We start from the raw sequence: 57,671 nt of genomic DNA, 5'->3' as shown, positions 1-57,671 counted from the left end.
ATGGTATACCACGGCTATCTGCAATATGCCGGAACCGCCTGGAATATGGCTGACGATCAGGATGCGTCGCTCAGTCTGCTGAAGGCGCTGGAGACCGGGAGCGCACCATATTATACCTGGTTCTATGCTGATCCTTCCGCGATTAAGATGACAGGCTTTGGCAGCCTCTACTCGGCGGATTACCGCAGCTGGATTGACCAGGCAGCCGGGCAGTACCAGGCGTTGAGCCGTGTGATGAAGAATATCCAGTCCCAGACGATCAAAGAGCATAAGAAGCTGGCGGAAGGTGTCTATCAGACGACTTATGAAGCAGGCACCACGATTATAGTGAATTATAACCGTGCGCCGGTGAGTGTGGGCGGAGTCACCATAGACGGACGCAATTACCGGGTAGGAGGTGAGCCGCAATAATGAAGCTTAAGAAGCTGTCCCTGGAGCAAAAAAACAGATATTACGGCCTGTACTTCATTCTTCCCTGGTTCGCGGGCTTCTGCTTCCTGTTCCTGACGCCGCTGCTCTCTTCCCTGCGGTTCAGCCTCAGTAACCTGCAGGTCAATGATGAGGGCTTCACGCTGAAGTATATCGGACTCGCGAACTTCCGGGAGGCGCTGTTCTCGCATGAATCCTATGTTCGGACATTAACGGAATCCGTGCTGAATATCGTGCTGAACACCCCGCTTATTCTGATTTTCAGCCTGTTTTTCGCCGTGCTGCTCAATCAGAAGTTCCATGGCAGAGTGCTGGCCCGGGCGATCTTCTTCCTGCCGGTCATTCTGGCCTCGGGTATTATCGCCAGCATTGAGAACGGGGACCTGATGCAGTCTGTTGTGCGCAGCGCCAGTGATTCCACGGGCGGAGGCCTGTCGGTGATCAAGAATCTGGAGCTGACCACGCTGCTGATCGAATCCGGTCTGAGCCCCACCGTGGTGCAGTATCTGACTGGAGCGGTGAGCCGGATCTATGAGATTGTCAGCCAATCGGGCGTGCAGATCCTGATCTTTTTGGCGGGGCTGCAATCCATCTCACCTTCCCTGTATGAGGCGGCGAAGATTGAAGGCTCCACCGGCTATGAGGCGTTCTGGAAAATTACGTTTCCGATGATCGGCCCGCTGATCCTGACCAATCTGGTCTACACCATTATCGACAGCTTCATCAGTGACCAGACCAGCCGCATGGTGGTGGACACAGCGTTCAAGAGCTTCAATTTCGGGCTGAGCGCAGCCATGTCCTGGATGTATTTTGCCATCATTGCACTGCTGTTGTGGATCACGACGGCGCTGATCTCACGTAAAGTCTTTTATCAAGACTAGCGGTTAGGAAGGAGGAGCATTCATGAAGACAGAGACCGCAGCAATGCCGCACCGATCCAGGAAAGAGCAGCTGCACAGGCTGGCCTCGGCCGCCTATTGGGTAGAATTTTCGAAAAAATGGTTGTGGGTAATCGCCCGCTTTGTGCTGGTCTTTGGTATCTCGTTCGTTATCCTGTACCCGATCCTGCTGAAGCTGTCGATTGCGTTCAAGAGTATGGACGATTTGTATGATTCCACCGTGATCTGGGTCCCGCAGGCCTTCACTCTGGAGAACTTCAGGCTGGTCTTCAAGGCGATGAACTATCCGGCAGTTCTGCGGAACACCATGCTGTTGTCCTCAGCAGTCATGGTGCTTCAGACAATCATCTGTGTGCTGGCCGGTTACGGCTTTGCCCGGATTAAGTTCAGGGGGAGCGGGCTGCTGTTCGCGGCAGTAATCTTTACGATTCTTGTCCCGTCCCAGACGATCATGATCCCGCTCTACCTGCATTTCAAGAACTTTGACCTGTTCGGTCTGATTGAGCTGTTCACGGGGAAGCCGGCGAACCTGATCAATACGTATTGGCCGTTTATTATTTCTTCGATGCTCGGAATGGGCGTCAAGACTGGGCTGTATGTCTATATTTTCCGCCAGTTCTTCAAGGGCATTCCACGGGAGATTGAGGAAGCGGCCTATGTGGACGGAGCCGGCTATTTCACCACCTTCGCGCGGGTGATTCTGCCCAATGCCATTCCGTCGATGGTAACGGTGATGCTGTTCTCCTTCGTGTGGCAGTGGAATGATTCATTCTTCACCAATATGTATCTGAACGAACCGAAGGTCATGTCATCGATGATGTCTTCGGCGGGCTACGGCATTGCTACCTACATGACCGGCGGCGGCCAGGCGGCGAATTCGCTCGTTCAGGACCCGTTCTTCATGTCCATGATGATGAATACGAGTGTGCTGATGGCGATTCTGCCGCTGATTATCCTCTATGTATTCGTTCAGCGGCATTTTGTAGAGAGTGTGGAGCGTTCCGGTCTGGTTGGTTAGGAGGAGGATGGGAGCATGAAGCGGCTGGCAGTTACGGCGGTTATCGGTATTGTTCTAGTGTGTGTTATTGTTGTAATTCTGTTCAGTAATAGAAAAGAGGAGGAAATCCCTGTGCAGCACCAGAAACCGCCGGATGCGGCAGTGACGATAGACGGTAATCTCCGCTATCAGACTATCGATAACTTCGGCGCGTCCGACGCCTGGTCCATGGACCCCCTGGGGAAGGAGTGGACCGAAGAGAATAAGAACAAGGTGGCAGATTTGCTGTTCTCACGCAGCAGAGGGATCGGGCTGTCGGCCTGGCGCTTCAATATAGGCGCAGGCTCGGCGGAGACCGATGAGGCCATCATTCCAGATCCGTGGCGGAGAACGGAAGCCTTCAAAATGACGGAGGAAGGGCCGTACGACTGGAGCAGGCAGGCAGGCCAGCAGTGGTTCCTGCGGGCGGCCAGGGAACGCGGAGTCGAATCCCTGATTGCCTTCGTCAACAGCCCGCCGGTCTGGATGACCAGGAATGGTCATGCCCAGCCTGATCCGGAGGTAGGGTCCAGTAATTTGAAGGAAGGCTCTGAAGCTGCCTTCGCCTCCTTCCTGATTGATGTGCTGGAGCATTTCAAGCAGGAAGGGCTGGAGTTCGATTATATAAGCCCCGTTAACGAGCCGACCTGGGACTGGAATCATGCGCAGCAGGAAGCCAGCCGGTACAACAATGACGACCTGAAGCGGGTGATTCTGGAGCTGCACACCCAGCTCCGCGCAAGCGTCCTGGAAGCGCAGATCAGTGCCCCGGACGGGGTAGAGATTACCTCTCTGCTGGATGATGAGCACTACCGGGAATTCACTGGCAGCGGTGTCTATTCCAGCGGGGCTAACAGCCTGGGGCTGGGGAAATACCGTGAATATATTAAGGACCTGCTAGGTGATCCTGTGCTGAAGGAAGCGGTAGGCAATAAGATCGCCTCGCATTCCTACTGGTCCGATTACAGCCATTCCGGCGATGACCGCCTGGTTAAGCTAAGACAGCTGCTGGCCGGTAATCTGAAGCAATATGATCCTGAGGCCAAATACTGGGTTACCGAATACTGCATTATGGGCGATTATGGCCCGGGGCGGGATCTGGGGATAGAGCCGGCGCTGCAGGTAGCGCGTACCATCCACTTTGATCTGACGGAGGCAGATGCAGCCGCATGGCAATGGTGGACGGCAGTGTCTAAGGTAGATTATAAGGACGGTTTGTTGTACACCGATTACACTCAGCCTGGGGACGGGCAGAACATTCTGACCTCGAAGATCCTGTGGTCGCTCGGCAATTACAGCAGGTTCATCCGCCCCGGAGCGGTGCGGATAGCGCTCTCCGGTCTGAACCAGGATGCCGGAAGCGAGCTGCTTGGCTCAGCTTACGTGCACGAGGAGGAGCAGAGCATGACGGCGGTGCTGGTGAATGACAGCCTGGAGGAGAAGCGGGTGCAGCTCACCTTGAGCGGACTGGGACTGAAGGCATCTGCCTTGCGTTCCTATGTAACCAATGCGCAGCTGGATTTGGCGCGCGGTGAGGATGTGGCCGCTGATGTAGCAGCTGATGGGTCAGCAGCTGGGGAGCAAGTATTCCAGGCCGTTATCCCGGCCAAGTCAGTGATGACCTTGGTGGCTGGCGGCCCGGAGTTAGAGGAGGAGGCAGGCGGGCCGGGTGAGTTGACCGGAACCCAGGTTACCGGAACTCAGGCTGCGCAGGAAGCTCCGGCTGCGGGAGATTATGCAGGCTATCTGTTCAGCTATTTCACCGGCGAAGGGACCGGGGATGGCGAGCAGGTATACTTCGCCCTCAGCGAAGGCAATGACCCGCTGCATTGGAAGGAGCTGAATGGCGGGAAGCCCGTGCTTACCTCCAGCTTGGGCGACAAGGGAGTCAGGGACCCGTTCATCATCCGTTCACCTGAAGGCGGCCGGTTCTATCTCATCGCCACCGATCTGAAGATCAACGGCAACTGGGATTGGGGTGCAGCCCAGACACAGGGCAGCCGGGCGGTTATTGTGTGGGAATCGGATAATCTCGTGGACTGGTCGGAGCCTTGGGAAGCCAAGGTCTCACCTGAGGAAGCGGGGAATACCTGGGCACCTGAGGTGATCTATGACCAGGAGAGCGGGGAATATATCGTATTCTGGGCCTCGCGGATGTACGCTGATTCCACTCACACCGGGGACGCCTACCAGACAATTATGTACAGCAAGACACGCGATTTCCGCGCGTTCTCAGAGCCGCAGGTCTATATGGACTACGGGTATTCGATCATTGATACCACTATGGCTGCGTATAACGGGAAGATCTACAGATTCACTAAGGATGAGCGCGAGCAAGGCCCGGAATCCCCTTTTGGCAAAATGGTGTTCCAGGAGTCCCTGGATTCGGTATTTGCCCCAGCGGTGAAGCTGCTGAGCGGGAGTGTCGGCGGACTGAAGGGCATTGAAGGGCCAACCCTGTTCAAATCCAATACGGAGGAGAAGTGGTATCTGTTTGTGGATGAATTCGGAGGCAGAGGGTACATCCCGCTGGAGACGGAAGATCTGGATTCCGGCAAGTGGACGGTATCCTCTAATTATGAGCTGCCGGCCAGCCCCCGCCATGGAACGGTAATTCCGGTCACCCGGCGTGAGTACGACGCTCTGAACGCCAAGTTCATGCAATGATCTCAGGTCTGGCTTAGCGTGGCAAGTGGAAACGGCATTGCCGTCCTTTTAAAGGACGGTACCGTTTCAGCGAGAAATAGAAGGATAATTTAGCATGTGCAACATCTAAATTCTTATATTTTATACAAAAACAGGTTCACCCTTGCCATTACGGCAGAGGTGAACCTGTTTGCTTATAGCATCATGCTGAAGGCTGATGCTTATTTCGCGCTTTCGTAACGCTTGCCGACTTCTTCCCAGTTTACTACGTTCCAGAACGCCTTAATATAGTCAGGGCGTTTGTTCTGGTAGTTCAGGTAGTAGGCATGCTCCCATACATCGAGGCCGAGGATTGGAGTTGCGCCTTCGCTGATCGGGTTGTCCTGGTTCGGTGTGCTGGTTACAGCAAGCTTGCCGTCCTTCACAACGAGCCAAGCCCAGCCGCTGCCGAAGCGTGTAGTAGCCGCAGTAGCGAAGTCTTCCTTGAATTTATCGAAGCCGCCCAGCTCGCTGTCAATGGCAGCAGCCAATGCGCCAGTCGGTGCGCCGCCGCCGTTCGGTCCAATCACTTCCCAGAACAGGGTGTGGTTGGCATGTCCACCGCCGTTGTTGCGGACCGCTGTGCGGATCGCTTCAGGTACAGCGTTCAGGTCGGTTAGAAGCTCATCGATGCTTTTGTTTTGCAGTTCGGGTGCCTTTTCCAGTGCGGCGTTCAGGTTCGTCACATAAGTGTTATGGTGCCTGTCATGATGAATCTCCATCGTCAAAGCGTCGATGTGTGGTTCAAGTGCGTTGTTCGGGTACGGAAGTGCCGGTAATTGAAAAGCCATGGAAAAATCCCTCCTGATTATATGTTGGTTTTGGTATATATCCGTTGAGATACTATTATTAAAACGCATCTGGAACAATAATGCAACATTAAACAAACGAAAATGTTTGAAAAGTATTTTCCCGCCGCCAGCTCACAGAAAGTGTTAAGGCTGTGTTAAACTGATTAGGCTCCTTGACTGGGACCTTTTGACTACTCGAATCTCCTAATAGATGTTAAATATGAAACTATATTGAATGTAAACGCTTCATATCAAGCGCTTTCAAAAGAAAAATGATGATAACGCGAGAAAAGTGTGCTTTAATAGAGACAAAAGCAGGTATTCCTCGGTTTTTGATGCTTTTTTCCACTTTATACTGTTATGGAAACTCCTTCTTTTTGTAAAATCATAAGCCATAGAAAAGGGAGACTTTTAAGTATGCACGTTCGTTCCTTTCAATTAAGCGATGTAACTCCAGTGACTGAATTGCTGCAGACCGCATTATCGGAAGAATGTTTCGAGAGCACGATCGAGCCTTTCTCCAGGCAATTGTCATGGGATTCTGATCTCATTGTAGTTGCTGAGGATGAAGGAGAAATCATCGGTGCGCTGATTGGTACGATTGAGAAGAATCACGGCTGTTATTTCCGCATTGCCGTCCATCCGGATTACCGCCGCAGAGGAGTCGGCAAGAGTCTTGTAACGGCTATGGAGAGCAGATTTCAGGCGCGGAAGGTCAGCGGCATTTATGTTGCCGTCGATGAACACAATTCTTTTGCAATGCCTCTCTATAAAGCCATGGGTTATGACGAGAACCACATCTTCAAATCCGTGCGCAAGCTAAGCATTGTCGGGTAACTGTTGCTGAACCGCTGCTGTAAGCGGAATCAAAGGTCAGAGTAGAGAACTGTTGCAGGGCGGATACTTTTGAATATGGGTATTCCTGCATAGTCTGTTTCATTATACTAAAGCATATCTTCCCTATGTCCATTGCAAATGGGCGGGAGATATGCTTTTCTATTGTTAAGGAACGGATAACCTAATCGAACAAGTAGGTGGCCTATGAACCGGGAGCTTGAAGAAGATTTCATGCGGAGCCGCAGACAAAGATACAGATCAGTAACGCATAGCAAGTCCAGACAGAAGTCCGGAAGAACGTGGATTAAGGATATGCGGGAGTGGATCATTACGGCGGGGATTGTGTTCGCAGTGATGTCGCTGCTTAATATCTATGTGTTCAATGTGTCTACTGTAATCGGCCAATCCATGCAGCCCACCCTATATCAGGGAGAGAAGCTGATTATTAATAAAATCGCCCTCAGCTTCGGGAATCCGGGCCGCGGGGAGGTTGTTGTCCTTCATGATCCCAGTACGGGACCCAGCCGCAAGGAATATCTGGTCAAGCGGGTAATCGGCATTCCCGGCGATATCATCGAAGTGCGGAACCAGCAGCTCTACCTCAACGGCAAACTGCTGGATGAGCCTTATATTGATACGTCTATAGAAGATCCTGATTTCAGCAGTCTTACCGTGCAGGCGGGGACCTACTTCGTTATGGGGGACAACCGGCATGCCGGAGCCAGCAAGGACAGCCGTTATTTTGGCGCTGTCGCAGGGGAGAGTATCGTGGGTAAGGTGTCCCTGATCTGGTGGCCTTTCTCTAAGATGAAGGTCTTGTAGAGTTACCTTATTCATTCTATAAAGGAGAGGCGGATATGCACCTCAACATCCAGAAAGGTTACGCTCCGCCTCCTTCCAAATGGGAGGAACTTAAGGCTGAGATTAAGGCGGCTGCAGCTGAGCTCGGTATTGATGATATCGGGTTCACCACTGCGGAGCCGTTTTTATATTTGAAGAACATTCTCCAGGAGCACCGGGACAACGGATATGAATCCGGGTTCGAGGAGCCTGATCTGGACAAGCGGACGGTTCCGGCCCTGCAGTCCGGGGAGCAGCCGCTCTCTATCATTGCTATTGCGGTGGCCTATCCCTCCAAAATGGAGGACCCGCCCAAGTCCGAGCCGGGTGCGCGCAGAGGTATTCTGGCTCGCGCCTCCTGGGGCCAGGATTACCATCATGTGCTCCGTGAAGCGCTGGCGAAGCTGGAGAGCTTCATCCGTGAGCGTGTCCCGGGTGCTGTGCTGGAGAGCATGGTGGATACCGGGGCGCTTGTAGACCGGGCTGTGGCAGAACGGGCGGGGATCGGCTTCAGCGGCAAGAACTGCTCTATCATCTCTCCCAAGTGGGGATCATGGATCTATCTGGGGGAGATGGTGACGAATCTTCCGCTTCCCCCGGACCAGCCTGTGCAGGAAGGCTGCGGTGACTGCACCAAATGCATCGACGCCTGTCCTACCGGCGCGCTGGTCGGACCGGGCCAGCTCAATGCCCAGGCCTGTATCTCCTTCCTGACCCAGACGAAGGGCTTCCTGAGCGATCACTATATGACCAAGATCGGCAACCGGCTGTATGGCTGTGATACCTGCCAGATTGTCTGTCCGCATAACCGCGGCAAGAACTGGAATCACCGTCCGCAGCTTCTGCCTGACCCTGAGGTGGTGAAGCCGCTGCTGATGCCGATTCTGGACCTCAGCAACCGGGAGTTCAAGGAGAAGTTCGGCAGCAGCTCGGCGGCATGGCGCGGCAAGAAGCCGATTCAGCGTAACGCTGTCATTGCGCTGGGCAATTTCAAGGAGGCCTCGGCGGTGCCGAAGCTGACAGAGCTTCTGCTTACGGAGCCCCGGCCGGAAATGCGCGGAACCTCGGCCTGGGCACTCAGCCGCATCGGCGGCGAAGCAGCGCTTGCGGCTGTTGAGCAGGCGCTGGAGAGCGAAGAGCACAGTACGGTGCGCGACATGCTGGAGCGGGCCGCAGGCAAGCTGCGTGAGCAGGGAGCAGCGGACAGTGAATGAACTGTCCTGGCAGCGGGATTTGCCAATTGCTGTCCAGTTGTTGAAATGCTATGATAGATTCGCGTGCCTGAACAGGGTTATCGCCAGACAATAGAGTACAAAGGTGGATTACAGATGAATATTGCATTGCCTATTATTACGCTTGTGGTAGGTCTGATCGGCGGTTTCTTCATCGGTGTGTATTATCTGCGCAGACAGATGACAACGATGCAGAATGATCCTGAAATGCTGCAGAAGGTTGCCAAGCAAATGGGGTATAATCTGAACGGGAAGCAAATGCAGCGTGCCCAGCAGATGATGAAGAACGGTAACCCGCCGGGGCGTCCCGCTGCGGGCAAAGGAAATTCCCGCAAGAAGTAATGTAATAATGAGGATCGTATGAAATAGATAAGAGTCAGCTAGCAGGTGCGGAAGGAGGGAGTTTTCATGGGGGGCATCAAGGAGTACAAGAACGGGAAGGTTACTGCAAACCGGGAGCAGATTGAGTATCATGTAGAGAAGATTCTGGAATTAATCGGTGAGGATACCAGCCGCGAAGGCCTGCTCGAAACACCGGCCAGAGTGACCCGGATGTATGAAGAGATCTTCGGCGGTTATTCCGTTGATCCGCGCGAAGCGCTGGGCGTAACCTTCGACGAGTCTCATGAAGAGCTGGTCATTGTGAAGGATATTGTCTACTATAGCCAATGCGAGCATCACATGGCTCCATTCTTCGGCAAGGTGCATATCGGCTATGTTCCCAGCGGCCGCATTGCCGGACTCAGCAAGCTGGCCCGGCTAGTAGAAGCGGTCAGCCGCCGGTTACAGGTGCAGGAGCGTATCACAGCCCAGATCGCCGATATCATGACTGAGGTGCTGAATCCGCACGGTGTAATGGTTGTAGTCGAAGGGGAGCATCTGTGCATGTGTGCCCGGGGCGTGAAGAAACCAGGCAGTAAGACGGTTACAATGGCCACCCGCGGCTCGTTCCGCGAGGATGCTGCGGCAAGGGCTGAATTCCTGGCCCTGATCAAGGAATAGGAACGGATAAGCCCGCCTGCCACTTCGACAGTGGCGGCGGGCTTTTTTGTTATATTTTTTACATAGGAAACTAATAGTATCCTGCTGCAACCGGGCACACAGACCGAATGTATGTGAAAAACAGCATACATTATACTCGCGAGCAGGTACGCGGTCTGTATGTATGTGGAAAACAGCATACAATGTGCATGTTGAGGAATGCGCGGTCCGAATGTATGTGGAAAACAGCATAGATTGTGTTTGCAAGCAGGCATATGTCCAAATATATATGGAAAACAGCATACAATGTGCATGTTGAGGTATGCGCAGTCCGAATGGATGTGGAAAACAACATACATTGTGCTTGCAAGCAGGCACACGGACCGAATGCATGTGGAAAACAGCATACATTCGGTCAGGATGATTTGTAGCCGGTGAGATTGAGCACCGTCAGGATTGGATTGGGTAGAGACACGTAGAACGGTGCCATGAGAGGGAGAAATACATCATAACGTGCGAAAAACCGAAGACACCGTAGAGCCTTAGAAAGGTTCCCAGACCAGCTTGCGGGCGGCACCGTAGCGCTCGGCGACATAAGGCCAGTTGACGACTCTCCACCAGTCCTGGATGTAATCAGCGCGGTTGTTCTGATGCTTGAGGTAATAGGCATGCTCCCACACATCCAGCACCAGCAGCGGAACGACATCCCATTGGGACAGGTTCTGATGCTTCTCAGCCGTCAGTATCTCCAGTCTACGGCTGCGCGGGCTCCAGACCAGAATAGCCCATCCGCCGCCCTCGACTTTACCCGCCGCCTCCGTGAACTGGGCCTTGAAGGCTTCATAGCTTCCGAAGCTGCGTTCTATGGCGTCCAGCAGGGCGCCGGAGGGGCGGACGCCTCCTTGCGGGGACATGACATTCCAGAAGATCGTATGCAGATAGTGTCCGGCGCCATTGAAGGCAAGCTCCCGCTCCCAATGCTTAACCAGATCGAAGTCGCCACTCAGGCGCGCTTCCGCGAGCTTATTCTCCGCCTTGTTCAGTCCGTCTACATAGCTCTGGTGATGCTTGTCGTGATGGATGATCATCGTCTTCTCATCAATATACGGCTCCAGTGCATTATAAGCATAAGGCAGAGGAGGAAGCGAATGCCCGCCGATGGGAACCGGTCCTGTCTCGCGGGATTCCCATAACGGAACTGCGAAGCTTCCTGTTCCCTGAAGACGTTCTCCGCTTGCAGCCGGATCGGGTGAAGGAGCCGCTTCCGCCTGCTCCGGAGGATTCATCCGCAGCATCCCGGGCCCGTAGTCCGCAGGGGTGAGAGCCGCCAGTACGGCGAGGAAGTATTCGGACTCCCGGATGAAGTGCAGCAGCGCGGTTCCCGCCAGAGGGAAAGCATTGACAGCGGCGCTTGCCTCCTTCATGGCCTTCAGGTGCCGGATGAATTCGGCGGACTGGTCGCAGGCAGTGTGCAGCAGCAGCCCGGCTTCGGCGGATGGACTCCCCGGACCACCTGTGTCCGGTGGCTGCGGATTAGCAAGCAGATGCTGTGCCGCCTGTTCTGTAGCCAGGAATACAATGGCCCAGTCCTCCAGCAGCTTCACATAAGGCTCCTCCAGACGTGGGATGATCTGGATTAGAACCTCGGCATGCTCCTTCTCCTGTTTTTTCCAGAAGGCAATTTCCCCTAGAATCTGTACTGGCGGCGGTGCAACGAATACATATGGCATGACATGCAGTCCTCCCGTCCTAAAGTTTCATCGGTCCATTATATGCGGGAGAGGAACAGCTTATGAGACTAGCCTGTGCAGGGAATCGTGGCGGATTGGAGGTCCTGGTGCCACGCACAGTAAAAGGCATGCACAGAATGTATCACAGGATACATCTGCACATGCCTTAGGGTAACGGTAAGAAGCTTATTTGCTTGCGGTTGGATTGCTGTGGCTCCCGCTGATCTGGGCCAGCTGTACATTCCCGAGAAAAGCGGATACCCGCCGCAGATACTCACGCGGGTGCTCGCGGAACAGCAGCTCATGATGGCTGTTCTCCACGATCCATGAATCCGAATACGGATTGCTCTGGTTCGCCGCCAGCTCCTCGGCAATCGGATAAGGGGCCTTATCGTCCTTAGTACCGTGCATGAACAGCACCGGGAACGGATAATCCTCCGATTTGACCTTGGAGTAAGGGATCTGATTCAGTCCTGTGCCGTTCAGGACCGGGAAGAGCATCTCCATAATCTCCAGCGAAGGCTGGCGTGGAAGATTGATATTCTGCTTGATATTATGGTACAGGGTGTCCGGCTCCAGCAGGAAGGTGCTGTCCAGAATCATCGCATCCACATCTTTGGTTACAAGTCCTGCCTGCAGGGCAGTGCCTGCGCCCATCGAGAAGCCCCAGACCACAATCTGGTCTGCCCCCTGCTCCTTGGCGAATTCAATGGCTCCGAGCAGCTGCTGGGATTCCTTTTTGCCGCCGGTTGCGATATCCCTGTCGGTCTTGGAGGCGAAGCCGTAGTCGAACATGACGACATTGAATCTCAGGCTGTGCGCATAATGAGCCAGATCATACATGGGCACCCAGCTCTCTTCGCGGTTCGCGCCATAGCCGTGACTGAAGACAATGGTTTTGGTAGCTCCCTTGGAAGGAATATACCAGCCCTCCATCATCCGGCTGCCGTCCTTGGCAGGGAAGGTGATATCCTCGTAGGCGAGCCCCTTGGCCTGATAAGGATTGGAGTAGAGTGGGGCTACGGTAGGATTCGAGAGTACCCAGGCGATATAAGCATGCAGGGCGATGAAGCAGAATACAAAGAAGAAGAATACGGATAACAGCAGGGCCACAATGATGTGCTTGAGGCGTATCATCCGAATCGGAATTAAGGTTGACGAAGCGGACTTATCCTCGTTAGGCATACGGGAGACCGGCGCGCCGGGATGACTAGTTGCCAGATTCATAAGGTCCCCTCCTGGAAAGTTTCAAGATTCAGAGCATGAATAGTTCATATATTTAATCGTAAATTTATGCCCTTACAAAGTCAATGGAAATGGTTCTTTTGTAATGTAACTGTAAACTGCGGACGGCTGATTATGGATGCGGAATCTGCTGGACTTTATTTAGGCTTTTGCACTAAGATAGGGATATCTTAATAATTATGTAACCGGGTTTCAATAGGTGAAACATGTGAAGGGGAGATCGGGGTGGAAGACCGGAAGCTGACTGTACGCGCCGTAGAACGTGCGCTGGATATATTGCTGTGCTTTACTCAGGATAATGATGATTACGACCTTAGTCTGACGGAGATCTCTGCGAAGATCGGCCTGCATAAAAGCACAGTGCACCGTCTGTTGACTACACTGGAGGAGAAGGGCTTCCTGCAGCGGGACGAGGGGACGGACAAATACCGCCTGGGTATCCGCATCTGGGAGCTGTCCACACATCTCCCGACGCTGAACGAGCCGGCGGTGCTTCTGCTGCCCGCCATGGAGCGGCTGCGCGACCGTCTGGGCGAGACGGTCAGCCTGTATCTGCGCGACAATCTGGAGCGTGTGCGCATTCAGGCGGTGCAGAGCCGCCAGGCTATCCGCCGGGTAGCCCAGATCGGTGCAAGGCTGCCACTCTCGGTAGGCGCCTCCAGCAAGGTGCTGGCTGCTTACGCGCCGCCTGAAGTGCAGGTCCGGCTGCTGGCCGACCCCGCATGGCCGGACAGCGTTGACCGCAGCCAGTACCTGGAGCAGCTGAAAGAGATTACCCGCTGCGGCTATGCAACCAGCTTCGAGGAACGGGAGCCGGGAGCGGCAGCAGTGGCAGTTCCCATCGCCGGCCGGGCCGGGGGTGTGGTAGCAGCGCTCTCGCTGTCCGGCCCGGTCAGCCGTCTGTCGCGGGAGACGCTGGAGGAATATGCTGTCATTTTAGCGGAGGCCGCTGCTGAAATGGGCCTAATGATGGGTTGAGATGTAGGCCTCCGTAGGCAGATCCGTGCAGGAAAACTTTAGGAAATACAGGCTATTCAGTCTTCGGCATTCATTGTATATCTAGTTAAAATGAACTATCATTAGTAATGATTAGCTAAATTGAGATTGAAGAAATAAGAGGAATCCAGGTGCACGAGGTGATGGGATGAAAGTAGTTATACCCGATTCACTGATGGGAGAAATTCAAGAGCTCCAGGATACGTTCGGCTCTGTTACGGGTCAGGCGCTTGTGCTTACGGATCAGGCCGGGAATGTGGTTACCCGCCCAACGCTGTCCGGAATATTCTATCAGAAGATGTTTAATTCTTTACAGGTCATAGAGCGGCCCTTCGAGCCTGCATTGATTAGAATGGGCCCCTTATCATATCCTGCTGTACTTGAAGAGTGGGTACCCGGGTTGAAGTATGTGGTCAGTCCGCTGGCTCCTGACTATGGACAGACGTACTATTTATGGTCCGGCTTATATATGGAAGAAGGCACCCGCGGGCTTGTGCTGCAGGCGTTCGAGGCCAAGATGCGGAATCACCCCGACTATGAGATGCTGAAGGATGTACTGGCCGCCATGCCTGAGCTTAGCCGGGAGGGCATTGCCAGCATCAGGGGGAAATTGAGTGTGCTCGGGAATGTGCTCTCCAAATTGCTGGCGGGCTGCGCAGTGAAGCCTCTGGAACAGAGACGGGGTCTGCTGATTTCCCAGCTGTTATCCAATCTGGAGAGTGAGTTCCTGAAGATAGAGGTTGTGCTGCAGCAGCTGGCCGGTACGTTATCTGACGCAGAGCTGTATGCCTTTGCCCAAGAGGAGGAGGCCGGCCAGTTCAAGGTGAAATATTCTGCCGGCAAAGAAGCAGGGCTCCTCATGAACGCCGGGTTCCAGCAAGGAGACGGTTTTCTGGGACAGGCAGTTCTGGGCATGGAGCCCAGGCACTGGCAGAGCGTTGCCCAAGATTCGAGATCGTTATTCTTCACCCAGCGCGGGATGACGCAGCCGGAATATTTGTCATGCTATCCTGTGAGAATTCACAGCGGGAAGAGGGCCGTACTGCTTGCTGTGGGCTTCGGAAAGAGCCGCCTGATACAGGACTATGCCCAGTACGAGCAGAATGTTACTGCGCTCCTGGGCTTATCCGGACGGGGAGAGCAGCTGGTGCAGCGTGAAGCCCTGCGCAGGGAGGCCACCCTGCGTTTGAAGGAAGCTGCCCGCCTGCTTCCGCAGGCCGCATCTACCCAGGAGCTGGGCACCGGGCTGCTGGATATGATTATGGGCATGCCGTTCTTCCCGTCATCGGTGCTCGTATTCTTCGAGGAGCAGCCCGGGGAGACTCATTATGCCAAGGGATGGAGGCCGGAGGAGATTGAGCCGTATGTCCAGGACCTTCAGTCCCGTTACTCCTCACAGGCCTTTCTCTCTTCTGCGATCATCAACGGGGAGGCAGAAGGGCAGGTCTTGGTTGAATGTCCGCTGATTGCTGAGAAGGTATTCAAGGGCATTCTGTCTGTGGGCTTCAGACGCCGCAGCGAAGCTGAGGAGTGGCTGTCCTTAACCAGCTGTCTCGCCAGTCTGGCGAGTACTTCGATCCGCCTGATCGAGAAGGAAGCCAGACATATGAAGCAGGCAGGGGTCTTCACCGGTCAGACGCTTCATTATCTCCAGCTCAGTAATCCCGAGCTGCACCGCCTGTCGGCAGAAGCTTCTGCTATGGCGTATGAGCTTGCCCGATATACAGGATTGCCGGAGCGGGAGTCAGAGCAGATGAGAACGGCTGCGCTGCTGGCTCCGTTCAGGCTGGAATTCCTGCATGGGTACGGGTTCTACCCGGAGGAGCTTTCTTTGCTGAAGCAGGTGGACCAATTTACTTCGTTCTATTTTGAGATCAATAAGCCCTCGGTCTCTGTCATGGCCCAGCTGCTCGTGCTGGTGCTTCATCATGCAGGCAAAGGCGCGGACAAGGAGCTGCTGGCGGACACGGATCTGGAGTGGCTGAACCCCTCCCGCTTCTATCTGGATGACCATGTGGTTGGGGAGCTGTACAGTGAGCCGCGCAATACCTTCCAATCCTTTTTGCGCAGCCGCTCGGAAGCGATGCCCGCCAAAAGAGGTGTGTCGGCAGGGAAGCTGCTGAACAGTACAGCACTGAAGACGCCCAAGGAGGAATGGGGAATCTCACCGCGCGAGGAGGAAGTGCTGGAGCTGATTATTCTGGGCAAGACGAATAAGGAGATTGCCAGTGCCTTGTTTATCAGCGAGCATACCGTCAAGAACCATCTAAGCCGCATTTTTAATAAAATGGACGTAACGGACCGTTCACAGATCATAGCTCTGGTCTACAAAAGAATATTCGATTCCGAACGTATCGAGATGTCCTGATGGCCTCCTGAGGCTGCGATAATTTATCCGCTTATGCCAGAGAAATGCAATCCCCTTTCCAGCGAAAGGGGATTTTTACTGCGGAAAATTCCGGGACAGTTGTCAGCCGGAGAACTCTATGATATCATTACAAATGATAATGATTATCAATATCATATATACATAGGGGGATTATCTTGAGATACTCTAAACAAAGTCTTGTCCTGATTGTTTTTACTCTCGTCATGGCTGTCCTGCTGGCAGCCTGCGGTTCATCGGGTAACTCCGTCTCTGGCTCCGGGGCGGCAGCGAATGCACCTGCACCTGCAGCATCTGAAGCACCCACGGCTGCTCCGGCTGCTGGCGAACCTTCCGCTGAAGCAGAGATGGTTACTTTCCAGGACGGTGCCGGTGAGGTTCAAGTGCCTAAGAATCCGCAGAGAATCGTGGATACTACAGCTTTTTATACAGGATATCTCCTGGCGCTGGGTGTGAAGCCGGTAGGGGTCATGCAAGGAGCCAAGGATAGTCCATATCTTGCAGAGATGCTTGAAGGTGCAGAAGGGCTGGGTGATGACGTCACCCCGGAGAATATCCTGGCCCTGAACCCTGACCTGATTATTGTGTATACCGGAACAGAAGGCATTGATAAGCTGAAGGAAATAGCGCCTGTGGTACAGATTAAATATGGCGCCAAGAATTATAAGGATCAGATGCTCGACTACGGCAAGCTTGTGAACAAAAATGATGAAGCTAAGGCCTGGATCGCCCAGTGGGAGGCCCGCATTGCTGAACTGAAGCCGCAGGTACAGGCTGCTGTCGGCAATAAGACTGTTTCTATCCTGAATCCATATGCCAAGGGGCTGTATGTCTTTGGTCATAACTATGGCAGGGGTGGTGAGATTCTGTATGGGGAGTTCGGGCTGAAGGCTCCCGCAGAAGCGCAGAAGGAGGCCATCGACAGCGGAACAGGCTGGGCTTCCATCTCTCTGGAGAAGCTGCCGGACTTTGCGGGAGATATTATCTTTACCTGCCCATGGTCTGGGGATACTACAGACCCGAAGATTGTCTATGACAATCCGCTGTGGAAGGGGCTTCCGGCGGTCAAGGCAGGGAATGTGTTCCAGCTGAATCCTGCTGCCGATACGTACAATGACCCGATCTCTCTGGAGAAACAGCTGGATTTCATTACGACCAGCCTGCTGTCGGTCAAATAGGGCATTCCTGAATGAGACAAAAGCTGCGCCGGTATCAGACTGAAATCTGATACCGGCGCAGCTTGTATAATGATCTGGCCTTATGAATGAAGCAGACTTATTCTACCGGTTGAGCCGCTTCCGAGGCAGTAGCATCTGCCAGCATCTGGCGGAGCACTGTCTGCAGAATACCGCCATTGCGGTAGTAGTCGATATCTACGCTGCTGTCGAGACGGGCAATGACCGGGAAGTCGAACTGCGTGCCGTCTTCACGGGTAGCAGTGACCGTCAGCTCCTGCCCGGGAAGGACGTGGTTGTCAAGACCGGTAATGTCGAAGGTCTCACGTCCGGTCAGTCCCATGCTGCTCCAGCCATGGCCTTCCTGAAACTGCAGCGGCAGCACGCCCATGCCGACGAGATTGCTGCGGTGTATCCGCTCGAAGCTCTCAGCGATGACGGCTTTGACTCCGAGGAGGAGTGTTCCCTTGGCGGCCCAGTCGCGGGAGCTGCCTGTGCCGTATTCTTTACCGGCGATAACGATCAGGTTCTGTCCGGCCGATTGGTACAGCATGGAGGCGTCATAGATCGACATGACCTCATCACTTGGCAGGAAGGTGGTTACGCCGCCTTCTGTTCCAGGAGCCACTGCATTGCGGATACGGATGTTGGCGAACGTACCGCGCATCATCACCTCATGATTCCCGCGGCGTGAGCCGTAGGAGTTGAAGTCAGCGCGTTCCACGCCATGGCCGCGCAGATATTCTCCGGCCGGACCGGAAGTGGAGATATTCCCGGCTGGCGAGATATGGTCGGTAGTGACGGAATCGCCAAGCAGCGCAAGTACACGGGAGCTCTTGATATCCTGGATGTCAGAGGCACCGTCTGCCAGATGCTCGAAGAATGGCGGATTCTGAATGTAGGTGGAGTTGTTATCCCATTCATACAGCTCGCCTTCCGGTACCGGAATGTTATTCCAGCGTTCATTGGCCGTGAATACATTCTCATATTTGCTGCGGAACATTTCCGGACTGAGCGAGAGCCCTATGGCTTCGCGGATCTCGGCTGAAGTCGGCCAGATATCAGCCAGGAAGACAGGCTCACCCTGCGGGTCATAGCCCAGCGGCTCGGTCTTCAGATCAATATTCACTGTGCCGGCCAGTGCGTAAGCGACAACCAGTGGCGGTGAAGCCAGATAGTTGGCTTTGACCTGGGCATGCACGCGGCCCTCGAAGTTACGGTTCCCGGAGATGACTGCGGCAACCGTCATATCATGCTCTGTAATGGCTTCGCTGACTTCGTCAGGCAGCGGGCCGGAGTTACCGATACAAGTGGCGCAGCCGTAGCCGGCCAGGTAGAAGCCGAGTGCTTCCAGCGGCTTCAGCAGATCTGCCTTCTGCAGGTATTCCGTAACGACCAGCGATCCGGGAGTGAGGCTGCTTTTGACATACCCCGGTTTGGTGAGACCGCGTTCTACAGCCTTCTTGGCAAGCAGTCCTGCGCCCAGCATTACGCTTGGATTGGAGGTGTTCGTACAGCTGGTGATGGCCGCAATAACAACCGCTCCTGTGGTGAGCTTGCTGGTGCTTCCGTTCTTATGCTGTACTTCCACCGATTGGGCAATCTTCTCATCGCTGAGGCCATAGCCACCCTTGTCAATAGGTGTACGGATAATGCCTTCGAAATTCTCCTTCATATGGGTAAGCTCTACCCGGTCCTGCGGACGCTTCGGTCCGGCCAGGCTGGGAACCACAGAAGCCAGATCCAGCTCAATGACATCGCTGAATGTCGGGTCCGGTGTCTCTGCGGTGCGGAACATGCCCTGCGCCTTATAATAATCCCCCACCAGCTCTACCAGCTCATCCGGGCGTCCGGTGCTGCGCAGATAGGCCAGCGTCTCATCGTCTACAGGGAAGAAGCCGATCGTTGCGCCGTATTCAGGAGCCATGTTGGCTACCGTCGCACGGTCTGCCAGACTGATGTTCGCCAGACCCGGGCCGTAGAATTCGACGAACTTGCCGACTACGCCTTTTTTGCGCAGCATTTGGGTAACGGTAAGGGCCAGATCGGTAGCTGTAGCGCCTTCCATCAGACTGCCGGTCAGCTTGAAGCCGACGACATCCGGGGTAACGAAATACAGCGGCTGTCCGAGCATTCCTGCTTCAGCCTCAATTCCGCCGACGCCCCAGCCCACTACGCCAAGACCGTTAATCATTGTAGTATGGGAATCCGTGCCGACCAGGGAATCCGGGTAGACCACTGTCTCTCCGTCAACGGTTTTGGTGGCCGCTACAGAAGCCAGATACTCCAGGTTCACCTGATGCACAATTCCGGTTGCCGGAGGAACCGCACGGAAATTATTGAAGGCGGTCTGTGCCCAGCGCAGGAAGCGGTAGCGCTCCTCATTACGCTCAAATTCTACGTTCATATTATATTCAAGGGCATCGGCTGTTCCGAATGCATCAACCATAACGGAATGGTCAATAACAAGGTCAACCGGTACAAGCGGGTTGATCTTCTTCGGGTCTCCGCCCGCCTTCTTGACGGTATCGCGCATAGCTGCGAGATCGACAACTACAGGCACGCCGGTGAAATCCTGCAGGACAATCCGGGCAGGAATGAACGGAATTTCCTTATTACGGTCAATGCCGCCGGACCAGTTAGCCAGCTGCTTAACATGTTCTTCTGTAATCGCCCGTCCGTCATATTGGCGGACAGCCGCTTCGAGTAATACCTTAATGGAGAATGGCAGGGAGGAAATGTCGCCTGCACCTTGCTCCTCCAGAGCGTTCAAATGATAGTAGCGATAAGTTTTGCCACCTGAGTTCAGGTTCTTGGCCAATGAAAAATGGTCCTTGCTTGGCATATATGCGCCTCCTCGTTTCATCTGATGAAACTACATTTCATAATTCCTATGCTTTAAGTATAACGTTTACAATCGGGGGAGTAAAGTTTTTTTTGCTCCCTGATGTAAGGTATATTCAGGGTTTACACGAATGCTTAGAACCCTCGGCCCCCTGACTTCCTTGCAGTTAAATCGCTCCTGCTTCCGTATAGGTGCAAGCAATCCTTCATATACATAGGACAGCAGCCATTATGGCGGTGATACCTGAAGGAATATTCTTAGCTAACATCATATACATTCTTATCTGTGAACGAAAGGGCGGAGTATGAATGGAGCAGCAGTGGAAGAAAAGTCTCTATGTCTATGTGGACCAGCTGAACAAGGGGCGGGTTGCACCTGGCGCCGAGCCGCGTCATACCACGATCAGGGACCCCCGGTTCCTGGACGAACAGCGCACGCGTTCCCGCCGGATCGCCCAGTGGTACACCCGCCGGGGCATTACTCCGCTGCGCGGGGAGACGGGGGTGCGGACGCTGCGGACCGTGCGGCAGAATCCAGCGGAGGTGGTCGCCGATGTGGCGTTGCACAGCGCCTTCTATTATGAGAAGGGCGGGATGACGCACCGCGAGGATGTGGTGGAGTCGGAACGCCTGACCTTTGTGCGTGAAAAGGGCGGCTGGGAGATTGTGAACGTGGAGCGCAGTGTGCCTGAGCGCAATGGGGTGCGCAAGGTGGTGGAGAAAGATCCGGCTCTGCGGCTCTCGGAGTGGGGGGAGGCTCTGCCCGATCCGCGTCCGTCCCAGCCGCTGCTGAACCGCCGTGTCCTGAAGGGTGCTACTGGTGTCCGGGAGGTGCGCTACCGCCGGGAAGAAGCCGCAGCCTATGCGGACCTCTGGTGGAAGGAAGGGAACCCGGAGTTCGAGATTTTCGAGGTGGACTGCACCAATTACGTCTCTCAATGTCTCTTTGCAGGGGGAGCGCCTATCAACTATACTGGTAAAAGAGAAACGGGCTGGTGGTATAAGGGCTATAATGGAGCCCAGGAATGGTGGAGCTTCAGCTGGGCGGTCTCCGATAGCCTGAAGCGTTATCTGAGCGGGAGCCGGGGAAGCGGGCTGCGTGCGGAGATTGTCGAGCGGCCGGAGCAGCTTCAGCTGGGCGATATTATTCAGTATGACTGGGACGGGAACGGACATTATCAGCACAGCACGATTGTTACCGCATTTGATGCGGGCGGACAACCGCTGGTGAATGCACGGACGGTTAGCAGCCGTCACCGCTTTTGGGATTACAAGGATTCCTACGCCTGGACGGACCGGACGGCTTATCGTTTTTTTCATATTAATGACTATTTATAGTTCAGAAAGAGGTTAATGCATGGGGAACGCTAAAACTACCGTAGGACTGGTGTACGGCGGCAAATCCGGAGAGCATGAGGTATCGCTGCAGACGGCTTATGCGGTTATGAACGCTTTTGACTACGATAAATATGAGATTATTCCGTTCTATATCTCCAAGCAGGGGGTATGGAAGGTAGGTGCAGTGCTGGAGGCTCCCTTCCCCGCAATTGAGCAGCTTAAGCTCTCCGGGGTGGCTGGTGATATGGGCACGGCTCTGAATGCCTTGTTCAGCGGGCTCAGCGGAGGCGAGCAGGTCATCGACGTCATGTTCCCGCTGCTGCATGGTACGAACGGTGAGGACGGCACCATTCAGGGACTGTTCGAGATGGCGAATATCCCGTACATCGGTGCAGGGGTACTGGCTTCGTCGGCGGGCATGGATAAGGTCGTTATGAAGAAGCTGTTCGGCGAGGCGGGGCTGGAGCAATGTGACTATTGCTACTTCAATGCTGTGAACTGGAGACAGCGTAAGCATGAGCTAATTGTAGATCTGGAGGATAAGCTGGGATATCCGGTCTTCGTCAAGCCTGCCAACCTGGGCTCCAGCGTAGGAATCTCCAAGGCCTCCGACAAGGAAAGCCTGATCAAGGCTGTGGAGTATGCCTTCCGTTATGACACGAAGGTGATTATTGAGGAGTTCATCGATGCGCGGGAAGTGGAGGTGGCGGTACTCGGCAATGAGGAGCCGGAGGCTTCGGTTCCGGGTGAAATCGTCTCTTCCGGTGAATATTATGATTATGCGGCCAAATACACTGACGGCAAATCACAGATGCTGATTCCGGCACCTGTCGATCCTGAGGTAGCGGACCGTCTGCGCGAGTCGGCTATACTGGCCTTCAAGGCTATTGAGGGCAGCGGCATTACCCGGGCCGATTTCTTCCTGCGGAAGTCTGACGGCAAGATTCTTATTAATGAAGTGAATACCATGCCCGGCTTCACCCCGTTCAGCATGTATCCTCTGCTGTGGCGTGAGACCGGTGTGTCCTATAAAGTGCTGCTGGACCGTATGATTGGGCTGGCGCTGGAGCGTTACCGGTTCAGACAGGGCCTGAAGTACGATAATGAATAAACCACGTTGATCGGCGGGAGAATTCCGGCCGGGAAGGAGAGATATGCATGGGGTTTCAATCAGAATTCAATTCGGTGTGCAAGTTCAAGAATGAGCAGGAGCTGTATGAACTGCTGGAGTACGGACGTACCAAGATGGTGAAGCAGGGCTTCCGTGTCTATCCGACCGGCCAGAAGGTTATAGCCTATAATCCGCAGAATGTTGCGGTGGCCATTGTCAAAATTTCCGCGTCGATCGCCGAAATCAATTTTCAGGGCAATGAGGTTACGGCGGTGGAAATGGATCTGGTCCGTAAGCTGAATGAGGAAGAGTCACGCGTTCAGACGGCTCTTGCCTTCGAAATGTTCTTCGGGGAAGAGGGATGATTGTCCGCTTCGGCTATGTCGCCATGTCTACGGTGATCCCTGACTGTTCTCCCTCCAAAACGATGACTATGGCAAGCTTCAACAAGCTGGGCGACCGGGAGGCGGGCCTTCGTAAGCTGGAATCCATCGCCCGGATGAATCTGCATAATACGCTCCGTCTGCTGAAGCATAATGTCGGCTCGGATATTAAGGTCTACAGACTCACCTCCAAGCTGGTTCCGCTGGCAACTCATCCTAATCTGGCGGATTGGAATCCGCTGGCTGCTCTTGCGGAGGAATTCGCTGAGGTGGGCAGCTATGTGAAGAAGCACGGGCTGCGCGTCAGCTTCCACCCGGATCACTTCACGGTGCTGAGTACGCCGCGGCCGGAGGTGCTTGCAAGCTCGATCCGTGATCTGCAGCATCATACGGACATGCTGAACGCGATGGGGCTGCCGGCGACGGCTAAGAGCAATATCCACATCGGCGGCGCTTATGGGGACAAGCCTCTGTCTGCGGAGCGCTTCTGCGTGCAATGCTCTGCACTGCCGCTTGCACTTAGAGAGCGGATGACACTTGAGAACGACGACAAGACGTTCAATGCGGTGGAGACGCTTGAGGTTTGCCGCAGAGTGGGATTGCCGATGGTGCTGGATATCCATCACCAATGGGTCAACAATGAAGGCGAGCTCCCCTGGGAGCTGTGGCCGGAGATTCTTAAGACATGGACAAGCCCTCTGGCGCTGAAGGATGTGCCGCCTGGAGGTCATCTGCCGCCGAAGATTCATGTGTCCAGCCCGCGCAGCCCGTCTGATCCGCGCAGCCATGCCGACGGGGTGGAGCCGGCACCGCTGGTTGCTTTTCTGAAACGGATTGCTGCGGATACTCCCGCCGTAGATGTGATGATTGAGGCGAAGCACAAGGATGGGGCCCTGTTCGGTCTGATGGAGGAGATGAAGGGACTGGCAGAGGGCGGGAATGGAATTATGGTACTAAACGGAGCGAGCGTGAATATAGAACCATAACTGGCACAAAACTTGCCGGCCCGGCCCCTTAGCGGCACCAGTCATGACTTGATAAACCGGCCGAAATGAGGTACGTTGAAAGAAAGTGGAGCAATCATGTTCTAAGGCAGAGAAATGGTATCCTGCGGAAACAGCGTTCCACGGGAGAACAATCATGCGCAAAGAAAGCGGAGTGAAGAGATGAGTCCTGTAAGTCCTGATAACCGAAATGAACGGCAGCCCTATGTAGTAACAAGCAAGGGACATACGGCGGCAGCCATCAATGCTGCGGCCAAAGCGGGGGAATGGATCAAGAGCAGACAAGGCCAGGTGAAGGAACTGGGCAGCAAGACATCGGCCCAGGATCTGGTCACGGAGGTCGATAAGGGTGTGGAGCAGATGATCCGCCGGCTGATCCTGACCCATTATCCCGACCATGCCATCCTTGGCGAGGAGGGTGTTGAGCCCGGTGCGGAGGCACTGACGGCTGCCCTGGATGAAGCGCGGGAGCATGAGTATCTGTGGATTGTTGATCCGATAGACGGCACGACCAATTTCGTGCACGGCTTCCCGTTCTACTGCGTATCGATTGCTCTGGTGGTTAAGGGAGAGCTTACGGTAGGCGTGATTTATGATCCGATCCGGGACGAGATGTTCGTGGCCGAGAAGGGGAAGGGCGCATACATGCACGGGATTCCTACAAAGGTATCAGCGGAGACACTTCCGGGTAACAGCCTGATCGCTATGGGCTTCCCGCCGGACCGCGTGGTGGCCCAGCCGGCGAATATGGCCGGGCTGCAGCAGATTATGCCGCAGGTCCGCGGCATTCGTGCAGGAGGATCGGCAGCACTCCATCTGGCTTATGTTGCTGCCGGACGAGTGGACGGGTATTGGGAGGTTGGACTAAGCCCTTGGGATTGTGCGGCCGGGGTGCTGCTGGTGCTGGAATCCGGCGGCAAGGTCACGAATACGCTGGGCGATCCCTACGATATAGGCACACGCCATGTAGTCGCAAGCAATGGACGAATTCATGATTATCTGGTTACGTCCCTGCAGGCCGCAGATGCCACAGGCTTCAAGAAGCAGTAGGAGGGCTTACACTGTTATGAATGAGAATGAAGATCTGGAGCGGAGGTTAAGCGAGCTTCTGGAGGACGGCGAGATGGAACAGGCGGACCGGCAGGCCAAGGAGATTCGTCAAATTTCGCCCAAGTATGAGATCCGCATACAGACTACACTTGACCCAATTGTCGAAGAGACGCTTCGTTACCGCAAAATCGCCTATGAGCTGGATGACCGGTATGATAAATATGTGAAGCGCTCAGACCAGGCGAGCAGTCCGCCAAGCACTAGCCGTCCTAATAAATCTTTAGAATCCGGCAGCGGGGAGCAATAACCTGCTGCCGTTATCCCAGGAGCGGTTTTCCGAATTATCGGAAGACCGCTCTTTTGTGCAAATATAAGAATCTATATGTTTCACACGATAGATTATCCTTCTATTTCTCGCTGAAACGGTACCGTCCTTAAAAAGGATGGCAAAGCCGTTTCCACTTGTGCGAGGCGGGATGTTAGAATAGAATTATACTAATTTAGGAGGAATACGATGCTGAAGACATGGAGAAGGTTAATATCAGCTTCTGCTAGCGGACTGCTGTTGTTCACCGTATTAATCAATGTGCATGCAGGTCCGGCGGATGCCGCTGCAGCAGCCGTGGCGCAAGGAACGGAGCAGGATGTCTTTCGTATCGTGGCACTAGGAGATTCCATTACTGCCGGGTATGAGCCGGGAATGACTGATCCCGGGGTGAAGCCGTACGGATACGCTGAACGATTACTGGAGCAGGGCTGGTATCATGGGAGAAGCGAGCTTAAGAATTATGGTATCCTTGGCCTTAAGACAGCAGGACTGCTTCAATATACCGGAGCTATTAAGGACAGTGCGGCCATTACGCCGGAGGCCATTCAGCCGGGGCTGTCTGATCCGCGTATCTTGCAATTTGCTGCGCTGGCCCCGCAGATTAGAACGGAGCTCGCTGCGGCGGATCTCATTACCATTACCATCGGCGGTAATGATGTCAGCAGCCTGTTCCTGAATTACAAGACGCTGAGCGATGCTGATTTTGCTTCCCAGCTTGCGGAGCGTCTAACGGAGTACAGCAGTAATGTAACAGCGCTGCTCAAGAATATCCGGGAAGTGAATCCGCAGGCAACCATTTTGCTGGCCGACCAGTATCAGCCTGCTCCGAAAATCGCCCTGGGGGCTTCGTACGACAAACTGATGAATGCGGCTGCACAGTTCACCACCGCGGCTGAGAATATTGCGGCTACCCTGAACCAGGCAGGCGCTCCTCTTAAGGTAGCTCACGTAGCTGCGAAGTTCGCCGGTGCAGAGGGATCGCTAACTCACATCATCGGAGCGGGGGCGGCAGACTTCCATCCTACGCAGCTTGGATATGAACGGATTGCTTCTGTATTTGCTGAGTTGCAATGGGGGGGATACCGTACGCCGGCAGTAACGGCGATGGCTTCAGAGACAGCGCCGATGTCCATCGTAGTGAAGGGTAAGGAACTGAATACACCCAATAAGCCCATTCTGAAGAACGGGCAGAACTTCCTGGCGCTGAAGGATATTCTGAATGCGGTAGGTGCAAACGGCAAATGGGATAACAAAACCTCCAGCGCTACCGTCATTTACGGCGGAAGAACGGTGGTTATTTCGATCGGCTCGAAGACCATTAAGGTGAACGGTACGGATGTGGCGATTGATACTCCAGCTTTTCTGCACAAGGTCGGTAAAGAGGATAAAACCTATCTTCCGCTCGCCGCGCTCGCTACCGGACTTGGCTTCGATGTGAATTACAGCAGCAAGCTGCGGACAGCTTTCATTAATCCGTAATCGTGCATAATCTAACCATAGCATCATCAAATCAGTCCCGTAGTGGAAAAGGTGGATGAACCCAGTTGTCTAGTACAAAGTATAATGCTGATTACATCATCACGATGGAGGATATCATACGGGAAGGCGACCCTGTCCTGCGTACGGTAGCGGAAACCGTACAGTTGCCGCTACAGGCGGAAGATCGCGGTGCACTGCTGAGTATGATGCAGTTCCTTAAGAACAGTCAGGATGCCGAGATGGCTGCCAAATATAAGCTGCGCTCAGGGGTAGGCTTATCCGCCAATCAGATCGGACTATCGAAGCGGATGTTTGTCATGTATTTGAAGGATGATAACGGCAAGAATGTAGAATATACCTGGATAAATCCCAAGATTATCAGCCATTCGATGGCCATGGTCTATCTGCCGGAGAGCGAGGGCTGCCTGTCCGTGGACCGGCCGGTGCACGGCTTCGTACCGCGGTATGAGTCTGTGAAGGTCAGGGGATTTGATCTGAACGGCGAGGTGATTACCCAGAAATTCAAGGGCTATCAGGCGATCATCATCCAGCATGAGATGGATCACCTGGACGGAATGATGTTCTATGACCGGATCAATCCGCAGAACCCGTTCAAGCTTCCGCAGGATGTGGAGATCCGCAGCCTGTATGAGCAGAAGGGCAAGTAGACAAGGAACCTTTAACAAGCACTTGATGTCTGAAGCAGCCATCGTGATAAGTTATGTAGTGGTCGCCTTCACGGGCGGGAGCATGCAGCTTGCCGTACGGCTGGTGACCCCGCTTGCGGTGGCTGCGTTGTTCGTGTACGGGCGGCGTAAGAGTGGGGAGTAGTGAATTATCCTGGGGTATTTTTACAAATTATTTCATTGAAATCCCTGCTAATATCATGTAAACTGGGTATAGTAATATTAAGTTGTATCTCAATCTTAAGGTACATGCTGGACACGGTAGCGTCCGGTACCCTGCGGGAGGGTCTCACAAAATCCTGGAATATTACCAATCGGCTACCACGTAATCATCATTCTTGGTTTCATGGAATATCCTATAAGTATGTCGCTTGAAGCGAGCTGGACCTGGTAGCGTCCGGTACCCTGCGGGAGGGTCTCATAAAACCCTGGAATACCACAAATCGGCTACCTTTAATAATAATGTATTGCTCTGATGTCTTTTTCATCAGGGCATTTTTGTTATTAAGAAAATAGTTCTAGGGGGAACATTATTGCTAACTGCCGCAGCTCTTATCGCACTTCAATCGAAACCATCATTCACGGATGTGGAATTACTGCCGCTAAGCGATTTATATTACCAATATCTATATCCAAATATCTTTGAATTTGTTCTAGCAAGCGGTGAAATAATTATATTGAAGTTCAATTTAGAGGCATTCTGCCATTTACTTGGTCTTAAAAAAACTGTTGAACAGGCGAGAAGACTCAGCCGGGAAGTGAAGAAGGAATACAAGGGAATGGCCGGTTGGAATGCGATTCGCGAAGGGCGGTCAAGCAAAGCAATTATACGGGCGTATGGAGTTTCGTTGGACCCGATGAAAGACAAGATGTTGTTTTTTTATTACTTGCCTGAACTTCTCCGAGTTGGCTCATTAGCAATCAAGTTTGTTCCTTCAAGTTCAACCCGAATTCCTTCTGAAATTATTATTTATAATTTGCATGTTGCAGACAATACATACATCCAAATTGGAATCAGCAAGTGTGACCACGGAAGATGGTACTACCCTGAGACTTTTTTAATTGAACGTGTTAAAGTTTCGCGGCCTAATAATAAATTTGCCGACCCGCCAAGCACAGTTGTTTCTATCACCAGTCGGAACATTTATCCGCGATATTCTTCTCCAATCCGACCAAAAGTCAGAAGAACAGCTTGTCGGCTACCAAAGCGTTCACATCGATTAAGGAAGCATTAGAGTTGAGGCTATTATTCATATATTAAAAACGAAACCCCTGCCGCTTAAAGCTTTAATGGCAGGGGTTCTCCTATGTGATCAAAATCGATTACTTCTCCACAGCCATAGCCGCGAACGAAGCCTCTGCCGCTTCCAGGGTGAGGTCGATGTCGGCATCCGTGTGGGCGGTGGTCAGGAACCACGCCTCATATTTGGACGGGGCCAGGTTGATGCCCCGGCTCAGCATATGACGGAAGAAGCTGGCGAACATTTCACCATCGGTATCCTGTGCTTCCTCATAATTCGTAATGGGATGGCTGCAAAAATGTGTGGAGAAGGCGCCGCGAATCCGGTTGATGGTGAGCGGAATGCCGTGACGGTCAGCGGAGGTCTGAAGTCCTTCGGTCAGGCGGATTGCCAGCCGCTCCATCTCGTCATAGACGCCTTCAGCACTAAGCACCTCCAGGCAGGCAATCCCTGCCGAGATCGAGGCAGGGTTACCGGCCATCGTGCCGGCCTGATAAGCAGGACCGAGCGGAGCGACCTGCTCCATGACATGCTTGCGGCCGCCGTAAGCACCGATCGGCAGTCCGCCGCCGATGATTTTGCCAAGGGCCGTCAGATCGGGAATGATCTCCTCATGATTCACAAGACCGGCATAGGTCTGCGTGGAGCCATAGTGGAAACGGAAAGCGGTAATCACTTCATCATAGATGACCAGGGAGCCGTTCTCGTGCGTCAGCTTGCATAGGCCTTCCAGGAAGCCTGGCTCCGGCATAACCATACCGAAGTTGCCGACAATCGGCTCGACCATAACGGCAGCCACATCCTGGCCCCATTTCTCGAGAGCTTCACGCAGGGCGTCCAGATCATTGAAGGGAACGGTGATGACCTCTTGGGCGATGCTGGCCGGAACGCCTGCGCTGTCCGGGATGCCCAGTGTCGACGGACCTGAGCCTGCGGCTACAAGCACAAGGTCCGAGTGACCGTGATAACAGCCGGCGAATTTGATGATTTTGCTGCGCTTGGTGTAGGCGCGGGCGACGCGGATGGTCGTCATGACGGCTTCTGTACCGGAGTTCACGAAGCGTACCTTATCCATCGAGGGAATGGCTTCCTTCAGCATCTTGGCCAGCTTGATCTCAAGCCGGGTTGGCGTTCCGTAGAGCAGTCCGTTCTGCGCAGCCTCTGTAATAGCGGCGGTGATATGCGGGTGGGCATGTCCGGTTATGATCGGGCCGTAGGCGGCCAGATAATCAATATATTCATTGCCGTCCTCGTCCCAGAAGCGTGAGCCTCCGGCGCGTTTCATGAAGACAGGGGCGCCTCCGCCTACGGCCTTGAAGGAGCGGGAGGGGCTGTTCACGCCCCCGACAATATGCTGTAGAGCTTCGTCATATAGCTGTTCTGATGTGCTGCGGTTCATAGGTAATGTTCCTTTCCTCTTGGCTTGTGCCCAAGGGAAAGGGCGAACCGCGGCTGATTCCCGCTGTCCGCCCGCCCCGTGTGCCAAGCATGGTTATATTGGATGTTATTTTGTTTCCGGTGATGCTGAAGGGCTGCTGCCCGGTGAAGCCTCTGCTCCAGGAGTTGGCGATGGTTCTGGTGCAGTGAGTGTATCCTCTACGAACTTCTTCAGTGCCTTCTCGCTGCTGAACCCGATCACCTGGGAGCCGTCCTTGAGGGTCTTCTCCCGGATCAGCTTCATCGGCGGAATCTGCTCGCTGCCGCCCATAGAGCTGTCATAACCTACAGCGCCCAGCTTCCACATGTCACTCGCGTCAAGGTTCGTGTCGATATAAGGCGTAACCTGACCGAGAATATTCGGCAGCTTGATGATCGAAGTGGTGCTGATCACCTTGTCCGCCACCGCCTTAAGGAAGCCGCGCTGGCGCTCGGTCCGGGTGAAGTCGGAGGTGGCATCATGGCGGAAGCGTACATATTGCAGCGCCATTTTGCCGTCCAGGTGCTGGAAGCCTTTTTTGAGATCAATGTCGTATTCAGGCCCGTCAGCCTTGGTGGTATAGCGCATGTCCTTCTCGACCTCATAGTCCACACCGCCCACGGCATCCACCAGCTTAATGAAGCCCTGGAAATCGGTATAGACATAATATTGAATCGGAATGCCGAGCAGGTTGCTTACCGTCTGCATCGCCGTATTGGGTCCGTAAGTAATGGCGGCATTGATCCGCTGACTCCCGTGGTCTGGTATATCAACATACGTATCGCGCAGAATAGAGAAGACATAGAATTTCTTCTTCACCGGGTCCAGAGAGGCCACCAGCATCGTATCCGAGCGCGGAACCTCGCCCTTCTTCACCCCGCGGCCATCCACGCCCATAAGCAGGATGTTAACCGGCTCTGTGCCCTCCCATTCAGGGGGCTTAACCGCTTCTGCCGAGGCAGTGGGAACATTCGCGAACGGAGAATCTTCGCCTGTCTTGTGGAGGTTATCGAGCTGGTTGTAAATAGCAGTGAAATAGTAAACCAGACCTCCGATAATTAAAAGGAGTATGATTGCCAGAGTCCAGAGCAGCGGTTTCTTCTTTGACTTGCCGGCTTTGGCGTGCCGGTTCTTTCTTGGTGGCATTTCGTTCGTCCTTTCCAGTTCACATTCTCTACATTATAATTTCTTTTGGGAAGACACGCAATTTCAGGTTCACCAACTATATCGGCAAGGAGTGAATTCTACATGAATATTACGATCGGCCAGGAGGTCCCCGACTTTACGCTCCCCGCATCTACAGGACGGGAGATTACTTTAAGCGACTATCGCGGCAGGAAGGTGCTGCTCTATTTCTATCCCAAGGACAGTACCCCGGCTTGTACTCAAGAGGCTTGTGATTTCCGCGATGCCCACGATACAATTGCCGCGAATGGGGCGGTTGTCCTTGGAATCAGTGCTGATCCGCTGGCCTCACACAGCAAATTCAGCACGAAGCATAGCCTGCCGTTCCCGCTGCTGTCGGATGAGGAGCATAAGGTCAGCGAGCTGTTCGGCGTCTGGCAGCAGAAGAAGCTCTACGGCAAGGAGTTCATGGGCATTGTCCGTTCTACTTTTCTAATTGATGAGGAAGGAGTTCTAATAGCGGAGTGGCGAAAAGTCAGAGTGAAGGGCCATGTGGAGGCCGCATTAGAACAAATCGTGAAATAATTAAGTATGCTGGGAATTAATTGTATTTGTCTGTTACTTTTCTAACAGCTCTAGTCAGGCTTACTCGTGATATAGTTGCCTCATATTACTTCAAATTTGGAGCAAGGTATGGGGGATGGCATGAAGAGACTGCGTATTGGGCTTGACGTCGGATCAACTACAGCCAAATTGGTGGTTATGCAGCGGGATATCATTATATATCAAGATTATGTTCGTCATTTCAGTGATATAAAAAAAGCGGCGGTTACCCTGCTGTCAGAGGTGCAGCAAAGATTCGCAGACAGTGAAGCAGCGCTCACCGTAAGCGGCTCCTCCGGGTTATCTCTGTCTAAGCTAGGGGACATTCCGTTTGTCCAGGAGGTTATTGCCTGCACGAGGGCGATCAGCGGACGGATTCCAGAATGTGATACCGCGATTGAGCTGGGCGGTGAGGATGCCAAAATCATCTATCTCAGCGGCGGCATTGAGCAGCGGATGAATACAGCCTGTGCAGGCGGTACGGGAGCATTCATCGATCAGATGGCCTCTCTGCTGCAGACGGACCCTGCCGGGCTGAATGCGCTTGCGGTGAAGCATGAGCGGATCTATCCCATCGCTTCGCGCTGCGGGGTATTCGCCAAGAGCGATGTGCAGCCGCTGCTGAATGAAGGAGCACGGCGTGAGGATGTGGCAGCCTCGATCTTCCAGAGCATCGTGAACCAGACCATTAGCGGCTTAGCCTGCGGACGGCCGATCCGCGGGCGTGTTGCTTTTCTCGGGGGACCGCTCACCTTTCTGTCCGCTCTGCGGGACCGGTTCACGGAGACGCTTGGACTGAAGGAGGAGGAGGTGCTGTTCCCGGAGCATTCGCAATACTTCGTCGCCATCGGTTCGGCGCTTGCTGAGTCTGATCCTGTGTTCCTGCCGCTCAGCAGCTGGATTGCCCGGATCATGGCGGTAGACTTCTCGCAGGACCGCGCGGAGGATGCAGAGCTGGCGCCGCTGTTCAGAACGCCGGATGATCTGGCACAATTCAGGCTCCGTCACCGCCAGGCTACAGCTCCGCGCTCCGCGCTGGACGCTTACCGGGGGCCGGTCTATCTCGGCATTGATGCCGGCTCTACCACGACAAAGCTGGTAGTTACCGGAGCGGCGGACGAGATTCTGCATACCTTCTATGGCAGCAATGGCGGTAATCCGCTCCAGTCGGTCACCGACGCGCTGAAGGAGCTCTACCGGATTCTGCCCTCTGGCTGCTACATTGCTGGAGCTTACGCAACCGGTTATGGCGAGGGTCTGGTCAAGGCGGCGCTGCGGATGGACGGCGGGGAAGTAGAGACGGTGGCCCATTACAAGGCAGCCTCCCGGTTCATGCCGGAGGTCGATTTCATCCTCGATATCGGCGGCCAGGACATGAAGTGCATCAAGATCCGCGGGGGAGCTATCGACAGCCTGATGCTGAATGAAGCCTGCTCGGCGGGCTGCGGCTCCTTCCTGGAGAGCTTCGCTTCCGCACTGGAGCTTGGCATAGAGGAATTCGCCGCTGCTGCGCTCGAATCGAAGGGGCCGGTGAATCTCGGCTCGCGTTGTACCGTGTTCATGAATTCCAAGGTGAAGCAGGTCCAGAAGGAAGGGGCGACACTTGCCGATCTCTCGGCGGGGCTAGCCTATTCCGTGGTGAAGAATGCGCTGCAAAAGGTGATCAAGATCCGTAATCCCGAAGATCTGGGCCGGAATATCATTGTTCAGGGCGGCACCTTCTATAATGAAGCTGTCCTGCGGGCTTTTGAGCTGCTGACGGGAAGAACGGTAGTCAGACCCGATATCGCCGGTGTGATGGGCGCTTACGGCTGTGCGCTGATTGCCAGAGAACAGGCTGCGCCGGAAGGAATCAGCACAATTCTCGGACCGGAGGAGCTGGAGAGCTTCCAGTATTCAGTTGCTCCAGGCCGCTGCAGCCGCTGTGCCAATAACTGTGCGCTGACCATCAGCCGGTTCCCGGACAAGAGCTTCCATGTGACGGGGAACCGCTGTGAACGCGGCGCAGGCGGCAAGAAAGAGAAGAACACACTACCGAATCTGATGCAATATAAATATGAGCGGTTCTTCGCCTACGAGGGCCTGCCTGAGGTAGCGGCGGTCCGGGGAACGGTTGGTCTTCCGCGCACAATGAATATGTTCGAGAATTATCCGTTCTGGCATACCTTTTTCACCTCGCTGCGCTACCGGACCGTGCTGTCTCCGAAGTCGAGTAAGAAGCTGTATGAGAGCGGAATGGATACGATTCCTTCGGAATCCATCTGCTATCCGGCCAAAATGGCGCACGGGCATGTACAGCAGCTGATCGGGCAAGGCGTAGACTTCATCTTTTACCCGGCGGTGGTGTATGAGAAGAAGGAGGATGATGCGGCGCAGAATCACTTCAACTGCCCGGTGGTTGCCTCCTACCCTGAGGTGATCCGCAATAATATGGACGGCCTGAAGGAGCAAGGGGTTCCGCTGGTCAGCCCGTTCCTGACCTTCGACGATATTCCGGCGCTGACCCGGGTGCTGGTACGAACCTTCGCCGAGGTGCCTAAGGAGGAGATTGCGGCTGCTGTCCAGGCGGGACTGGCGGAAGCGGAGCAGGCGAAGAACGATGTGCGTACCAAAGGAGAGGAGACGCTGGTCTTCCTCACGGAGACAGGCACGAAGGGGATTCTGCTCTGCGGGCATCCGTATCATGCCGACCCTGAGATCAACCACGGGATTGCCGATATGATTACCGGTATGGGACTTGCGGTGCTGACCGAGGATTCGATCTGCCATCTGGACCGCAGTGAAGGGGACGTTGGCGTAGTGAACCAGTGGACCTACCATGCGCGGATGTACCGTGCGGCCCGGCTGGCGGCGGGAAGAAGCGATCTGGAGCTGGTCCAGCTCACCTCCTTCGGCTGCGGAATCGATGCGATTACCTGCGATGCGGTTCAGGAGATTATGGAGCGGCACAACAAGGTCTACACGCTTATCAAAATCGATGAGATCAGCAATCTCGGAGCCGCACGGATTCGCCTGCGTTCACTCCAGGCCGCGATGCGCGAGCGCGAGAGAGGCGAGGTTAAGCCGCAGCTGCTCTACAAGCCGCAAGTCAATGTGCCGTTCACCAAAGAAATGAAGGATAGCTATACCATCCTTGCCCCGCAGATGTCACCGATTCATTTCGAGCTGTTCGAACGGGTCTTCCAGGATGCAGGCTACCGGCTGAAAATTCTGGAATCGACCGGTCCGCAGGAGACGGAGGAAGGCCTACGGTACGTCAACAATGATGCCTGTTATCCGGCGATTGTAACGATCGGGCAAATGCTGTCGGCACTGAAGAGCGGCGATTACGATCCGGACCGGACGGCTGTGATTATGTCGCAGACCGGAGGCGGCTGCCGGGCGACCAATTATATCTCCCTGCTGCGCAAGGCACTGAAAGATGCCGGTCTGGGGCAGATCCCGGTCATCTCCCTGAATGCCTCCGGGATGGAGAACCAGCCGGGCTTCCGCATCAGCCTGAAGCTGGCGAACCGCCTGATCGCCGCAGCCTGCTATGGGGATCTGATGATGCGTCTCCTGCACCGCTTCAGACCGTATGAAGCAGTGCCGGGAAGCGCAGAGGCCTTATTCCGCGAAGGAATGGGCCGCTGCAAGGGCAGCCTGTCAAACTTCTCGTTCCGCGAATATAAGCGGCTGACCCGTGAGATTGTTGCCGGGTTCTCGTGGCTGCCGGTCATCCCGGCGGATAAGCCCAAGGTGGGGATTGTCGGGGAGATCCTGATCAAATTCCATCCGGATGCCAATAACCATATCATCGACATGATTGAGGCCGAAGGCGGAGAGGCCGTGATGCCTGATTTCCTGGACTTCATTTTCTATTGTGTCTACAATCCGATCTACAAGGCCGGGCAATTCGGCAAAAGCAAGCGGCTGGGCTATATCAATCCCATGCTGATCTCCTATCTCGAAATCTACCGCAAGCCGGTCAAGGTAGCACTGGAGGAGGCAGGATTATCCAAAGGCCGGGAGAATATCTACGGTCTGGCCGAGAAGGCAAGCCGCCTCGTGTCGGTCGGCAACCAGATGGGCGAAGGCTGGTTCCTGACAGCGGAGATGATGGATCTATTGGATAACGGTGTGAATAATATTGCCTGCATCCAGCCGTTTGCCTGCCTGCCGAACCATATTACCGGGCGCGGGATGATTAAGGGGCTTAAGGATCTATATCCTGGTGCGAACATCGTCGCCATTGATTATGATGCCGGAGTCAGCGTGGTCAATCAGGCTAACCGGATCAAGCTGATGATGTCGATTGCCAGCGGCCTTGCCGCCGGTACCCAGCCGTCAGCGGATGATCTGGCACAGCTGGTGCCAGTCATGGCCGGTGGTGTGGGCTGTCAAGGATAGAGCCAGCGGCCTGCGAATAAGCAGCGGTTTAATAAATGAAGAGCGGACCGGAGGAAACTCCGGTCCGCTTTTTTGCCTTTCAGGGCTCAACCCGCATGTATGCGGAGAACCGAAGACATGGGGCCCGCGGGAGGCAAGTGGAGAGAGTGTAGTCGGAGAACCGAAGACATGGAGCAGGCGCAGAGCACGTGGGCCAAATGTAGTCGAAAAACCGACTACATAGAGCAGACGTAGAGCACGTGGGCCAAATGTAGTCGAAAAACCAACTACATAGAGCAGGCGCGGAGCACGTGGGCCGAATGTAATCGGAAAACCGACTACATGGAGCAGGCGCGGAGCACGTGGGCCGAATGTAATCGGAAAACCGACTACATGGAGCAGGCACGGAGCACGTGGGCCGAATGTAATCGGAAAACCGACTACATTGTGTTTGGCGCGAAGGTGAGTGGACCGGATGCAGCACGGAGTCACTTCTGCAGCTTCTGCTTCACCTGTATCGCCTTGTTCAGATGGACGAAGTTATGCCGGGTGGCCGGCATCAGCACATGACCGGCAAAGGTCTTGCCGCCCCAATAATCCATTAGCCACTGCTCGCTGTCCAGTACGGCCTTTTCTTCCCGGACTCTCTCAAACTGCGCCGGAGTGGCCTTCCTCCCGAGCTGTCCCGGCTCCAGAGAGGATAGGATGGAACGTGTTCTGCGGGCGACAGCGCGACGGTACTCAGTCAGCGCCCCGAGATTCACCTCTCTGCTGAGCGCAGCGACATCTTGTTCACTCATCCCATTGCCGGAATGAACGTAAGGAACCTCCAGCCTCCGGGCATACTGACCCGAGTATAGCACCTGTTCACAGTCTGCCCCCAGGATATTCATGGTGATATCCTCAATCCGTGCACTGTGCCAGAGATGCCAGACGATTGAATTACGGCTGCCGGGTGTCTGCACCGGGTAGCTGCGCGCAGTGGACTCCAGCAGCGTGTCCCATAATGTATCCTCGTAGGTTGCCTGTTGCCCGTTGCTTTCTTCAGAGGCGAAGAGGGCAGTATGCAGCTCCAGAATGATAGCGACTGCTTCAGTATGCGCCTTCGGGTTGGTGATGATCCTGGACAACATTTTATGCTGCCTGTTCCAGTGGTTTCGTTGTTCTGTATTCATGTTTAACCCTCGCTTTCCGTAATTTTTCAGAAAATTTCTGTAAGAAAATCATTGACGGATAAATAGGTAAATAGTAAAATAGTTCGCATGCGAAATATTATTGTGCATTATGCTTGTGGAGGGATAAGGCTTGGAAGAAAAGGAAAAGCAACTGGACGATATTCTGTCCTCTTTCCGCTGCATTACCCATAATTTCCAGCAGCTTCTGTGGAAGTATGCGGAAGAGCTTAATATTACCTCAACCCAGCTCATGGTGCTGCGTAAGTTAGCGGTGCATCCGGACATTGGTATCACTGAGCTTGCCGATTTGCTGCATCTGGGCAATAGCGCGGTCAGCGGGGTTGTGGACCGGATGGTGAAGGCCGGGCTGATTACCCGTGAACGCTCGCAGAGCGACAGGCGTATATTCAAGCTGGCGATGACCGATAAGGGCAAGGAGATCCGTGAGCTCAGCAAGCAGTCATTCAGACGGCATCTGCAGCCGCTGGGCGAACTTCCGCCCGGGGATGCACAGGAGCTGCTGCGGCTGCATGGTGAAATTATCCGAATTCTAGAACAAGGGAGAGACAACAAGAAGCTATGAGTACAATTACAGCCGGTAATGCACCGTCCAAGACGGTCCGCAGAGGCCCGATTATCGCAGCGCTCCTGATCGGCGCCTTCGTGGCGCTGCTCAATCAGACACTGATGAATGTGGCACTGCCCAAAATGATGGAGGATCTGAACATCCTCGCCAATACGGCCCAATGGCTGACGACAGGGTTCATGCTGGTTAACGGTGTGCTTGTGCCGATCAGCGCCTATCTGGTGGAGAAATTTACGACCCGCCAGCTCTTTACGACCGCAATGATGTTATTTTCGATAGGTACTCTAGTCTGTGCAATAGGAACAGGCTTTGAGATGATTATGGTCGGCAGAGTCATTCAGGCCGTGGGTGCCGGAATTCTGATGCCGCTGATGAACATTGTGTTCCTGCGCATCTTCCCGATAGAAGAACGGGGCAAGGCGATGGGACTGATGGCCGTTGCAATGATTTTTGCTCCGGCTGTCGGACCTACCTTGTCCGGCTGGGTTGTGCAGAACTACTCCTGGCGCGTGCTGTTCTACATCGTGCTTCCGCTGGCCATCTTCTCGATGCTGCTCGGCATGAAGACTATGCAGAATGTCGGTAAGCTGACTTCTCCGAAGCTGGATAAGCCGGGCGTGATCTTATCGACCCTGGGCTTCGGCGGGCTGCTCTACGGCTTCAGTGATGCCGGAACAGACGGCTGGGGAAGCACGACCGTTATTCTCTGCCTGATCCTGGGTATCGTGTCCCTGGGGCTGTTCGTATGGCGTGAGCTGACCACAGATAAGCCGCTGCTTGAGTTCCGCATTTTCCGCTACAACATGTTCTCACTGACTACCGTAATCAACATTATCGTCACCATGGCTATGTACGCAGGGATGATCCTGCTGCCGATCTACCTGCAGACCATCCGCGGCTTTACACCGATGGAATCCGGACTGATGCTGCTCCCGGGTGCGGTTCTGATGGGCGTTATGTCGCCGATCACCGGAATAATATTTGATAAAATCGGCGCCAGATGGCTGGCGGTTATCGGCCTTGCCATCACCACTGTGACGACCTGGGAATTCAGCCAGATCAGCACCACTACCACTTATACTCACCTGATCCTGACGTATACGGCCCGGATGTTCGGGATGTCGATGCTGATGATGCCTATCGTTACCGCCGGTCTGAACCAGCTGCCGCAACGTCTGGCTTCCCATGGTACAGCCATGTCCAACACCCTGCGTACCGTAGGCGGTGCACTGGGGATGGCCCTGTTCGTCAGCCTGATGACCAACCGTACGAAGAGCAACATTACCGATGCACTGGTAAGCGGAGCGGTGTCGAAGACCGATAAGGCTGCGATGCTGAAGCTTACTCAGGACGCAACGATTAACGGGATTACCCATGCGTTCGCTGTAGCAACCTGGGTGACTGTTGTTGCCCTGGTGCTGGCGCTGTTCATCCGCAAGACCTCTCCGCAGCCCGACTTCCTGAAGACGGAAGAAGCGGAAGGCGGACAGCCGCAGCCGAACCTGACGAAATCACAGAGAGCATAATCCTGTATATAATAAAAAGACGATCCGATATAACCGCTAACGGTTGTCGGGTCGTCTTTTTGCGTCTGTGAACCAGGGTGGAATTGCCCCAATGTCCTTCATTCTCCCCAGTCTCACAGTCCAAAACCGGCTTCCCCCTTAGAGTATAAACCGGCAAACCTGACAACATGGATTCAGGTTCAGATGCGATCTGCTGAATATGCCGCCGCGACGCCTCGGGCCACCTCGCCTAATCTGCGGCGGACATGCTCCGGTCCCAGCACCTCCAGGACGGTCCCGAAGCTTAGCAGGTAGCCGTACAGCCAGTCGTTCTCAGGGTACTGGAGTGTGAGGATATATCCGCCGGTAGCATCCCGCTGGAGCGTCTCACAGTCGAAGTATTCCTCGGCTAGATGCTTGCCTTCCGGCGTGAAACGCAGCGTGACCGGTGTGAGATTCTGCGGTTCCTTCCAGGCACTACTCCACGGCAGCTCTGTAAGCGGGATATCCTGGCGGATATAGTGCCTGTTCTCCTTCACCAGCGCTTTCATCCGCAGCAGCTTGAAGAGGCGGAAATCCTGACGTTCCTGGCAGAACCCGTATAAGTACCAGAACTGTCCCTTAAGGACCAGCGTATATGGCTCGATTGTACGCGTACTTACCCTGCCTTCGGCCGTTATGTATTCAAAAGTGACCATGACCTCTTCCTCCAAGGCTTCTTTAAGGAGGTTCAGCCGCTCCTCCAGCGGAGCTGTCAGCTCCCAGGGGGAGAAATCGACGATCATTTGGGTGGTTTTGCTGCGGAAGGCGGCGATCTGGGAGGGAGGGACAACGCTGCTGATCTTCTCCATCAATAGCTGGTGACCCTCTCCTCCGATAGAGGAGGCGCTTTGCAGCGCACTGAATATATCGGCCAGCTCGCGTTGCGATAACACATTGCGGTCTAGCCGGTAGCCCTGCATGAGGCCAATGCCGCCCCCTGCGCCCTGATAGGTAACCACAGGGATGCCTGCGCTGTTAATGCTGTCTATATCGCGGTAAATCGTACGTACAGAGACCTCGAACATATCGGCCAGCTCCTTGGCCTGAATCAGCGGCCGGTTGAGCAGGAGAATGACAATGGAGAGCAGACGGTCTATTTTCACAGGGATACCTTCTTTCGGGCGTTAAGTGGGCTTAAGTCAGCGGGTCTTGGAGGTTTCTTTAACCTTTACCTGGACCTTGGCATCAAGCGTAGCCGCAGGCTTGCGCCGCCGCAGCCGGAGAGAAATGGCAGCCCGGTAACGATAGATAATAATCAGCACAGCGATCGCCAGCACGCCGACCGCGATCCAGAGGGCGTAGGATTCGATCAGGTGGAAGATACCCATCCACTGCGGGCCGAAGATTTTGCCGATTCCGAGGAATAACACCACCCAGAATATTGCGCCCCCATAGGCATACATAGCGAATTTACGGAAGGGCAGGGCGATAATCCCGGCAAAATAACCGGTGAAGTGGCGGACGCCGGGAATGAAATAGCCGATGGAGATAAGCACGCTGCCGTATTTCTCGAACCAGCGCTGTGTCTTTTCCAGCTTGGCCGGAGAGAACATGAACCATTTGCCGTACCGCTGGATAAAGGGCAGACCGGCCTTGAGGCCGATGAAATAAGTAATGGTCATCCCGATTGTAGTCCCTAAGAAGGCTACGATCACCAGGGTGAAGAAATCCAGTCTCCCTGTGTAAGAGAGAAATCCTGCGAAGGCCATCGTGGTCTCCCCGGGAAAAGGCAGGGCGATGAATTCGAGCAAAAGCCCGAAGAACAATACGCTATAACCGTAGCTCGCAAACAATTCTTGTATCCATTTCAGCATATCCATAGATTCTTCACTCTCCAAGGCTGCGCGCCAATTCTATTCTGAAGCTTGTCTTCATATAATCTACCAAATGGTGCGGAAGCGCCAATAGAATGCTGGAGGTAGAGAAGATGAAGGACAGTCGGGAAAATCCTATCCGCCGCATCATGATCTGCGGGTTGCTCATTATTGCTGCCATGTTGAGTCTGGGTGTGTCAGCCTATGGAGGGCAGGAGAATTCTTCCGGTTCGCGGAGGGCGTACTCCCTGCAGGCTGAAGCAGGCAGTGCGTTACCTCTACTCTCTAAGAATAATGCTCCGGCTGTCCCGGTGCAAGATTTGCGCCCGGCAGCGGCCAGAATGACAACCGCAGAATTGCGGCAGCTGCACGTTTTAAGCGGTTCAGCCTCTGGGGCAGGTGCGCAGCGTCCTGCTCCCGCTATACAGCAAGTATCTGCTGCTGCGGGGAAAGCTGCTCCAGCAGCCGGACACCGCAAGGAGAAGGTGGTCTATCTGACTTTTGACGACGGGCCAAGCGCAGTTACTCCTAAGGTGCTTAGCATATTGCAGGAGCAGGGGGTTAAAGCGACCTTCTTCGTGCTTGGGGATCAGGCCGCAGGCCGTCCCGAGCTGATCAAGGCCATCTGGGAGCAGGGTCATGCTATCGGCAACCATACCTATAATCATAATTATCATGATTTATATAGCGGCTTCAAGGAGTTCTGGCGCCAAATCAAACAGACGGAGGAAACGGTACGTGAGATCACAGGCATCCGTCCGCAGCTGGTCCGTGCGCCGGGCGGCACGTTCGGCCATTTCGACAGCACATATTTCAATCTGCTGAAGCAGGCAGGCTACGGGGTGATGGACTGGACTGTGGACAGCGGGGATTCCCGCCGCCGGGGAGTGCCTGCTGCGGAGATTCTACAGGCTTCTGTGGCTGACTTGACCACTTCCAGTGTGGTATTGCTGCTGCATGACGGATCGGGCCATGAACAGAGCGCCAAAGCGCTGCCGGCTATCATTGAACGCTACAGAGCAGCCGGTTATGAGTTCGGTGTTCTGGATGCGCAAAGTGATCCCGTACAGTTCAGAGTGTCCTCCAAAGCAGCCGCCCTTCATAGAAGCAAACCGTCACAGGATTGGATATCGGCCAATATTGCCCCGAATGCGGAGTTGCTTGCACCAGGCAAGGCGCTTGCCCTTGAGGTTGGCGGGCTGGTGACCAAGCTGAAGCCCGGAGAGTACCGTCTACAGGATGGGCAGTACTATGTTCCGCTACGCGCCACCGTAGAACGGCTGGGTGGACGGGTCGGCTGGAATGCGGTTACCCGGAGCGCAGCTGTCAGCTGGAACGGCCGCAGCATGACGTTAGACTCACAGAAGCAGGAAGTGGGCATTCACTGGCCGGACGGTACAGCAGAGTACAAAGCGGCACAGGTGCAGCTCCAGGGTTCCTCCCTCTGGGTACCCCTGCGTATGCTGCTGGAGGCGGCAGGTCATCCGGATGCTGAAGCCTTTGTTAATGCAGAGGAGCGCAGGGTTACCGCAGCTTAAGGCGGATATCCGGGTTGGAAGGCGGGCTGGACATAGAGAACGGCAAGGAGAGCAGAGAACAGGGAGCGCTTGCGGGGAAAAGCGGCTGCTGAATGTCTGGGCATCCTTTTTCGTGGAAAGAATAGATAGCAACAGGCCTCAGCAAGCAGTATAGCCAGAGAAAGTACAGGCTGCCGGGGGCTAGTCTATGACCATGGAAGGGTGTCCTCCTTGTCCTCATCATCATTGACAGATCCGAAATCACAGGTATTTTCACAGCAGAACAGGTACGGGAATGCAGAGATTGCCGGGTTCCCCCGGAAGCGCATCCGCCGCGCAGCCAAGGAGTGGGGGCGAATGCTGCTCCTGATGGCGGTTACCGGAGGGCTGTATATGTGGCGCGGCGGAGAATCGCTCCTGCTGCTGCTGACAGCTGGCGGAGTGGTTATGTCCGGCGGCCTGCTGATGCAGCTCTGCGGTCCCCGGAGAGTCAGTGTCCAGCGCACGATTGCTCCTGCGCGTCTGTCTGCGGGGGATGACGCTACCGTGGAGGTTCAGATTTCTTTTGCCGCCAGAATTCCGCTGCCCTGGATGATTGTGACCGATTACTGGAGCGGGGGCAGCCATCAGGAGCTGCTGTTTCCCGGCTTCCGGCGATCCTTCAACTATTCGTATGAGCTGCTGTCTGTCCCAAGAGGAGTGCATCAGCTTCATGGGTGCAGTGTAACCTGGGGAGATCTGCCGGGGCTGTTCACAGGCGGCTGCCAGCCGGGTGGCAAAGCGGGCTTCAAGGTGTTGCCAAGAGCGCTATATATGGGCGCAGCAGTGCCGGATACCGGCTTGCTACCCGGAGACCGTGCATCCGGGCGGGGAACCCACAGCAGCCCGCAAGCAGCGGATATCCGTGATTATGCGCCGGGAGATCCGTTCAGCCGGATTCACTGGAAGAGCAGCGCCCGTAAAGGCAACCTGCAGAGCAGAGTGCCGGAACGTGAAGCGGGGCAGATGACCTGCATCGTGCTTGCGAGCAGTCCGGCGGATTATGAGATTCCCGGCGGTGCGCATGCTCCCCGCAGCCAGCGGAGGTCGGTGATCCCCGCCTTTGAACAGGCGGTATCGGCTACTATGGGGCTGCTGCTCTCTGCCGAGCGCTCCGGCAGCTACATCCAGCTCTTCAGCGGGGGCTGGCCGGAAGGAATGGCCAGACATGAGGGGGTGGGCCAGATCCCCGGGAGGGTCCGGGATCTGCTTACAGAGATTGCCCCCTCCGGTTCACAGAGTCTCAGCAGATTGCTGGAGGAGGCATCGCAGAGCTGGATTCCCGGGATGACGGTATCCGTCATTACCGGCCGGCTGGAGGAGGAGCCGGCGAGAACGCTGGCCCGCTTCCTGGTTCAGGGAATCAGGGTGGAGCTGTATTATGTCTGGGACCAGCCATCTCCGAGCCGGACTCCCGGTAATCCTGTGCGAAGCCCCGCCGGAGCAGCGGGGACAACGCCGGAGCTAACCCGCAGCAGCAGGCTGGCACCGGAGGGGCGGGAACCAGCCGGGCAGCATGATTCAGCAGCTTACGGGACCAGCAGACCGCCTGCCTCGGATACGATTGCGGGAAGTCTGATGCGGCTTGGCGCGAGGATTCACTGTCTGAGCCAGGCTGCTCCTGCACAAGGGTACAAGGGGGCGGAGCCAGATGGATTTCCGGATAACTCCACCTCCTGCTAGTGCGGGTACGGATGGTGCCAGTCCGGTGGGCTCAACCCACAGCAGGCAGCGCCGCTACGGAAGCATCATCTTTACAGCGCCAGGGATGCAGGAATCAGACCTTGCAGAGAACAGCAACGCAGGTAAAAGAGAGAACAGCCCCCTGTACTATCGCGGCCTGTTCTCTTTGGCAATTATGGGCGTCTTTGGGCTGTGGCTGCTGCCGCTCTACAAATTGTCTGCGGCAGCGGACCATACACAGCTCCTGCGGCTCCTCATGCTCTCGGCAGCAGCGCTTCTCGCCTGGGGTTGTCTGCTGTTACCCCGTCTTGTACAGGTAAGCGGGCAGTTTCTTCTAATCTTCATGACCTGGATTGGCCTCTGTACTGCTGCGGGAGGCGGGGGCGGGTGGCTGAAAGTCTATGCCTTGGAGAAAAGCGGGGAGGATGCCCTGCTGCTGCTCTCCGGCCGGATCTCCGCCTTAAGCGAGGACAGCAGGCTCCTGATTCTGGTGCTGGGCTGGGGACTGCTGGTGTCCTCCGTCCAGCAGCTCGCGCTGTACAGGGGAAGTATTGCGCTGTTCACCGGTGTAACGCTGGTATATCTGCTGGTACTGGATATGGGCTATGCCGTTAATACTTCCGGGGATGTACTGGCCACGGCGGGGCTGATCCTGTGGCTGCGGTCCTTAAGCGGCCTGCTCCATCTGCAAGAACGGACAGGGAGGCAGGTGCTTCCTTACGCCCGCTGGGGAGCCAGGGCGTTATCGGCGGCTGTGCTGGTAACGCTGGCCGCCTGGTTAGCCGGGCAAGGGCTGGGTGCACGTCCGGCTGCCCCGGTTACACTGCAGCCGGTGCTGGACAAGCTGGAGCACTGGGCTGCAGCGCAAAAGCCCGATGAGACAGGAGTACCCAAAGCTGGCAGCACCGGCTACAGTATGGAGGACAGAGAGCTTGGCATGCCTCTGACTCCAAGCACAGAGGCGGCCTTCACGGTCACTGCCCCCCGTCCCTACTACTCGTGGGGGGAGAGCATGGCGTATTATGACGGCCGCCGCTGGATCAGTAGCGGAGCCGCGTATGCAGCGCTGAATCTGCCCCGCCTGTCCGGGGCGGTGCCTGCTCTGGCGGATGCTTCACCCTCCGGGGGGCAGACCCTCATCCAGCGGATTCAGCTCGCTTCGCCTTCCACTGGAGGTGTGCCGCTGTTCAGTGCAGGCGCTATAACAGACGTACAGAACATCTGGCTTGCGGATGGAAGCCAGCTGGGTTACGTGCTGGCCAGCCCGGACAGGCTCAGCTTCCGCCTGCCGGAAGTCTACGGCTCCGCAGGGGTTACGGAGTATACCGTCAAGTCTGTTCTGCCGCCAAGTGATCCGGCAGTGCTGCGGACGCTGAAGGGGAATGATCCCGACGGGGTCCGCAGCCAGTATTTGCAGCTCCCCGCTGCTCTGCCGCCCAGAGTGCGTGCACTGGCCGGCGATCTTACCGGAGCTGCTGCGAGCCGTTACGATGCCGCCGTAGCCGTGGCCGGCTATCTTCAGGACGGCTACACCTATTCGCTGAAGACCCGTGTGCCGCCATCCGGTGCAGACTTCACCGATGATTTTCTGTTCGGGACCCGTCAGGGCTATTGTGTGCATTTTGCCACTGCGATGACGGTCCTGCTGCGCAGCAGCGGCATTCCTGCGCGGTACGTCCAGGGCTATGGCCCGGGAACCGCCGTGCCCGGCTCTGTGCCGCAGCGCTACAGTGTGACCGGCGGCGACGCCCACGCCTGGGTCGAGGTCTATTTTCCCGGCGCGGGCTGGGTCCCCTTCGACCCCACGCCCTCCGCCGCTGCCGACGCTGCCCCCGGCGCGGCGGCTACGGACCCGGCGGCTGCCTCTGCGCCGCCGGAAACCCGCCGCTGCGCTGCGCTGCACGCGGGCGCGCTGACTGCCGCCCTGCCGCAGGCGGGCGGCCCGGACCGTGCGCCGCTCGCGCTGGCGGCGCTGGTGCTGGCTGCCGCCATCCGCTGGCGGCGCAGCCTGGCCCTGCTGCCGGCGGTGCGCCGCGCCGGCAGGCTTGGCCGTGAGCGGCAGCTGCGCGCCGCCGCTGCGGCCTGGCACGGGCTGGCGGCGCGGTATGGGCCGCCGCCGCCCGGGGTTACCGCCAGGGAGTACGCAGACTCCCTGGCTATCGAGGACGGGCGGCTGCGCGCCGCCGTCCGGGGGTTTGTACGCCAGTGGGAGACCCTGGCGTATGGCGGCGCCGGAGGCGGCGTGCCTTTAGCGGCGCCAGATACCGCTGGAGACGGCATGCCTTTTCCGTCCTCCGCACTCACGACGCCTTCCGCACCCACGACGTCCTTCGGACCCTCTGCACCCATGCCGCCTTCCGCGTCCCAACGCCGTGCCCCCGCCAGCGCTGCCGATGCCATGGACGCAGAGGCTTTCATAGCTCGGTGCCTGATGATCACATTCCATCTGACGTGATCCGGCAAAAGGCGTCCCTGCGTGTGCAGCGGACGTCTTTGTGACGGCTAAGCTAGCCGCTCCAAATGTAATCGAAAAACCGACTACATTTAGCGCTGCGTGGATACGAGGACCAAATGTAATCGAAAAACCGACTACATTCAAATTCACTTTCCCTAGTAACGCTGTACATACCGCCAGCCAGGGCAGTAATTCTTCACTGTATTTCCATAACATAGTTACCGGCTCCCGGCAGCAGTGAATCGTTAGACATTGCTCATCTGCTGGTATTACGTACTGTCATAGCCATGAGCTTGTTTCCGCTACCTTTGCACCATGCGGGTATTCCCTCCACCCCTACCACAGCCAGCCCAAAACCTTAAAACAGAGGGACCCCATTTCCTTGACGCTGAGAATTAACCATGAGTATAATGAATCCAATAATCAAGGGAGGCAAGTAATGAACAAGCCAAATGAAATAATTGTTGTTCTGGATTTCGGGGGACAGTATAACCAGCTTATCGCGCGCAGAATTCGTGACCTGGGGGTATACAGCGAGCTTCTGCCGTACAATACACCGATGGAGAAGATTAAGGCCTTATCGCCCAAAGGGATTGTATTCTCAGGCGGGCCAAGCAGTGTCTATGCGGAGAATGCACCACATGTAGACCCGGCGATTTACGAGCTCGGGCTGCCGATCTTCGGAATCTGCTATGGGATGCAACTGATGGCTCAGCAGCAGGGCGGCAAGGTGGAACGCTCCGCCAAGCGCGAGTACGGCAAAGCAGATGTGGAATTCGCACCCAGCTCTGTGCTGGCAGCGGGCCTTGAGAGCAAGCAGACCGTATGGATGAGCCACGGGGACCATGTAGTGGAGCTTCCGGAAGGCTTCAAGCTGGATGCCGGTACAGAGAGCGCGCCGATTGCAGCCATGAGTAATGATGCACGCAAATTCTTCGCCGTTCAGTTCCATCCTGAGGTGCGCCACTCCGTGAAGGGGAATGAGATGATCTCGAACTTCCTGTACGAGGTCTGCGGCTGCGAAGGCAAATGGACGATGGAGTCGTTCATCGAGGATGCTGTTAAGGACATCCGGGATAAAGTCGGCAACAAGAAAGTGCTCTGCGCACTCAGCGGCGGCGTAGATTCCTCTGTGGTGGCGATGCTGATTCACCGGGCGATCGGCGATCAGCTGACTTGTATGTTCATTGACCACGGCCTTCTGCGCAAAGGTGAAGCGGAGAGCGTCATGGAGACTTTTGTCGGCAAGTTCGATATCCATGTTGTCAAAATCGACGCCCGTGACCGCTTCCTCGGCAAGCTGGCCGGTGTCTCCGATCCTGAACAGAAACGTAAAATCATCGGCAATGAGTTCATCTACTGCTTCGACGAAGAATCGGCCAAGCTGGGTGACTTCGCGTTCCTGGCCCAAGGTACACTGTATACCGATATCGTAGAGAGCGGTACAGCAACGGCGCAGACGATCAAGTCGCACCACAATGTAGGCGGGCTGCCGGAAGATATGAAATTCAGTCTGATCGAGCCGCTGAACACCCTCTTCAAGGACGAAGTCCGTAAGCTGGGCGAAGAGCTGGGCATGCCGCATGCGATCGTATGGCGTCAGCCTTTCCCGGGTCCGGGTCTTGCGATTCGTGTGCTGGGTGAAGTGACCGAGGAGAAGCTGCAGATCGTCCGCGATTCCGACTATATCCTGCGTGAAGAGATTGCCAAGGCGGGTCTCGACCGTGAGATCTGGCAATATTTCACTGCTCTCCCTAATATGAAGAGTGTCGGCGTAATGGGGGACGAGCGTACTTATTCCTACACCGTAGGTATTCGTGCGGTAACCTCGATTGATGGCATGACCGCCGACTGGGCGCGTATCCCTTGGGATGTGCTGGAGAAAATCTCGGTCCGCATCGTCAACGAAGTGGACAACGTGAACCGCATCGTCTACGACATTACCTCCAAGCCGCCAGCGACGATCGAGTGGGAATAGACATAGGTTAAAATTAAAACTCTCTTCTACCGGCAGGCTTCTGCCAATAGAAGAGAGTTTTTTGTCGGATACGGTACCGTCCTTTAAAAGATCGTCAAAGCTGTTCCCGCTTTTATTTCTAAATGATTTTCTTAATGTTTCTTTTTTGAAGAAAATATGTAATGATCCCAAAGGCAGCGCCCGCGATGCACCAGAGCAGAATGTTGAACAGGTGAATTTCGATCTTCTCGCCAGCTAACGCCGGGAACAGGAACTCCATCAGGATGAACATAGTGATGCCCCACTGGGCACCTGCCAAGAAATACTTTTTCTTCAACGCATTAATGATTTGTTCATAATCTGCATCTGAGTCATATTCCGTTTCGGCAACTCCGGTTTTTCGGAGCCGGATAAGGATGTAGTAGGCTAAGAACTGCTGCACAATGAACAGAGCCATCGTTCCGAAGGTGAATGTGTGGTGTATGGTATCCATAATTAAGCTGATAAGCATAAGACCGGACGTCAGATATAAGGCATGCATACAGGCACCGGCAAGAATTCTATGAATCTCTCCCTGCTGATACTCATCTCGTTCCTTTATATAGCCAACAAATGGCTTTAACATTCTCTTCTCCATATTACTCAGCATGATTGTTTACCTCCCAGAAAAGTGTATTCAAATCAGAGTTCAGGGCTTTGGCCAGCTTAATGCATAAATCCAATGAAGGATTATACTTGTCATTCTCAATTAGATTGACCGTCTGCCGGGCAACTCCGACCTCCTTCGACAGGGCAAGCTGCGACAAGCCGGCGCGTTTTCTGTATTCGGCAACCCTGTTCATATCGATTCCTCCTTGATGAAAAGTCATATATATGTGACTAACTCTATGTTCATGGTACTCTCCATAAGTTTATGTGTCAATTATATATGACAAAAAAAGAACTCCAAAACCCTAAATTAAGGTTTGGAGTTCTTTCTGCTTAGGAGGACAGCTACAAGCTCTTCATCTCATAAATCTTCTCAAGCGTATCCAGACACTCTGTCTTCTTGTCATCACTATCCGTATGGAGATATCCCTCCACCATCCGGTATCCGAATACGAGCAGGATGAATTCGTAGACGCAGTGGCCGGCAAGAGGGGCAATCTCTCCCGCATATTCCGCGAAGCCCCGGTAATAAGCAGGGACGCAGCGCTGATAGTATTCAATCATGTGATCAAGATCCACCTCATCCGCAATCAGGCTGGCGATGTCCTCGCCGAGGTAACCCCAGCCCGAGGTATCCCAGTCGATCAGCGCGATGGTCCCGCCAGTATAGATGATGTTGGTTACCCAGAAGTCCCGGTGGCATAATACCAGAGGCAGGCGTTCAATCCGGGCAAAAATATCATCTGATTGCTCATCGATATCGATGAGCATTTGCCGGATATGCTGCGGGAATTCGCATTCCTCTAAGCGGATATAGTCGTAGACAACCGGCCATGACCGGTAGTGCAGATACGTATTTTTCATGAGGTCCGCATGGCTCAGGTTGGTCAGACTCTGCAGCACTTCAGGCTGCTCTGCGTACAATTTCCCTTGATAGCGTCCCAGCTCCAGCGCCGCCTGTTCATACATGTCACCGGTCAGCTCCAGGCCGGAGCTGCCATCCATATATTCCAGCCACAGCCTCATTTCATCCCCGGCTTCATTCATCTCGGCATGATAACACACCGGCCAGCGGAAAGATTCCGTGAAGGTTGCACCGAGCGGCGAAGCGTAGAGGTCATATTCCCGCCGCCAGGAATGCGGATCATCGTAACGCTCCCATTTCTTCTGGATTTTCAGCACGATCCGGTAAGGCAACTGCGCTCCTGCAGCCGTTCCGGCCGTTCCGGTAATCAGCTGCACATCTCCCAAGGTCCCGCCATGCAGCTGTAACGTCTGGTAATCAGCAGCTGTAATCGTTGTTTTAAAAAGCTGGGATAGAGCAATATATAAAGCTTCTTGGTTTATCTTCATTTGTATCGTCCTCCGTGTTTCTTCATTTGCTTGCGCTGCATTGCAGCTGACTGATTGCGGGCATCCTTGCCCCTGAGATAGTTAGTTCTGTCCTGGACGAACCGGTTCTCCTGCAGCTGTGAGTTGTAACGCTCCCAGCGTTCACGCGTCAGAGAGCCCTCCGCCAGGGCAGCGAGTACCGCACAGCCCGGCTCCGCCTCATGGCGGCAATCCTTGAACCGGCACGCAGAGAACCATTCCTCGACATCGCTGAAGCCGGCAGAGATGCCTTCCTCGGCGTCGAATAATCCAAGCTCCCGCATCCCGGGCGTATCAATCACCATGGCGCCTGAGGGGAGCTTGAACAACTGGCGGTGTGTGGTGGTATGGCGTCCCCGGCTGTCTTCCTCCCGGATGGCACTGACCTTCATAACATCCCGTTCCATCAGGGCGTTGAGCAGCGACGATTTGCCTACCCCGGACATGCCGAGGAAGACGACAGTCGAACCTGGATTAAGATAGGCATCAAGCTCATGCAGCCCGTGACCGGTACGACTGGATACTGCGTGCACCGGCACATCCGGCATGCTTTGCTGGACTTCTGCCAGAGGACGGCTCCAGTCTTCAGTAAGGTCTGCCTTGGTCAGAATGACCACCGGCCGGCCGCCGCTCTGTCTGGCCTGAGTCAGGTAGCGCATCATCCGGGTAACATTGAAATCCCAGTTCAGGGAGGACAGAATAAATACATAGTCAAAGTTGGTGGCCACGACCTGCTCCAGAATGGTTTTGGTATAGCCTGCGGCATGACCCGAATAATTCGCACGCGAGAACTTGGAGCGGCGGGGGAGAAGCGTAACGATAAGCGAATCACCGCTCCCATTCGGGCGCAGCAGGACGAAATCCCCCACGCAAGGGAAGTCTTCACGGGATTCCGCAATATGATAGAACGTGCCTTTGAGTACAGCGGTCAACTCGCCCCGCTCAGTGATTACCGTGAAGCGCTCCCGCCGGAGCTCTGTAATTCTGCCGGGTAGCAGCCCGGCGGGAACTTCCTCTATTTCGGTGTAGCCATAGGTTGTAAGATTAATCATGTTTTTGGGTGCAGCTCCTTTTAAAGTTGTTTTGTGGACGCAAAAATGCCGCGGAACAGCAGCCTCAAATAGAAGCTACTGTTCAACGGCATTAAGACGCAAAAAGATACGACCTTTATCGTATCCCCTAAACAGCAATATTCACGAAAGGTTACTTGGGATGGCATACCAAATAATACGGGCTTTTCCCCGTCTTTTTCAAAAGCATGCCTGCTATGCAGTTTTAAACTGAAACCACCATATAAGTAGTAGCCAATTAAAACATCCCCTTTCGGATAAGGAACTTGTTAGAAAAATGGATTGCTTATCGCTAAGCTAATTCAGGTTAACATATTTTGGCGCGCTAATCCATGTAGAGTTTAATTATAATTAATCTAGTGCGGAACGATCTGCATTTATGCTGCAGTGTTTGGCGGATTCTCCCTGAACCGAGCGGGATTTGTCATGAAAATGTTCAATTTACGAACATTTATGTAAACTTAACGGCCAATGTTCGTATTTGCCATTGACAAGGCATGTCATCTCCCCCTAAAATGATAAAGCGCTACAGCAAATATATTCGTATAATTCCGGGGATCGGCCCGGAAGTCTCTACGAGGTCACCGTAATGACCTGGCTACGATTAAGAAGAGCAGCTTGCTCAGGGATGACCGGCAATTGTCCGGGGTTCCGGGCAGTGATCTCTTTTTTCGGGCCGGTGTCTTCCCAGATGCCGGCTTCCTGTGTTGCTGTATTGGCACAACATACAACCTTAGGGGGAGAACCATTTGAACCGCTTTTTCAAACTGAAAGAGAACGGCACCACAGTACGTACAGAGATCATGGCCGGTATAACCACGTTTATGGCAATGGCTTATATTCTGTCGGTTAATCCAAGCACGCTGACTGCCTTCGGCCGCATTGATATGGGCTGGTATTCCGTATTCCTTGCGACAGCGCTGGCAGCCGGTATTTTCACCATTGCCATGGGGGTATTCATTAACTTCCCGGTCGCTCTGGCACCTGGTATGGGCCTTAACGCATATTTTGCATCCGTAGTCTTATCCTCTGCCACCACTGAACATGAGTTCACCTGGCAGATGGGTCTTACCGCCGTATTTATCTCCGGGATTATCTTCATCCTCCTGACCATTACCCGGGTCCGGCAAATTCTGCTTACTGCCATTCCTGACAGCCTGAAGCATGCAATCACTGTCGGTATCGGAATGTTCATTACCATTATTGGCCTGAAGAACAGCGGACTGATGACTATCGGCGTTGAAGCAGGAAGTGATATCGCCGCTAACAAATTTACAGATGTACTTTCTTTTGAAACTGTAATTCATATGGGCAGCCTGGAGAACACCAATGTTCAACTCGTCATTATCGGCCTGCTGCTGATCTCCATCTTAATGGTACTGCGTGTTCGCGGTGCTATCCTGTTCGGAATTCTCGGAACTACCGTCGCTGCAATCCTCATGGGTGCTGTAGATTTCAGCTCACTGAGCAACCCGCAGACGCCATGGATTCCTGATTTCACACAGCTTAACTTCTGGGAATTCGACTGGGAAGGCATTATGCACACCGGTATCGTATCGGCGATTGCCACCTTTACCTTCGTAGAACTGTTCGATACCTTCGGTACGCTGGTGGGTACTGCTGAACGTGCCGGAATCATGAAGAACCCTGAAGAGGGCAAAAAGCGTGTCGGCAATGCCATGTTCGTAGATGCGGTAGCTGTTGCGGGCGGTGCGATGCTGGGGACTTCCACTACTACCGCTTATGTTGAGAGTGCAGCCGGTGTTGCTGAAGGCGGACGTACGGGTCTGACTGCAGTAACTACAGGGATCTGCTTCCTGCTTGCTTTGTTCCTGGCTCCGGTAGTCGCATTGATCCCAGGTCCGGCCACAGCGGCAGCGCTGATTATTGTCGGTGTACTCATGGCTCAATCGATCCGTGACATTGACTTCCAGGACATGGTACTGGCAATTCCGGCCTTCCTGACCTTTGTAATCATGCCGTTTACGTATAACATTGCTAACGGGATCTCATTCGGGATTGTTACTTATGTTATTCTGGCTTGTGTTGCGAATATCGCCGGCAAGAAGAAATATGATATCCACTGGATGATGTGGGTGCTGGCGGTGCTGATCATTCTGCGTTATGTTCTGATCGGCAGCCAAGGCTAATAAGCTCCCCGGATTCTGGCTTCCATTCTGCGGTCTCTTCATTATATGAAGAGGCCGTTTTCTTTTTATTCTTGTAAGGGGGGAGCCGCCCGGGAGAAGCTGGGCTTTACCCTTTTCATTAACCAATATTTAGATTATATTGTTGAAGAGGTGATTAATGGTGTCCGGTGTATTCAATCGAATGTACAAGTCCTTCCTTAGCCAGCCCTGGCCGGCGCTGCTGTTCCTGCTTGGGGCAATAGTCCGTATTCTATTCATAACTTCTATTCCACCGGGACTGAATCAAGACGAAGCCTCAATCGGCTATGATGCCTATGCCATTTTGCACTACGGAATGGACCGGAATGGTGTTCATCTGCCGATTCATTTAATCGCCTGGGGCAGCGGGCAGAATGCGTTATATGCCTACTTGTCTATGCCGTTCATTCTGTTGTTCGGACTAACACCGTTATCTGTAAGGGCGCTTAGCCTGATCATGGGACTACTGGGCATGCTTTTTTTCTATCTCATTATGAAAAGACTGTCGGCCTCGCCTGGAGCCGGGACCGCTGCTATGTTCTTTATCGCCATTAATCCGTGGCATATTATGATGTCCAGGTGGGCGCTGGAATCGAATCTGTTTCCTACGTTGATATTGATAGCCGTATACTTTCTGCTGCGCGCCTTTACGAATCCAAGGTGGTTGTATGCCTTTACCGGCATGCTGGCTCTCTCGCTGTATGCTTATGGAACAGCCTACTTTTTCGTCCCGTTATTTGCGCTTGGTACGGCAATTCTTCTATTATATAGCAAGGTCCTGCGGCCCCGTGCCTTGGCCTGGAATTTTGTATGGTTTGCGGCACTGGCGCTGCCTATATTGCTATTTATTATCATAAACCGTTACGCTATGCACGATATAGCTACTCCGCTGTTCACGATTCCGAAGCTTACGACGCCGCGCGTGGAGGAGATTTCATCCGTGTTTGGAGGCAGGCTGTGGCAGGCGGCTGCGGATAACTTTAGGGCCTTCAGCAGGCTGATGTGGAGCGGGAGCGACGGCTTGCCCTGGAACTCCATCTCTCCTTACGGGTATGCGTACCCGCTGGCGTTGCCTTTTGCGCTGCTCGGCCTGATCGTTCTCCTGCATTCCTGGTGGACAAGCCGTCGGGAGAGGGAGAGTGCCGGCAGGGGAGCCGTGCTGCTCTGGTTCCTGGTGGCGGTGCTTATGGCTCTGATTACAACTGTGAATATTAACCGGATTAATATTATTTTTTATCCGTTCATTATGCTGGTAAGCACCGGATTCGTCTGGCTGGCAGGCAAGACCAAAGGCATAGCCATCCTGGCCGCAGCCGGATTCGCCGTGATGTTTATTTTATTCTCCAATACGTATTTTCGCGATTTCCCTGAACAAATCGGTCCAGCCTTCTATGAATCCTTTGGGGAGGCTGCCCGGTATGCTTCGGAACACAGCACCGGTGAAGTCTATCTTACGAACCAGGTGAATATGCCTTATATTTATGTACTGTTCTATGAGCGGATCAATCCGCATGATTTCCTGAAGTCTGTTCAGTATGCCAATCCGGGAGAGGCCTTTCAGCGGGTTTCTTCCTTTGGAAGATACAAATTCGATGATTTGAACAGGGTGCCTGCGAATGCCGCATATATCTATGCGAATAGTGCTGCGCCGCCTGCGGCAAGCGCCGGTTCCAGAGTGAAGCGTTTTGCCAACTACAGCGTACTGCTCACCAGTGAACAGAATGGCGGGTCTCAAGACACATCCAAGACTGCTGCAGGTGAATTTGTGAACGGCGGATTTGAGGAAGGGACAACGGGCTGGTCCTTCTCTGCGGGAACGGGAGTGGCCGGCAACAACCCCTTTGCCGGAAGTAAGCTGGCATATCTTGATGCCGGAGCGGAGAGAATCGTATCGCAGAGTTTTACCGCAACAGCCGGTGAGTACAGACTAACCGTTATGACCAGTAGCGGCGGCAGCGGCGGGAAGATCGGCATTCGGGCAGCCGGTAAGGTGCTTGCCGAGACAGAGCTGCCTGCGGGGGATGCTTATCAACAGGTCACACTTCCTGCGGTCACTCTGGAGCAGGGAATACAGGCAGAAGTATACATAACCGGCGGTAATGGCTGGATTAACATTGACGAGGTGAGGGTAGAACGATGACCAAGAATGTACGTGCAGCGGCAACCGTTATACTAATGCTCTTCTTATTTATTCTTCCTGTAACAAGCATTTATGCCGAAGGGAATCTATTGCAGAACCCGGGCTTTGAAGAAGGGGAAGAGGGGGCACCGGCAGGCTGGAGCAAGGACATGTGGATTGCCGGAGATGCGGCAGGCTCTATATCCGTTCAGTCCGAAGAGGTTCATTCCGGCAGCAAAGCGGCGGTTATCGAGAACCTGGAGCCCAATCACCTGAAGTGGGTGCAGACCGTTACCGTTGTGCCGGATAGCTACTATAGAATCTCTGGATATGTCAAAATAGCCAGCATCGCAGGCGGGGGGATCGGGGCCAACATCTTCCCGGTAGGCATCGGGGGCGGTTATCCCGCTACCAGTGATACCGGCGGTGAATGGCAGCGTCTGGAGTTCATCGGCCAGACCGGCAAGGAGCAGACCGAGATCGGAATCGGCGCTGCGCTCGGCGGCTACGCCAATCTGGTTCAGGGCAAGGCCTATTTCGATGATCTGTCCGTAGAAAAGCTGGATACAGTGCCGGAGGGATCGAATATCATCTCGCTGGACAGCGGAGCCCAGGCTCCCCCGGCAGATGCGGACGGAGGAAGCAAGCCGGAGGAAGTGCCGCATAAGGTATCGCCGGCCAAGCTGCTGCTGCTTTCCGGAGCATTCTGCCTGTTCTTTGCTTTTCTGTACACAAGAGCCTTCCGCAGTGAGCGTCTGCTGAGACAGGAGGATGTTATCTACACCCGCTGGCTGTACGTTTTGTTCGGCGCGGCATTCATCCTGCGGATCTGGATCGGCCTTACGGCACAGGGCTACAAGAATGATATGAATACCTTCATGGCCTGGGGCCAGCGCCTGACTGACCTTGGACCGGGGAAATTCTATGAGGAAGGTTATTTTGCTGATTACCCTCCGGGGTACTTATATGTGCTATATCTGCTGAGCCTGCTGCGCGGATTGTTTAATTTTGCGGGCGGATCAGGCGCCGAGACAGTTCTCTTCAAGCTGCCTGCAATTCTCTCTGATCTGGTGCTTGGCTGGATCATTTATAAGAGTGCGCGAATCAGGCTCGGCTCCGGGCTGGCTATGGGGCTGATGCTGCTGTTCCTGTTCAATCCGGCTGTGCTGATGGACTCGGCAGCCTGGGGGCAGGCGGATTCCTTTTTCCTCATCTTTCTACTGCTCAGTATAATGGGGGGTGTCGATAAGCGCTTTGTACGTGCAGCGATCTTCTTTGCCGTC

45 protein-coding genes, 1 pseudogene and 1 riboswitch (2 of these 47 cut by a window edge) are annotated in these 57,671 nt (G+C 54.5%); of the genes and pseudogenes, 33 read left to right on the top strand and 13 right to left on the bottom strand.

Annotated features, from left to right (window positions below):
* The 4 genes in view from NSU18_RS16560 to NSU18_RS16545 are tightly spaced (at most 22 nt apart) and all read left to right on the top strand, a layout consistent with a single transcriptional unit that may run on beyond the window.
* Positions 1-411 carry the 3' portion of a DUF5696 domain-containing protein gene (locus NSU18_RS16560; protein ID WP_341149570.1) on the top strand. The gene continues 2,130 nt to the left of window position 1, outside the view, so the window shows 411 of its 2,541 coding nt (coding positions 2,131-2,541); its start codon lies off the left edge, out of view; it ends in the stop codon at positions 409-411.
* On the top strand, positions 411-1,310 hold the full coding sequence (locus NSU18_RS16555; RefSeq protein ID WP_341014763.1) for a carbohydrate ABC transporter permease: 900 nt from the start codon (positions 411-413) through the stop codon (positions 1,308-1,310). The genes NSU18_RS16560 and NSU18_RS16555 overlap by 1 nt, the downstream gene beginning before the upstream one ends.
* Positions 1,311-1,332: 22 nt before the next feature.
* Entirely contained in the window at positions 1,333-2,346 is a 1,014-nt protein-coding gene (locus NSU18_RS16550) for a carbohydrate ABC transporter permease (protein WP_341014761.1), read from the top strand.
* 15 nt (positions 2,347-2,361) lie between these two features.
* Complete coding sequence (locus NSU18_RS16545; protein ID WP_341149569.1) at positions 2,362-5,031, top strand: glycoside hydrolase; 2,670 nt, start codon at positions 2,362-2,364, stop codon at positions 5,029-5,031.
* Positions 5,032-5,231: 200 nt separating this feature from the next.
* On the opposite strand, the gene NSU18_RS16540 is transcribed toward NSU18_RS16545, so the two are convergent.
* Positions 5,232-5,840 carry a superoxide dismutase gene (locus NSU18_RS16540; RefSeq protein ID WP_341014758.1) on the bottom strand — a complete coding sequence of 203 codons (609 nt, stop codon included), beginning with the start codon at positions 5,838-5,840 and terminating at the stop codon, positions 5,232-5,234.
* Positions 5,841-6,257: 417 nt separating this feature from the next.
* Between NSU18_RS16540 and NSU18_RS16535 the strand changes: the two genes are divergently transcribed.
* The 5 genes and pseudogenes from NSU18_RS16535 to folE all read left to right on the top strand — a co-directional run bounded on the left by NSU18_RS16535 (position 6,258) and on the right by folE (position 9,751).
* Positions 6,258-6,677, top strand: coding sequence for a GNAT family N-acetyltransferase (locus NSU18_RS16535; protein ID WP_341149568.1), 420 nt, complete (start codon positions 6,258-6,260; stop codon positions 6,675-6,677).
* Positions 6,678-6,881: 204 nt separating this feature from the next.
* A complete protein-coding gene (lepB, locus tag NSU18_RS16530) occupies positions 6,882-7,499 on the top strand; it encodes a signal peptidase I (RefSeq protein ID WP_341149567.1) in 618 nt (205 codons plus the stop codon).
* Positions 7,500-7,534: 35 nt separating this feature from the next.
* Positions 7,535-8,728: pseudogene (gene queG / locus NSU18_RS16525) on the top strand (tRNA epoxyqueuosine(34) reductase QueG); the annotation flags it as partial.
* A 117-nt stretch (positions 8,729-8,845) separates the two neighbouring features.
* Positions 8,846-9,091: a YneF family protein gene (locus tag NSU18_RS16520; protein WP_076161298.1), complete on the top strand. Its 246-nt coding sequence runs from the start codon at positions 8,846-8,848 to the stop codon at positions 9,089-9,091.
* Between the two features lie 66 nt (positions 9,092-9,157).
* Entirely contained in the window at positions 9,158-9,751 is a 594-nt protein-coding gene (gene folE / locus NSU18_RS16515) for a GTP cyclohydrolase I FolE (protein WP_341014755.1), read from the top strand.
* 521 nt (positions 9,752-10,272) lie between these two features.
* Here the strand turns inward: folE and NSU18_RS16510 are convergent.
* Together NSU18_RS16510 and NSU18_RS16505 are read right to left on the bottom strand one after the other, a co-directional pair.
* Positions 10,273-11,460 (bottom strand): Fe-Mn family superoxide dismutase, encoded by a 1,188-nt coding sequence (locus NSU18_RS16510; RefSeq protein WP_341014753.1) that lies wholly within the window; start codon positions 11,458-11,460, stop codon positions 10,273-10,275.
* A gap of 186 nt (positions 11,461-11,646) precedes the next feature.
* Entirely contained in the window at positions 11,647-12,645 is a 999-nt protein-coding gene (locus tag NSU18_RS16505) for an alpha/beta hydrolase (RefSeq protein ID WP_341151055.1), read from the bottom strand.
* Positions 12,646-12,930: 285 nt separating this feature from the next.
* Here NSU18_RS16505 and NSU18_RS16500 point away from each other — a divergent pair, with 285 nt between their 5' ends.
* The 3 genes from NSU18_RS16500 (at position 12,931) to NSU18_RS16490 (ending at position 17,265) form a co-directional block, all read left to right on the top strand.
* A complete protein-coding gene (locus NSU18_RS16500) occupies positions 12,931-13,683 on the top strand; it encodes an IclR family transcriptional regulator (RefSeq protein WP_341014751.1) in 753 nt (250 codons plus the stop codon).
* 166 nt (positions 13,684-13,849) lie between these two features.
* Positions 13,850-16,069, top strand: a complete 2,220-nt coding sequence (locus tag NSU18_RS16495) for a response regulator transcription factor (protein WP_341014749.1) — start codon at positions 13,850-13,852, stop codon at positions 16,067-16,069.
* 176 nt (positions 16,070-16,245) lie between these two features.
* Complete coding sequence (locus tag NSU18_RS16490; protein ID WP_341149566.1) at positions 16,246-17,265, top strand: ABC transporter substrate-binding protein; 1,020 nt, start codon at positions 16,246-16,248, stop codon at positions 17,263-17,265.
* A gap of 97 nt (positions 17,266-17,362) precedes the next feature.
* On the opposite strand, the gene acnA is transcribed toward NSU18_RS16490, so the two are convergent.
* A complete protein-coding gene (acnA, locus tag NSU18_RS16485; protein WP_341149565.1) occupies positions 17,363-20,107 on the bottom strand; it encodes an aconitate hydratase AcnA in 2,745 nt (914 codons plus the stop codon).
* Positions 20,108-20,415: 308 nt separating this feature from the next.
* Here acnA and NSU18_RS16480 point away from each other — a divergent pair, with 308 nt between their 5' ends.
* The 10 genes from NSU18_RS16480 to NSU18_RS16435 all read left to right on the top strand — a co-directional run bounded on the left by NSU18_RS16480 (position 20,416) and on the right by NSU18_RS16435 (position 28,720).
* Entirely contained in the window at positions 20,416-21,444 is a 1,029-nt protein-coding gene (locus NSU18_RS16480) for an amidase domain-containing protein (protein ID WP_341014745.1), read from the top strand.
* 19 nt (positions 21,445-21,463) lie between these two features.
* On the top strand, positions 21,464-22,555 hold the full coding sequence (locus NSU18_RS16475) for a D-alanine--D-alanine ligase (protein WP_341149564.1): 1,092 nt from the start codon (positions 21,464-21,466) through the stop codon (positions 22,553-22,555).
* 47 nt (positions 22,556-22,602) lie between these two features.
* Positions 22,603-22,920 carry a hypothetical protein gene (locus NSU18_RS16470; protein WP_341014743.1) on the top strand — a complete coding sequence of 106 codons (318 nt, stop codon included), beginning with the start codon at positions 22,603-22,605 and terminating at the stop codon, positions 22,918-22,920.
* Complete coding sequence (gene uvsE, locus NSU18_RS16465; protein WP_341014740.1) at positions 22,917-23,924, top strand: UV DNA damage repair endonuclease UvsE; 1,008 nt, start codon at positions 22,917-22,919, stop codon at positions 23,922-23,924. The genes NSU18_RS16470 and uvsE overlap by 4 nt, the downstream gene beginning before the upstream one ends.
* 180 nt (positions 23,925-24,104) lie before the next feature.
* Positions 24,105-24,992 (top strand): inositol monophosphatase family protein, encoded by an 888-nt coding sequence (locus tag NSU18_RS16460; protein ID WP_036723796.1) that lies wholly within the window; start codon positions 24,105-24,107, stop codon positions 24,990-24,992.
* 16 nt (positions 24,993-25,008) lie between these two features.
* Entirely contained in the window at positions 25,009-25,299 is a 291-nt protein-coding gene (locus NSU18_RS16455) for a hypothetical protein (protein ID WP_341014737.1), read from the top strand.
* A 207-nt stretch (positions 25,300-25,506) separates the two neighbouring features.
* The gene (locus tag NSU18_RS16450) at positions 25,507-26,799 is read left to right on the top strand and encodes a stalk domain-containing protein (RefSeq protein WP_341149563.1); all 1,293 of its coding nucleotides are present in this window, start codon (positions 25,507-25,509) and stop codon (positions 26,797-26,799) included.
* Between the two features lie 104 nt (positions 26,800-26,903).
* The gene (def, locus tag NSU18_RS16445; RefSeq protein ID WP_341151054.1) at positions 26,904-27,467 is read left to right on the top strand and encodes a peptide deformylase; all 564 of its coding nucleotides are present in this window, start codon (positions 26,904-26,906) and stop codon (positions 27,465-27,467) included.
* On the top strand, positions 27,448-27,630 hold the full coding sequence (locus NSU18_RS16440) for a hypothetical protein (protein ID WP_341149562.1): 183 nt from the start codon (positions 27,448-27,450) through the stop codon (positions 27,628-27,630). The genes def and NSU18_RS16440 overlap by 20 nt, the downstream gene beginning before the upstream one ends.
* 388 nt (positions 27,631-28,018) lie before the next feature.
* The gene (locus NSU18_RS16435) at positions 28,019-28,720 is read left to right on the top strand and encodes a PBECR4 domain-containing protein (RefSeq protein ID WP_341149561.1); all 702 of its coding nucleotides are present in this window, start codon (positions 28,019-28,021) and stop codon (positions 28,718-28,720) included.
* Positions 28,721-28,808: 88 nt separating this feature from the next.
* Here the strand turns inward: NSU18_RS16435 and NSU18_RS16430 are convergent, their stop codons facing one another.
* Both NSU18_RS16430 and NSU18_RS16425 read right to left on the bottom strand, forming a co-directional pair.
* Positions 28,809-30,125 carry a glutamate-1-semialdehyde 2,1-aminomutase gene (locus NSU18_RS16430; protein ID WP_341149560.1) on the bottom strand — a complete coding sequence of 439 codons (1,317 nt, stop codon included), beginning with the start codon at positions 30,123-30,125 and terminating at the stop codon, positions 28,809-28,811.
* 105 nt (positions 30,126-30,230) lie between these two features.
* The gene (locus tag NSU18_RS16425; protein WP_341014730.1) at positions 30,231-31,289 is read right to left on the bottom strand and encodes an LCP family protein; all 1,059 of its coding nucleotides are present in this window, start codon (positions 31,287-31,289) and stop codon (positions 30,231-30,233) included.
* Positions 31,290-31,391: 102 nt separating this feature from the next.
* Between NSU18_RS16425 and bcp the strand changes: the two genes are divergently transcribed.
* On the top strand, positions 31,392-31,853 hold the full coding sequence (bcp, locus tag NSU18_RS16420; RefSeq protein WP_341014728.1) for a thioredoxin-dependent thiol peroxidase: 462 nt from the start codon (positions 31,392-31,394) through the stop codon (positions 31,851-31,853).
* A gap of 120 nt (positions 31,854-31,973) precedes the next feature.
* On the top strand, positions 31,974-36,260 hold the full coding sequence (locus NSU18_RS16415; protein WP_341149559.1) for an acyl-CoA dehydratase activase-related protein: 4,287 nt from the start codon (positions 31,974-31,976) through the stop codon (positions 36,258-36,260).
* A 467-nt stretch (positions 36,261-36,727) separates the two neighbouring features.
* On the opposite strand, the gene NSU18_RS16410 is transcribed toward NSU18_RS16415, so the two are convergent.
* Positions 36,728-37,414: a DinB family protein gene (locus NSU18_RS16410; protein WP_341149558.1), complete on the bottom strand. Its 687-nt coding sequence runs from the start codon at positions 37,412-37,414 to the stop codon at positions 36,728-36,730.
* Between the two features lie 130 nt (positions 37,415-37,544).
* Between NSU18_RS16410 and NSU18_RS16405 the strand changes: the two genes are divergently transcribed.
* Together NSU18_RS16405 and NSU18_RS16400 are read left to right on the top strand one after the other, a co-directional pair.
* The gene (locus NSU18_RS16405; protein ID WP_341014723.1) at positions 37,545-37,997 is read left to right on the top strand and encodes a MarR family winged helix-turn-helix transcriptional regulator; all 453 of its coding nucleotides are present in this window, start codon (positions 37,545-37,547) and stop codon (positions 37,995-37,997) included.
* Positions 37,994-39,526 carry a DHA2 family efflux MFS transporter permease subunit gene (locus NSU18_RS16400; protein WP_341014721.1) on the top strand — a complete coding sequence of 511 codons (1,533 nt, stop codon included), beginning with the start codon at positions 37,994-37,996 and terminating at the stop codon, positions 39,524-39,526. Before NSU18_RS16405 ends, NSU18_RS16400 begins: the two co-directional genes overlap by 4 nt.
* A 179-nt stretch (positions 39,527-39,705) precedes the next feature.
* On the opposite strand, the gene NSU18_RS16395 is transcribed toward NSU18_RS16400, so the two are convergent.
* Together NSU18_RS16395 and NSU18_RS16390 are read right to left on the bottom strand one after the other, a co-directional pair.
* Entirely contained in the window at positions 39,706-40,650 is a 945-nt protein-coding gene (locus NSU18_RS16395) for a helix-turn-helix transcriptional regulator (RefSeq protein WP_341149557.1), read from the bottom strand.
* A 36-nt stretch (positions 40,651-40,686) separates the two neighbouring features.
* Complete coding sequence (locus tag NSU18_RS16390) at positions 40,687-41,367, bottom strand: DedA family protein (protein WP_341149556.1); 681 nt, start codon at positions 41,365-41,367, stop codon at positions 40,687-40,689.
* A gap of 107 nt (positions 41,368-41,474) precedes the next feature.
* Here NSU18_RS16390 and NSU18_RS16385 point away from each other — a divergent pair, with 107 nt between their 5' ends.
* The 4 genes from NSU18_RS16385 to guaA all read left to right on the top strand — a co-directional run bounded on the left by NSU18_RS16385 (position 41,475) and on the right by guaA (position 49,033).
* Positions 41,475-42,899 carry a polysaccharide deacetylase gene (locus NSU18_RS16385; protein WP_341149555.1) on the top strand — a complete coding sequence of 475 codons (1,425 nt, stop codon included), beginning with the start codon at positions 41,475-41,477 and terminating at the stop codon, positions 42,897-42,899.
* A 225-nt stretch (positions 42,900-43,124) separates the two neighbouring features.
* The gene (locus NSU18_RS16380) at positions 43,125-44,600 is read left to right on the top strand and encodes a DUF58 domain-containing protein (protein ID WP_341149554.1); all 1,476 of its coding nucleotides are present in this window, start codon (positions 43,125-43,127) and stop codon (positions 44,598-44,600) included.
* A complete protein-coding gene (locus NSU18_RS16375; RefSeq protein ID WP_341149553.1) occupies positions 44,569-47,055 on the top strand; it encodes a transglutaminase-like domain-containing protein in 2,487 nt (828 codons plus the stop codon). Before NSU18_RS16380 ends, NSU18_RS16375 begins: the two co-directional genes overlap by 32 nt.
* A gap of 439 nt (positions 47,056-47,494) precedes the next feature.
* Complete coding sequence (guaA, locus tag NSU18_RS16370) at positions 47,495-49,033, top strand: glutamine-hydrolyzing GMP synthase (RefSeq protein ID WP_341149552.1); 1,539 nt, start codon at positions 47,495-47,497, stop codon at positions 49,031-49,033.
* Positions 49,034-49,151: 118 nt separating this feature from the next.
* On the opposite strand, the gene NSU18_RS16365 is transcribed toward guaA, so the two are convergent.
* The 4 genes from NSU18_RS16365 to rsgA form a co-directional block, all read right to left on the bottom strand.
* Positions 49,152-49,661: a DUF3278 domain-containing protein gene (locus NSU18_RS16365; RefSeq protein WP_341149551.1), complete on the bottom strand. Its 510-nt coding sequence runs from the start codon at positions 49,659-49,661 to the stop codon at positions 49,152-49,154.
* A complete protein-coding gene (locus NSU18_RS16360) occupies positions 49,651-49,854 on the bottom strand; it encodes a helix-turn-helix transcriptional regulator (RefSeq protein ID WP_341014709.1) in 204 nt (67 codons plus the stop codon). The genes NSU18_RS16365 and NSU18_RS16360 overlap by 11 nt, the downstream gene beginning before the upstream one ends.
* Before the next feature lie 151 nt (positions 49,855-50,005).
* Positions 50,006-51,013 (bottom strand): aminoglycoside phosphotransferase family protein, encoded by a 1,008-nt coding sequence (locus NSU18_RS16355; RefSeq protein ID WP_341014708.1) that lies wholly within the window; start codon positions 51,011-51,013, stop codon positions 50,006-50,008.
* Complete coding sequence (rsgA, locus tag NSU18_RS16350; protein WP_341014707.1) at positions 51,010-52,083, bottom strand: ribosome small subunit-dependent GTPase A; 1,074 nt, start codon at positions 52,081-52,083, stop codon at positions 51,010-51,012. Before rsgA ends, NSU18_RS16355 begins: the two co-directional genes overlap by 4 nt.
* Before the next feature lie 539 nt (positions 52,084-52,622).
* Positions 52,623-52,722, top strand: a riboswitch (purine riboswitch).
* A 128-nt stretch (positions 52,723-52,850) separates the two neighbouring features.
* Between rsgA and NSU18_RS16345 the strand changes: the two genes are divergently transcribed.
* The 3 genes from NSU18_RS16345 to NSU18_RS16335 all read left to right on the top strand — a co-directional run.
* Complete coding sequence (locus NSU18_RS16345) at positions 52,851-54,251, top strand: NCS2 family permease (protein WP_341014706.1); 1,401 nt, start codon at positions 52,851-52,853, stop codon at positions 54,249-54,251.
* A 181-nt stretch (positions 54,252-54,432) separates the two neighbouring features.
* A complete protein-coding gene (locus NSU18_RS16340) occupies positions 54,433-56,409 on the top strand; it encodes a hypothetical protein (protein ID WP_341149550.1) in 1,977 nt (658 codons plus the stop codon).
* Positions 56,406-57,671, top strand: partial view of a glycosyltransferase family 39 protein gene (locus tag NSU18_RS16335; protein WP_341149549.1) — the 5' end (the start) only. It continues 2,571 nt past the right edge of the window; the window shows 1,266 of its 3,837 coding nt (coding positions 1-1,266); its start codon is at positions 56,406-56,408; its stop codon lies beyond the right edge, outside the window. Before NSU18_RS16340 ends, NSU18_RS16335 begins: the two co-directional genes overlap by 4 nt.

The sequence above is a fragment of the Paenibacillus sp. FSL H8-0048 genome, from assembly GCF_038002825.1.
Taxonomy (GTDB): Bacteria; Bacillota; Bacilli; order Paenibacillales; family Paenibacillaceae; genus Paenibacillus_AQ.
This window is presented reverse-complemented; position numbering and strand designations above follow the sequence as displayed.

Bases quoted from the DNA above. Each gene is read 5' to 3' on its own strand.
- uvsE (WP_341014740.1), top strand. From the start codon at position 22,917: ATGATTGTCCGCTTCGGCTATGTCGCCATGTCTACGGTGATCCCTGAC.
- NSU18_RS16430 (WP_341149560.1), bottom strand. From the start codon at position 30,125: ATGAACCGCAGCACATCAGAACAGCTATATGACGAAGCTCTACAGCAT.
- NSU18_RS16425 (WP_341014730.1), bottom strand. From the start codon at position 31,289: ATGCCACCAAGAAAGAACCGGCACGCCAAAGCCGGCAAGTCAAAGAAG.
- NSU18_RS16470 (WP_341014743.1), top strand. From the start codon at position 22,603: ATGGGGTTTCAATCAGAATTCAATTCGGTGTGCAAGTTCAAGAATGAG.
- NSU18_RS16450 (WP_341149563.1), top strand. From the start codon at position 25,507: ATGCTGAAGACATGGAGAAGGTTAATATCAGCTTCTGCTAGCGGACTG.
- NSU18_RS16495 (WP_341014749.1), top strand. From the start codon at position 13,850: ATGAAAGTAGTTATACCCGATTCACTGATGGGAGAAATTCAAGAGCTC.
- NSU18_RS16540 (WP_341014758.1), bottom strand. From the start codon at position 5,840: ATGGCTTTTCAATTACCGGCACTTCCGTACCCGAACAACGCACTTGAA.
- NSU18_RS16415 (WP_341149559.1), top strand. From the start codon at position 31,974: ATGAAGAGACTGCGTATTGGGCTTGACGTCGGATCAACTACAGCCAAA.
- NSU18_RS16440 (WP_341149562.1), top strand. From the start codon at position 27,448: ATGAGCAGAAGGGCAAGTAGACAAGGAACCTTTAACAAGCACTTGATG.
- NSU18_RS16390 (WP_341149556.1), bottom strand. From the start codon at position 41,367: ATGGATATGCTGAAATGGATACAAGAATTGTTTGCGAGCTACGGTTAT.
- NSU18_RS16410 (WP_341149558.1), bottom strand. From the start codon at position 37,414: ATGAATACAGAACAACGAAACCACTGGAACAGGCAGCATAAAATGTTG.
- rsgA (WP_341014707.1), bottom strand. From the start codon at position 52,083: ATGATTAATCTTACAACCTATGGCTACACCGAAATAGAGGAAGTTCCC.
- NSU18_RS16365 (WP_341149551.1), bottom strand. From the start codon at position 49,661: ATGCTGAGTAATATGGAGAAGAGAATGTTAAAGCCATTTGTTGGCTAT.
- NSU18_RS16510 (WP_341014753.1), bottom strand. From the start codon at position 11,460: ATGCCATATGTATTCGTTGCACCGCCGCCAGTACAGATTCTAGGGGAA.
- NSU18_RS16480 (WP_341014745.1), top strand. From the start codon at position 20,416: ATGGAGCAGCAGTGGAAGAAAAGTCTCTATGTCTATGTGGACCAGCTG.
- NSU18_RS16520 (WP_076161298.1), top strand. From the start codon at position 8,846: ATGAATATTGCATTGCCTATTATTACGCTTGTGGTAGGTCTGATCGGC.
- lepB (WP_341149567.1), top strand. From the start codon at position 6,882: ATGAACCGGGAGCTTGAAGAAGATTTCATGCGGAGCCGCAGACAAAGA.
- NSU18_RS16475 (WP_341149564.1), top strand. From the start codon at position 21,464: ATGGGGAACGCTAAAACTACCGTAGGACTGGTGTACGGCGGCAAATCC.
- folE (WP_341014755.1), top strand. From the start codon at position 9,158: ATGGGGGGCATCAAGGAGTACAAGAACGGGAAGGTTACTGCAAACCGG.
- NSU18_RS16360 (WP_341014709.1), bottom strand. From the start codon at position 49,854: ATGAACAGGGTTGCCGAATACAGAAAACGCGCCGGCTTGTCGCAGCTT.
- NSU18_RS16455 (WP_341014737.1), top strand. From the start codon at position 25,009: ATGAATGAGAATGAAGATCTGGAGCGGAGGTTAAGCGAGCTTCTGGAG.
- NSU18_RS16375 (WP_341149553.1), top strand. From the start codon at position 44,569: ATGGATTTCCGGATAACTCCACCTCCTGCTAGTGCGGGTACGGATGGT.
- NSU18_RS16550 (WP_341014761.1), top strand. From the start codon at position 1,333: ATGAAGACAGAGACCGCAGCAATGCCGCACCGATCCAGGAAAGAGCAG.
- NSU18_RS16505 (WP_341151055.1), bottom strand. From the start codon at position 12,645: ATGCCTAACGAGGATAAGTCCGCTTCGTCAACCTTAATTCCGATTCGG.
- acnA (WP_341149565.1), bottom strand. From the start codon at position 20,107: ATGCCAAGCAAGGACCATTTTTCATTGGCCAAGAACCTGAACTCAGGT.
- NSU18_RS16555 (WP_341014763.1), top strand. From the start codon at position 411: ATGAAGCTTAAGAAGCTGTCCCTGGAGCAAAAAAACAGATATTACGGC.
- NSU18_RS16400 (WP_341014721.1), top strand. From the start codon at position 37,994: ATGAGTACAATTACAGCCGGTAATGCACCGTCCAAGACGGTCCGCAGA.
- NSU18_RS16355 (WP_341014708.1), bottom strand. From the start codon at position 51,013: ATGAAGATAAACCAAGAAGCTTTATATATTGCTCTATCCCAGCTTTTT.
- NSU18_RS16385 (WP_341149555.1), top strand. From the start codon at position 41,475: ATGAAGGACAGTCGGGAAAATCCTATCCGCCGCATCATGATCTGCGGG.
- NSU18_RS16340 (WP_341149550.1), top strand. From the start codon at position 54,433: ATGTACAAGTCCTTCCTTAGCCAGCCCTGGCCGGCGCTGCTGTTCCTG.
- NSU18_RS16545 (WP_341149569.1), top strand. From the start codon at position 2,362: ATGAAGCGGCTGGCAGTTACGGCGGTTATCGGTATTGTTCTAGTGTGT.
- def (WP_341151054.1), top strand. From the start codon at position 26,904: ATGGAGGATATCATACGGGAAGGCGACCCTGTCCTGCGTACGGTAGCG.
- guaA (WP_341149552.1), top strand. From the start codon at position 47,495: ATGAACAAGCCAAATGAAATAATTGTTGTTCTGGATTTCGGGGGACAG.
- NSU18_RS16460 (WP_036723796.1), top strand. From the start codon at position 24,105: ATGAGTCCTGTAAGTCCTGATAACCGAAATGAACGGCAGCCCTATGTA.
- bcp (WP_341014728.1), top strand. From the start codon at position 31,392: ATGAATATTACGATCGGCCAGGAGGTCCCCGACTTTACGCTCCCCGCA.
- NSU18_RS16535 (WP_341149568.1), top strand. From the start codon at position 6,258: ATGCACGTTCGTTCCTTTCAATTAAGCGATGTAACTCCAGTGACTGAA.